Below are 57,671 nucleotides of genomic sequence, written 5' to 3' on the forward strand. Positions count from 1 at the left end.
AGCCCACCTCAAGATTAGATTTCCCATAGCGTAAGCTAGTAAGATCCCTTGAAGAACACAAGGTTGATAGGTTGGGGGTGTAAGCGTAGCAATACGTTCAGCTGACCAATACTAATAGATCGAGGGCTTGACCAATATATATTAACAAAAAGTCATGTGTAATTTTCAGAGAACAATCTCTGAAAAATGAATATTCCGCGATAGCTCAATGGTGGAGCACTCGGCTGTTAACCGATAGGCTGGAGGTTCGAGTCCTCTTCGCGGAGCCATTTTTTATTTGAAGCAGAAGCTTCTTTTTTTTTTGCTTCTAAATTATTATTAAAATGTAACTGAAAATATTATTAATTGTAATAATATCAAATTAAAAGAATGATATTATAGTTATAAATTGAGTTAAAATTTTTATTTATACTATATAGAGGCATAAAATTTAATGTGAAAATTTTATGCTTTTTTGTGTATATTGATAAAAATATAAATACTTTGAATTAAGAAAGAGATTATATTTATACTAATAATAAAAATGGCATTCACATTTGTTAGAAATTAATAAGGATGTAAACATATTAATGAGAGAATAGATTATAATATTTATAGAAAGAATAAAGAGGTGAATTATTATGGCAAAGGTACTTTTAGTAGAAGATGAAGTAAGTATTAGAGGATTTTTAAAAATAAATTTAATTAGAAATGATTTTGAGGTAATAGAAGCAGGTAGTGGTGAAGAAGGAATAAAGATGGCTATGGAAAATCAAATTGATGTAGCTGTATTAGATGTTATGTTACCTGGTATTGATGGATTTCAAGTTTGTAATGAACTAAGAGATAAATATCCTAATCTAGGTGTTATCATGCTTACAGCTAAAGGACAGGATATGGATAAGATAATGGGACTTGAATATGGAGCAGATGACTATATAGTGAAGCCATTTAATCCACTAGAGGTTGTATTAAGAATTAAAGCTATTCTTAGAAGAATGGAAAATAAGGTAGTGGAAAATAAGGATCAATTAATAAATGGACCATTTGTTATTAATTTATATTCGCAAAAAATTACTAAAAATGGTATTGAGATTGATTTGACACCAAAAGAGTATTTAATAATGAAAACTTTTATTGAAAATCCTAATAAGGCTTTTTCGCGAGATGAATTATTAAATTCAGTTTGGGGCTTTAATTATTTTGGTGATCCTAAGATTATAGATGTTAATATTAGAAGATTAAGATCAAAGATAGAAGATGATGCATCTAGCCCAAGTTATATACAAACTGTATGGGGAATAGGATATAGATGGAAGGAATAGTTAATGAAAAGTAGTATAAAACATAAGTTAATTAGAAATTTTTTAATTGTAATTTTTTCAACAGTAATAATACTGGATGTATTATTAGCTGTATTTGTAAGAAAATATTATTATGATAATACAGAAGCAATGCTTATAAATCAAATTGATATTGCATCTAATTTTTATGATAGATATTATTCAACAAGTACATTAATTACAAATATTTATGATGATGTAGATGCGTTTTGGAATCAAAGTACAGCTGAAGTTCAAATATTTGATAAAAGTGGAAAGTTAATAATGGATTCTATTGCAGCAAATGAAAATCCAGATACATATCAAAAAGCTGTAAGTGAAGCACTTAAAGGAATAACTAGCAGATGGGTAGGCCATGTTTCCTATTGTCCATATAAGGTAATGGCTGTTACAAAACCATTAAAAGCAAATGGGCAAATAATTGGAGTAATTAGATTTACAACATCCCTTCAAGATATTGATAAAGGAATAGTTTCTATTATTAGCTTTTTCATAATAGTATCTGTTGCAGTATTAATAATTGGTGTTACATTAAGCTTAATTATGGCAAGAAAAATTGTTGATCCAATATTAAAATTAGAGAATACAGCTAAAAAAATTGCAAGTGGTAATTTAGATGAGCGTAATAATTTTATTACTGATGATGAGATAGGACAGTTAGCACAGACTATTGATTATATGGCAGAAGAAATTAAAGAAAGAGAGCAAATGAAAAATGATTTTATCTCGTCAGTCTCTCATGAGTTAAGAACACCTTTAACTGCTATAAAAGGATGGGTAATAACTTTAAAAGATGAAAATACTGATAAAGAAACATTAGATTTAGGATTTAATATAATTGAAAAAGAAACTGATAGGCTATCTAGTATGGTTGAAGAACTCTTAGATTTTTCAAGACTTACAGGAGGTAAAATATCATTAAAGTATCAAAAAATAGATATTGCAGCATTTGCAAAATATATAGAAGATTATTTAAAGCCAAGAGCATTAAGAGAACAACTAAATTTTTGCATAAAAAATAGTATTGGAAGTTTAGATGTAGATATTGATGTTAATAGAATGAAGCAAGTTTTAATTAATATTTTAGATAATGCTTTTAAATTTACTGATCCAAATGGAAGTATTTTTTTAACTTTTGATAGGGAAAATAATTTTATAATTATAAAAGTTAAGGATACAGGGTGTGGAATTATAAAAGATGAACTTCCAAGAGTTAAAGAAAAATTTTATAAGGGAAGTAATGGAAAGTCTAATGCAGGAATTGGATTATCTATTGCAGAAGAGATTGTAAATTTGCATGGTGGTAAGTTAAATATTGATAGTGTGTATCAAGAAGGAACAACTGTAATTATAAAAATTCCTATAAGGGAGGTTAGTAGTCCCTATGAAGAGTAAGATAATTATAGTCTTAGCAGCATTAGCATTTTTTATATTAGCATTTTCAGGATGTGAGAGGGTTCCAGGAAATAATATGCTGAAAATAAAAGCTCCTATAAATAATGATTTATCTATATCAGGAGTATGGAAAGTAGATTCATATAAGATTTTAGAAAATAATATGTATCCTAAGGGAGATATAAGCCATTTAACTGAAGAAAACATTTATATAGGAAATAATGAAATAAATATGGATAACCAAATATTTAAAAATGTAAGTTATAAATTAAAGGCAGTTAATGGGAATTATTGTATTGCATATAATGCTAGGTATTATGTTTCAGATTTAGGGGTAAAGAGTGTGAATGTAATTACAGCTGCTGATAAAAATAATGTAATTTTTGATTTCTTTAATATAACTCCAGATAGTGGATATATATATTATAGAGGAGTATTATTAAAGGTAAGTAAAGTAGGGGAAGTAAAAGATTCAGATTTTATACCACAAAATGGAGAAGCAAATATAAATAGTTTATCTGTAAATGAAAATAGTACAGAAACAGGTGTACTTATAGGACTAAGAACACCAACTACAAATGATAAAGGAACTGAAAACTACACTTATAAAACATTATGGGTAAGTTATGTAAATGGTAAAGTTAAGGTTGAGGAAGCTCCAGATATTCTTTTCCCAAGAATGACAGGAATGTGGACTGTAATGCCAAAAGAACAAGATATAAATGGATATTATAAGCAATACTTTAGTGTTAACCCTTTTAATGGAAAAGGAAAGAGTATACAAAATGCAGCATTACAAGGGAATTATAATTTATATCAAAGTATAAATTATATAGGAAATGATTATATAGGAGTTCAAACTTATGAAGGTAATAACTTTAAGGGAGATTATCCAAATTATAAGATGATACCAATTGATATATTCCCTTTAAATAAAGGAGTAGCACTTGAGGATATATATAATAATACTATTAATCCAGTGTTCCAAAAGGCATTTAACTCTGAGTATAGTAATTTAAGTGGATCAGAAAAAACATTAGTAAATGGAAATCCTAATTATAAAGATTTTACACTTAAAAGAATTGAAGGTAAGTGGGAGATTGAAGGAAAAATATCACCTTTAAATCAAAATAATCCATCATATAATTTTAATACAGATATAAAACCAAATTCTAACTTGGTGAAGTATGATACATTATATGTGCCATGGAGAATTTTAAGAGCTGAAATGCCAACTATTGAAGATGCATATACATCACCAGATGGAAGACTTGCAGTTATTTTTATAAAAGGTGAGCTTTTAGTTTATAAGATAAATAATAATAAATTGGATGGAAAACCTATTTTTAGGTATAATTTAAATGATAATGATAAAGTTATTATGGCAGAATGGTGTTCAGGAGATTACGTAAATTACTGGGACACATCTTTTAATGAATACAAAAAACAAATGGAGGGAAATTAGATGTTATCAAAAGAAGTTGTTGGAAAAGTTTTATCAGAGTGTATGATAACTGGTGGAGACTTTGCAGAAATTTTTGTGGAAGATTCTATTAATAATTCTTTAGGAATTTTAGATGGAAAAGTAGAAAATGTTATTGGTGGAAGAAGTTATGGTGTTGGAATAAGAATATTTAAAGGATTAAAGAGTGTATACGCATATACTAATGATAATTCATTAACTAGTCTTTTAGATACAGCACATAAGGCAGCAGTTGCATTAGGTGATTTAAAAGTTGATATGGAAATAAGATTAGATAATAAAAAAATAATAGAGAATAAGCATATCATTAAGTTATATCCACAAGCTGTAGATTATAGCAAAAAAATAGATGTAATGAAATTAGCTTATAATAAGGCTAAGGATTATAGTACTGATATAACTAAAGTTAGTGTTAGTTATAGTGATAAGGACCAAAAGATAATGGTTGCAAATACAGAGGGAGTTTTTGTTGAGGATAGAAGAGTTAGAACAAGGCTTGGCATTCATTCAATTGCATCAAAGGATGGTGAAAATCAGACTGGATTTGAAGGACCGGGAAGACTTAAAGGGTTTGAGATGTTCGAAGAAGTAGATCCAGAGTTTTATGCACTTGAAGCATCAAAAACAGCAGTAACTATGTTACATGCTAAAGAATGTCCAGCAGGAAAGATGGCTGTAGCTATTGATAATGGATTTGGTGGAGTTATATTCCATGAAGCTTGTGGACACTCACTAGAAGCTACATCAGTTGCAAAAGGAAATTCGGAGTTTGCAGGAAAGTTAGGAGAGCAGATTGCATCAACTAAGGTTACTGCAATTGATGATGGAACTATCTTAAACTCATGGGGATCAATTAATATTGACGATGAGGGAATGGAATCTAGAAAAAATATTCTTATAGAAGATGGTATTTTAAAAGGATATATGATAGATAAATTAAATGGTAGAAGAATGAATATGGAGCCTACTGGTAATGCAAGAAGACAAAGCTATAAGTATGCACCAACTTCAAGAATGACTAACACATATATATCACCAGGAGAAGATAAGGCAGAAGATATTATAAAATCTATAGATAATGGACTTTATGCTAAAAAGATGGGTGGAGGTTCTGTAAATCCAGTAACAGGAGAGTTTAACTTTAGTGTATCAGAAGGATATTTAGTCAAAGATGGAGTTATTGGAGATCCAGTGCGTGGAGCATCTCTTATAGGTAAAGGAAGTCAAGTTTTAATGGATATTGATATGGTTGGAGATAATTGTCTTCAAGCACAAGGGATGTGTGGTTCTTCATCTGGAAGTATTCCAGTAAATGTTGGGCAGCCAATGATAAGAGTAAAAGAAATAACTGTAGGTGGAAGATAGGAGGTGCAAAACATGGAATTTAAAGAGTTTAAAGGAAAATTATTTGAAAAAGCTAAATTAGAAGGTATGGAAGAGTTTGAAATATATTTTTCAGATAAGGATAGTTTAAGTATTAATATTTATAAAGAAGAGGTTGAAAAATATAATTTAAATAAATCTTTTGGTATTTCATTTAGAGCAAAAGTAGATGGAAAGATGGGATATTCATATAGTGAGATAATAGATGAAGAAGCTATAGATATGCTTATAAATAATGCAAAAGCAGCAGCGCTTTATATTGAAGATGATGATAAGCAATTTATCTATGAGGGGGATAAAGAGTATGCTAAGATAAATAATTATCATACTGCATTAGAAAATATAGAAGCTGATAAATTAATAGAGCTTGCAAAGGGTATGGAAAGAGAATGTAAAAAACAAAGTGATAAAGTTGTTAACTTTGGTGGATGTGGAATTGGATATTCAAATGTTAAATATGGTATTTCTAATTCAAAAGGATTAGACCTTAGTGATAGATTTAATCTTCTAACTGCATATGTTGCACCTATTTTAGAGATTGATAATGTTAAATATGATGGTTTTGGATATGCTATTGCAAAATCTATAGATGAAGTTAATCCAGAAGATATAGCTAAAATGGCTATAAAGGAAGCAATGGATAAAGTTTCTGCAAAAACTATTGAGTCTAAAAAATATAAAACTGTAATAAAGAATGAAGCTATGGTTTCTCTTCTTCAATCATTTTGGTCAATTTTTGATGGAGATTTAGCACAGAAGGGAATATCTTTACTTAAAGGAAAAGAAGGTGAAGTAATAGCATCTTCTAAAGTATCTATAATAGATAATCCTCATATGAAAGATGGGCTTGCATCAGTAGCTTTTGATGATGAAGGTGTAGCTACATTTGAAAAATCAATTATAGAAAATGGAAAGCTTATAACTTTATTACACAACTTAAAAACAGCTAATAAAGAAAATAGAAAATCTACAGGTAGTGGATTTAAGAGTTCATATGCATCACCTGTAAGTGTGGGTCCAACTAATTTCTATTTAGAAAAAGGTGAGAAGTCATTTGAACAGTTATTAAAAGATGTTTCAAATGGACTTATAGTAACTGAATTTTCAGGATTACATTCAGGTGCAAACTCTATAACAGGAGAATTTTCTTTAGCAGCTAAAGGTTTTGTTATTGAAAATGGAAAACAAGGAAGACCTGTTGAACAAATAACAGTTGCAGGAAATTTCTTTGATTTATTAAAGAGTATAGAAGTAGTTTGTGATGATATAAAATTCCCAATGACAAGTTTTGGTTCACCATCAGTTTATGTAGGTGAAATGTCAGTTGCAGGAGAATAAAATAAAATGCTTAGAGAAAATTTTCTCTAAGCATTTTTTGTTATCTTCCAAAGTTTGAACGTATAAGTTTATCTGATAGTTCAGGACTTTCTTTAATAAGTTTTATTTGTTTACTTGTTAAATCTTTTGTATCTCCTGCAATTGTTCCATTATTTAAAATTGCATAAGATCTATTAGTATTTAAAAGATTTCTTCCCATAGCTGTATTTTCATATTCGGAGGAAGGAATTCCAAGTGCATATAATAATGTTGGCATTATATCTATTTGACCACCAACTACATCAAATGTTTTTGGTTTTATAGTAGAACTAGGGTCATATAAGATAAATGGAACAGTAGGCTGTCCTTTATCATCAAACCAAGGTTCTTTATTTGATAAATTATCTATACTTGTTTGGTAATACTTATGAACACCGGTATGATCACCTACAATTGCAATAACACTATTTTGAAGTAAACCAGATTCTTTTAAAAGTGATAAGAAGTATCCAATTTGTGCATCAGTATAGTGAACACTTTCTAAATATCCACCCATTTCACTTTTATCTAATTCAGGCGAAAGGTTTAATTTTCTCATATCTTTTGGTAAATCAAAAGGTCCATGATTAGTTAAGGTTATAGTGTGAGCATAAAATGGTGTTTTTAAATTTTGAAGCATTGGAACTATCTGTCTAAAGTAAGATTTATCACTTATTCCCATTCCAACTAGTTCATCAGGTGTAAATGAATAATAATCAATAAAGTTTTCAAAACCTAATCCAGGTAATCCTTGTGCATAGTTCCAGAATGAACCTTTATCAGGATGAATAGAAACAGAGTGATATTTATTACTGTCTAATATTCTAGGTAATGAATTATAATCACGAACTGGATATCTAAAGAAAGTAGAACCACGCCTTAATGGAAGCATTGATGTATTTACCATTAAGTCAGAATCTGAACTAGTTCCTTCATTAACTTGTTCATAGATATTAGGAAAGTATAGGCTATGTTTAATAAGATTATCCATAACAGGTGTTATTTCTTTTCCATTAATCTTTTGATTTAAAACAAAGCTTTCTAAAGATTCAACTTGAATAATAATTAAGTTTTTACCTTTAGCCATTCCAAAATAATCATTATTTTTTAGATTCTCATTTTTAAATTTATAGTAAGAATTTATACTATTTTTATCTTCAGTTGTTAATTCATAAGGTTTAGAATCTTTATAAACATTTATAGCATCCATAATATGATATCCAACTGGTGAAAAATATTTTGCTGTATTAATTGGGTCATAGTTATCAAAGAAATATGCATTTCTTATATCCTTATTATTTAATACATATAGATTAAATGGAACATATGCTATGAATATTAATGGTAGTATTAATGTTACAAAGAAGGTTTTTACGGCACGTTTTTGTTTATTTACATAAGATTTTCTTGTAAAGAAAACAAAGATTGCCATAATAAATAAATCAATAAATAGATAGATATCTTGGAAACTGAATAAAGAAAGGATAGTTCCAGATAAATTATCTAAGTTAGCTGTTTGAGTTAATACTAAAACAGATGGCATTGTTAAGAATCCTCTAAAGTAACATAAGTCTACTAATGTTAAGATAGTTAGTAGAAAATCTATTATAAATAAATAGACAACTCGTCCTTTTCCTTTAAATAATAAAGAAAAACTTAGGAATACAAGTGCAAATGCTATATAGTAAAATAAACAATATCTTGAGTTTGCAAAGCCTAAATTAAAATCAAGTTTATAGGGATTTGTATTTAGGATAAAACCTTGAAGTGTAATGCTTTTAATAATAATTCCAATTAGGGGAATTAAGAAAAGAATTGTTCTAAAGATAGTATCTTTACTAATATCTTTAAATGAAAAGTTCTTTGAATCTGTAATCATGTTAAACTCCTTGTTAATAGTTTATTAATAAATTATAGTACAAGCTATTAGATATAGCAATAAATTGCAGATATGTAAAAGATAAAATAAGGAAATGTTAAGAAATAGTCACAGAAAAATGATATAATGTAATAAAAATAAGTATGAGGTGAATATTTGTGAATAGAATAGATTGTAGAGGATTAGAATGTCCAAAACCAGTAGTAGAAACTAAAAAGTATTTTGAAAGTATAGATAAGGGAATTGCTATAGTATTAGTAGATAATGAGATAGCAAATACTAATGTAAGTAGATTTGCTGAAGGTGCAGGTTTTTTAGTTAAAAGTGAATTAAAAGAGGATATATATGAAATAACTATAGAGAAAATAGGAGAGCAAATAGAAGAGAAACAGAAAGATAGCTTCTCAATACTTATAACAACAAATAAATTAGGGGAAGGTAGTGATGATCTTGGTAGGACTTTAATGAAAAGTTATCTTTATGCATTATCAGAAGCTACAGAGATTCCAGATGAAGTTATTTTTTTAAATGGAGGAGTAAAACTTACTAGTGGAAATAGTAATGTAGTAGAAAGCATAAAAGAAATTGAAAATAAGGGAACTAAGATTATTAGTTGTGGTGCATGTTTAGATTTTTATAATTTAAAGGAAGAACTTAAAGTTGGAGAAGTTGGCAATATGTATACAATAGTAGAAATAACTAATAAAAAAAGAATAGTTAAAATTTAAATATATGGAAATGGTGGTGCAAGTATGAAAGAATATGATTTAGTAATCATAGGTGGTGGAGTTTCTGGAATGACAGCAGCTATAGGTGCATTAGAAAACGGAGATAAGGATGTACTTATTTTAGAGAGAGAAGAAACTTATGGTGGAGTTTTAAATCAATGCATTCATTGTGGATTTTCTATAGAAGATGAAAAATTAACAGGACCAGAAGTAATTGGTAAGATTAAAGATAAGCTTGATGATTATGAATATGAATTAAAACTTAAAACAACTGTTTTAAATATTTCTAATAATAAGAAAATAACATTTATAAATGAAGCGGATGGAATAAAAACAGTAAAGGCTAAAGTTATAATTTTAGCAACAGGATGTAGAGAAAGATATACAGGAAGTGTATTAATTCCAACTAGTAAATTTACAGGAGTATTTACTATTGGTTGTGCACATAAAATAATAAATTTAGATGGGGTTCTTCCTGGAAAAAATCCTGTTATAACAGCTAATAATAAATGGGCATTAATTTTAGCAGTCAGGACAGAGTTAGAAGGTGGAAAAGTAGAGGCGTTAGTAGTAAATAGTGAAAGCGGGTATAAAATATCTGAAGAAGATAGAAAAATTATAGATGGACTTAATATAAATGTTATAGAAAAAGCAAGGCTTTTAGAAGTGGCAGGTGGAAGAAGAGTTAATAGTGTTAAAATACTAGATTTAACCACACTTGAAGAAAAAAGTTTTAGTTGTGATTCGTTATTTTTATCTGTTGGTTATTATCCAGAACTTAGTATGGTTGAAAAAATTGATATAAAAAAAATGGATGATGGGAAGAAATTAAAGGTGGAAGAGTATAGAACATCTATTGAGTGGATTTTTGCATGTGGTAATCTCATATATGGAGATGACTGTGAAAAGGAAAAGAAACTTGGTGGATATATTACAGGATTAAAGGCATGTGAATACCTTCAATCCTTAAAGGAAAGCATATAGATTTTCAAAAATTAGTTTATTACCTTTTTCATTAAGATGTATACCATCTAAATAGATATCCTGAGATATATTTGACTTAGTTAAAATATAGAGATCTATTATATCTATAGGATATTTTTCTTTTAAATTTAATATTTCCTTTTGTAATTCTATTAAAGAGGTAGTAGCATGATCATAATAAGATGAATATGAAAAAAGCTTTATAGCTAAATCTTTAACAATGAAGGGTGGAACTCCTATAATTATTCTTGAGTTTATAGAAAGTAAGTCTTTAATCATAAGTTCTATATTTGAAATTATGGAAGAGACTGACCTACCAGATAATAAATCATTGCTTCCACACATTATAAATGTAATTTTAGGTGAATTAAGAATAACATCTCTATGAAAGCGAGTCAAAATACCTGTTGAGGTATCTCCGTTAATTCCTTTGTTTAATATAATTTCATGAGGAAATAAATTAGATAATAGGGAAGAAAAACTATTTTTCTTAGATACTCCATAGCCAAATGTTAAGCTATCACCAATTAAGACAATAGGCTTATTATTCAAAAAAATCACATCCTTTTAAAATAGAGTGTTAAAACAAGAACGACAAATTAAAGTTTTACCACCATTTGCTTTTAGAAAATCACCATTTTTAATAGGCTTATTACAAATTTCACATATGTCTTTAGAAGAGGATGTTTTCTCTGTTTTTTTTGCTTTAATTTTATTCTCCAATGATTTATTAGGTTTAATAGGGGAATAAATTTTGCTTTCTGTTTTAACTTCTTTTTTTGTTATAGTATAGCCAATAGCATAAGAACTTTCTTTAAAAAGTTCTAATTCAAAACGTGGATTTTCTTTATCATAGTGCTCTTCAATAAAAATTTGTTTAATTTGAGCATCATTTATAATAAGACCACTCTTTTCAATTCCGTCAAAAATACTTTTACAAATATTTATAGTATCAGGATGTCTTTTTTCACTTTTATAAAAGACTTTTAAAATAGCAATTAGGCCTTCTTCAAGAATAACTTTTGGATTTTGAAGTCTAGCAACATATGCAATTTCTTGTTCATATAAAGCGTATCTATCATGATATTTTCCACTATTAGAAGGAAGGATAGCTCTTCCATCTTTGTTATGTAATTTAAAATTAGATTTTGTTATGGGTGAACCATTAACAATTACCTTTGCATAATCTGACATAAAATTCTCCTTTGTGACAATGTAGTTTTAAATATTGCTATATTAATTTTAACATAAATTATGATAGAAGGATTAGATGAGTTAATAATTGATAATAAGATATATTTGAAGTATAATTACAAATAGTGAATTTACTTTTTAGGGAAATTTTAAACGAGGTAAAGTTAATGGAGAGAAAAATAATATTATCAATAGAATCAAGTTGTGATGAAACTTCAGCTGCAATAGTTGTAAATGGAAGAGAAGTTTTATCAAATATAATATCAACACAAATAGAAACACATAAAAAATTTGGTGGAGTAGTACCAGAAGTTGCATCAAGAATGCATACTGAAGTAATAAATGAAGTAGTACAAAAGGCATTAGAGGAAGCTAATGTAACATTAGATGATGTTGATGCAATTGGAGTTACATATGGACCAGGACTTGTTGGAGCATTGCTTGTAGGTCTTCAATATGCAAAGGGATTAGCACTAGCTACAGGTAAACCTTTAGTAGGAGTTAATCATATAGAAGGGCATATATCAGCAAATTATATTGAGCATAAGGATTTAAAACCACCTTTTGTATCATTAGTTGTCTCAGGAGGACATACATTTATAGTTTATGTAAAGGATTATTGTGTATATGAAGTTATTGGTCAAACTAGAGATGATGCTGCAGGGGAAGCTTACGATAAAGTTGCAAGAGCATTAGGGCTTGGATATCCTGGTGGGCCTAAAATTGATAAACTTGCAAAAGAAGGAAATGAAAATGCAATTGATTTTCCAAGAGCAAGATTTGCACATGAAGATACATTAGATTTTTCATTTAGTGGAGTAAAATCAGCAGTATTAAATTATTTAAATAAAGCAAAGATGCAAGATGTTGAAGTAAATAAAGCAGATGTAGCTGCATCATTTCAAAAAGCTGTAGTTAATGTTTTAAGAGACAATGTATTTTTAACTTGTGAGAAAAAAGGATTAGATAAAATTGCAATAGCTGGAGGAGTAGCTTCAAATTCAGCACTTAGAGAAGCGCTTATTACAGAAGGAAAAGAGAAAAATATAAAAATACTTTTTCCATCACCAATTTTATGTACAGATAATGCAGCTATGATAGGAAGTGCTGCTTATTTTAGATTTATAAAAGGAGAGGAGTCTAGCTTAGATTTAAATGCAAAACCAAATCTAAAGTTATAGAGTTTGAAAAGAAAGCATGAGTTTATTAGCAGAATCAAATAGCATGAAGAAAATTAACATGAAAGAAAAGATTCCTAAAACTATATTAATAAAAAGAATTATTTATATAATTTTAGCAGTAGTTATAGTAGGAATAGGAATACAACAAGTGTATAACTTTGTTTCTGGAGAGATGATAAAGGTAAAAAGTTCTTATGTGACGATAGATGGTAAACAGATACATTATAAAGCTAAAGGAACAGGCGATTATACTGTTGTATTTAGTGGAGATACTGGAGCTAATATGTATGAATGGAATAAAACTGTAGAAGACCTTGAAAATTCAGGAGTTAGAACATTTGTATATAATAGAAATGGATATGGGCTTAGTAATGGAAGTGAGAAATTAACCCCACAACAACAAGCTGAGCAACTACATACATTATTAAAAAAATCTGCAACTGGAGGTAACTATATCTTAGTTGGAGAAGGGTATGGAAGCTTAGTGATGACTAATTATGCAAAAAAATATCCAGATAATGTAAAGGGAGTAGTGTTAATAGATCCAATTAATGAAGCTAATAAAAACAAATATCATACTATAAAAGCTGCAATTTCATTAGTAGGTAAGAAGATTCAGGCTATAGGAGCAAATTGTTCGTTAACTTGGATATTAAATAAAATTGGATTAACAACAAATTATCCAAATTTTGAGAATAATTTAACTAATGAAAAGGAAAAAGACCAATATAATTGGCTTAAAAATCAAGCACCATATAGAAATGCTATATATAATGAGAGTAAAAATATATATGAAATGAATAGTAATAGCCAAACAAACGGGATGTTTGGAAAGATACCATATTATTTAATAACGAATGAAAAAGAGAGTGGATTAAAGGATTTAGGTAGTGAAAGTTATACGACAGAATATTACGTAGATTATAATGGAGATGCTTTTGCAAGCACTAATCCTAGAGATGTTGCAGTTGCAGTAAATAAGGTATTAGATCAAGCAATTAGAATAAGGAATAGGGAAAACAATAAATAGAAGTATTAAATTTGATAAAAGTGTAAATAATACCTAGTGGACTACTTAGGTATTATTTTTTATGAAAAAAATTTTTATTTTATTCATAAATGACATCAAAATGACACATAAAATTAATATAATAGGTTGTATAATAGGAAATATAAAGAAATGAAGGGAGAAAAATAAAAATGCAAGACGAAAATTACAAAGATGAAAACTTAAATATAGAAAATGTAGATAGAAATGTAGATAATGTAGATATAAAGTATGAAGCACCGAAAAAGAAAAAATCTAAAAAGGGAAAGGTATTTTTAGGTGTTGTAGGAGTAGTAGTAATTTCATTAGTATCAGGTATAGCAGGTGGTGCTATAACATATTATGTAGTAGGGAAAACTGAAAATGGAACATTTGTAAATCAACCAGATTTTAAAAATAATTCACCATTAACAATACAGGAAGTTTATAAAAAGGTTGCACCAGCTGTAGTGATTGTTTCAACTAAATCAATGGCATTAAGCAACGGATACATCCCAGAGGAAGTTGAAGGAATTGGTTCAGGATTTATTATTAATGAAAATGGTGAAATACTTACAAATTATCATGTTGTAAAGGGTGCTACTGATGTTAAAGTAACACTAAGCACAGGACAGGAAGTTAATGCAAAAGTTGTAAACTATAATGAAGCAGAAGATGTAGCATTATTAAAACTTACAGAGAATGTTAAAGTTCCAGCAGTTGCAGAACTTGGTGATTCATCAAAACTTGAACCAGGTCAATCAGTAGTTGCAATAGGAACACCACTTTCAAAAGAATTTGCAAGTACTATTACTCAAGGTATCGTAAGTGCGGTTGGAAGAAATGTAGATACAAAAACAGGTAAACAAATAAACTTAATTCAAACAGATACTCCAATAAACCCAGGTAATAGTGGAGGACCTTTAGTTAATGCAGAAGGTCAAGTTGTTGGTATTAATACATTAAAAGTTAGTGGTGGAGCTGAAGGGATTGGATTTGCAATTCCTATAAATGAAGTAAAATCAAAACTAGATGTTTTATCACAACCAGCGGTAACACTTGGAATAAAAATTATAGATGTGACTAAGGCACTTTCAAAAGAAAAAAATCTACCAGAGGGTATATATGTGGCAGAGGTAAATGATTTTTCATCAGCACAAAAAGCTGGAATGAAAGCTGGAGACATTATTACTTCTTTTGATGGAAAGAAAGTGAAAACAGCAGCTGAGTTAAATAAAATAAAATCTACATTAAAAGTTGGGCAAGAAGTACCAGTTGTAGTACAGCGTAATGGAAAACAAGTAAATTTAACCTTAACAATGGAAAGTTAATAAAAAACACTAGCATGATTAAAAATGCTAGTGTTTTTATATAAGAAATTATATAAGAGGATTTTTATCAGAAGGAACTATAAAAATTTTTCTACATCCTTTTACAAAAAATTAACAAGTGTGTAATATTAAACATAGTGTGCCTAAAGAATACACACTATTTAATAGAAAAGTGCTTTTAGAAAACGGCTACATAGTTAAGATTACGAAGATATTAAAAAGTGAAAAGTTGGCATGCAACTTGCTATAATTTAGTAGTGTGATAACTGATAAAGGGTTTAAAAAAATAAAATAAATATCAGAGATATGAGGGGGAATTTATTATGAAAAAAATATTATTATGTTGTTCAGCAGGAATGTCAACAAGTCTATTAGTAACAAAAATGCAGGCTGCTGCAAAAGAGCAAGGGATAGAATGTCAAATTGCAGCTTACTCAGAAGCAGATGTAAAAAACCATGAAAATGAAATGGACGTGTTATTATTAGGACCTCAAGTTAGATTCTTATTTAATAAAATGAAAGAAAAATATGAGCCAACAGGAGTACCTGTAGATGTAATTAATACAGTTGATTATGGAACAATGAATGGAGCAAAAGTTTTAGCTCATGCATTAAAATTATTAGATAAATAAGTAGAAGAAATATTTGGTAGAGAGGTGCGTCTTTATGGAGGAAGTTATACTAAACCTTATAATGCATAGTGGTGAAGCTAGAAGCTGTTCAATGGAAGGAGTTGAGGCTGCAAAAGAGGGAAACAGTAAACTTGCAAAATATTTACTTCAAAAATCCGATGAAGAAATTGGATATGCGCATCTTTCTCAATTAACTTTAATGCAATATGAAACTAGTGAGTTAGAATGTAGAATTTCATTGTTATTAGTTCATGCACAGGATCATTTAATGGCAAGTATGACACTTCGAGATTTAGCTAATGAATTAGTAGATTTATATTTGAAAATAAATTTAAAAGTATGAACTCTAATGATATCATTAGAGTTCATTGATTATGTTTTAAGGAGAGTAGAAAACTATGAATTATGTAATAGGTGTAGATGGAGGAGGAACTAAAACAGAGGCAGTAGCATATAGCTTAGAAGGTGAAGTTTTAGGAACAACTCTTACAGGATTTGGAAACTTAGTTAACGGTAGAGATGAGGCATTAAAGAATATTACAGATTCTATAGAAGGATTAGTTAATAAGCTAGGAAGAGACGGATTAAAGGCATTACATTTAGGCATAGCTGGATCAGAAGTTTCTGATAATGCAAAATCTATTGAGAATGAAGTAAGAGAAAAGTTTGGATTTGATTGCAAAGTTATGAATGATGGTGACTTAGCATTAAAGGCATTATTAAAAGGTGAAGATGGAATACTAGTTATTGCTGGTACTGGATCTATTGCATTTGGAATACATGGAGATAGAGAAAAGAGAGTTGGAGGATGGGGACATCTTCTAGGTGACGAAGGTAGCGCTTATAAAATATCTATTGAAGCTTTTAAAATAATGATAAAAGAAGATGATTATGGATTAGAAAGAAGTAAGCTTTCACAAGATATATTAAATAAATTAGAAATAAAAGAAGTTTCAAATATAATTGATTTTGTGTATTCATCAACTAAAGATGAGATAGCTCAAATGGCAGGACTTGTATCTAAGCATGCTGAACTTGGTGATGAAGAAGCAAAAAATATATTAATTAATGAAGGAATTCAAATTGCTAAGAGTGCTGAAAGGGTTTTTAAGGCATTAGATTTTGAAAACTGTAGTATAGGACTTGTTGGTGGAGTTATAAGAAAATCAAGAATTTTAAGAGAAGCTTTTGAAGAGTACTTAAATGAAAATATTAAAGTAAATTCTTTTGTAGATGATAGTGTTTCACCAGCAATAGGTGCTTATTATATTTACAAAAAAGAAAATAGATAATAAAAACATAAGGTTAAACGGAGGAGTTAGAAATGAAAAGATTAGGAATTTCAATATACCCAAACCATTGTGATATGGACAAAATAGTAGATTATATAGATTTAGCTGCAAAATATGGATTTAGCAGAATATTTACATGCCTTTTATCAGCTGAAGGAAAACCAATAGAGCAAATTGTAAAAGAGTTTAAAGTAATGTTAGATGCTGCTAATAGTCATGGAATGGAAGTAATTGCAGACCTTGATCCAACTGTATTTAACGGTCTTGGAGCTTCTATAACAGATTTAAAAATGTTTAAAGACATGGGATTAAGTGGAATCAGACTTGATATGGGATTTGCAGGTAATGAAGAATCAATAATGACATTTAATAAATATGGATTAAAAATAGAACTTAATGTAAGTAATGGAACTAAGTATATTGATAATGTAATGAGTTATCATCCAAATAAAGAAAATCTTTATGGATGTCATAACTTCTATCCACATGTTTATACAGGACTTGGATATGATCATTTCATCAAATGTAGTAAACAATTTAAGGATTATGGAATAAAGGTTGCAGCATTTGTAAACTCTCCAACTGCTGAAAATGGACCATGGCCAGTTTCAGAAGGATTATGTACTTTAGAGGAGCATAGAAGTTTACCAATAGATGTTCAAGCTAAACATTTATTTGCAACAGGTTTAGTTGATGATGTTATAATAGCAAATTGTTTTGCAAGTGAGGAAGAGTTAAAAGCTTTAAGTGAAGTTAACAGAGAGATGCTTGAATTAAGTGTTGAACTTGTAGATAATTTACCAGAAGTTCAAAAAATTATCGTTTTAGATGAATTCCACTTTAACAGAGGAGATTGTTCTGATTATGTTATAAGATCAACTCAATCAAGAGTTAAATATAAAGGGGAAAGTTTCCCACCTGCTTATACTCCAGATATGGTAAAAGGTGATGTAATGATTGAATCAGATCTTTATACTAGATACGCAGGAGAATTACAACTTGCAAGAAAAGAAATGAAAAATAGTGGGAAAACAAATGTTGTTGCAAGAGTAGTTGAAGAAGAGAGATTCTTAATTGACTTAATAGAGCCATGGGGAAAATTTGCATTTAAATTAAAAAAATAGATTGTTTTAAGAGGCTGTGAGGGAGGTATCACAGTCTCTTATTGCTATAAATAAATTGAGAAAGAAGGAAATATTATGAGTAAAGGAATTAAAATTGTAACTATTGGTGGAGGATCAAGTTATACGCCAGAACTAGTAGAAGGTTTTATAAAAAGATATAATGAATTACCAGTAAGAGAACTTTGGCTTGTAGATATAGAAGATGGAAGAGAAAAGCTTGAGATAGTAGGAAATTTAGCAAGAAGAATGGTTAAAAAAGCTGGAGTACCTATGGAAATTCATTTAACTTTAAATAGAAGAGAAGCTTTAAAAGATGCAGATTTTGTTACTACTCAAATTAGAGTAGGACTTTTAGATGCAAGAATAAAAGACGAAAGAATTCCTTTAAGTCACGGAGTAATTGGTCAAGAAACAAACGGTGCAGGAGGAATGTTTAAGGCACTTAGAACAATACCTGTAATATTAGATATAGATAAAGATATGTCAGAGTTATGTCCTAATGCATGGCTTATAAATTTCTCAAATCCAGCAGGAATGGTAACAGAAGCTGTATTAAGATATGGTATAAATAAAAAAGTTATAGGACTTTGTAATGTTCCAATAGGAATGGAAAAAGCAGCTGCAAATATGCTAGGTGTTGACCATTCACGAGTAAGAATGGATTTCTTTGGACTAAATCATATGGTATTTGGAAAAGAAATTTATTTAGATGGTGTAAACGTAACAAGTAAGGTTATGGAAGCTATGGAAGAAGGAAAATTAGGTCCAATAGTAAAAAATATAAAAGATTTTGAATGGAATAAAGAATTTATTAAAGCACTAAATATGATGCCATGTCCATATCATAGATATTACTTCCAAACTGAAGAAATGTTAGAGGATGAATTAAAAGAATTCTCTAAAGGTGAAACAAGAGCAGAAGTAGTAAAAAGATTAGAGAAAGATCTTTTTGAATTATATAAAGATGAAAATTTGGATGTTAAACCACCTCAATTAGAAAAAAGAGGAGGAGCATACTATTCAGACGCTGCTTGTAGATTAATATATTCAATTTATAATGATAAAGGTGATATACAACCAGTAGATGTTAGAAATAATGGCGCAATTATAGGAATTGATGAAAATTCAGCAGTAGAAATATCATGTGTTATTACTAAAGATGGGCCAAAACCAATTGCAATGGGTAAAATTCCAATAGCAGTAAATGGATTAATTCAAACAATTAAAAGTTTTGAAATGCTTTGTGTAGAAGCAGCAGTAGAAGGAAGTTATGATAAAGCTTTAATGGCATTATCTATAAACCCATTAATTCCATCTGAGAAAATGGCAAAAACTTTATTAGATGAATTATTAGAGGCACATAAAGAATATTTACCACAATTCAATAAATAATATTTTAAAAAGCTTCCTATTAAGGAGGCTTTTTTTATTGATTAAAACAAAGTAAAAATATGGTATAATGATGTGAGAATTATTTAAGGGAGAATTTTATGGGGGTAAAAAAAGAAATAGATAAAAAGTTTTATAAAAAGGTATTTATAATAGCGTTACCAATAGTTATCCAAAATTTAATTACATCATCATTAAATATAGTTGATACTATAATGATTGGAAGTCTTGGTGAGAAAGAAATTGCAGCAGTTGGTATAGGAAATCAATATTTTTTCTTATTAAATATAATTATTATGGGATTGTTTAGTGGTATTGGGATTTTTATATCTCAGTATTATGGGAAAAAAGATGAGGAAAATATAAAAAGATTAGTAGGGATTGGAGTAGTTTCTAGTTTTATAGTTGGTGGATTATTTATGATAGGTGCATTAATTTTTCCAACTACAATCATAGGATTTTTTAATCTTGATAAAGGGGTTATAGAAATAGGGGCAAGCTATTTAATAATAGTATGTTTTAGCTATATTTTTACAGCGCTTAGTTTTAACTTTGCAATGGCATCAAGATGTATTGAAAGAGCAGTTATACCTATGGTTGCAAGTGGTGTTGCATTAATAATAAATACTACTTTAAATTATTGCCTTATTTTTGGTAGCTTTGGATTTCCGAAGCTTGGAGTTGAAGGTGCTGCAATAGCAACTTTAATTGCTAGAATAATAGAGTGTATAATTATTATAGGGTATGTGTATTTTAGTAAGAGTATTTTACGTGGAAACTTTAAAGAATATTTTTCTTTTGAAATTTCATTTTTAAAGAAGATAATAATAACTGTTATTCCTGTTCTTTTAAATGAGGCATGTTGGGGATTTGGTTCTATAATGTATAATGTTGTTTATGGAAGAATTGGAACTAGCGCAATAGCATCTGTTCAAATTGCAACAACAATTAGCAACTTATTTATGGTTGTTATATTTGGAATAGCAAGTGCATCTTTAGTTATTGTTGGTAAAGAAGTTGGAAAAGGAAAAAGTGATATAGGAATAAGATATGGAAACAATTCTTTAAAGCTTGGATGTATAATAGGAGTAGGAATTTCAATATTAATAATAGTCCTTGCAGGAAATATTGTTAATCTTTATAATGTTTCAGTAGAAGTAAAAGAATGGACTAGATACATTTTATATGTAACATCTTTAGTAATGATAATAAGGGTGTATAATATTATTGCAATTGTAGGAGTTTTAAGAGGGGGAGGAGATACAAAGGTGTCTTTTTATATTGAAGCCAGTACAATGTGGCTTATAGGTGTCCCTGTTGCTTTTATAGGTGCATTTATATTAAAACTTCCAGTGTATGTAGTATATGCCTTATGTGGGCTTGAAGAAATAGCAAAGATGATTGCATGTTTAAAAAGAATTAGAAGTAAAAAATGGATTAAAAACTTAGTTTTAGAAGAAGATATAACTAAAGATGTAGTAAGCATTTAAGATGAAACTTTTGTTTTAGTAAAAAGTAAAGGAAGATAAGAACGGTGAAAAATAAAATAAAAATTGGAATAGTACTAGTTATAGTAGGTATAGTGGCTATATTACTTTCAAATATTATTGTAGGGCATAGTAAAAAAGAATTATCAGGAAGCCTAAATATAGTGGTTAATAGTAGTAATTATAAATATATAAATTCAGCTGCGGAACAGTTTAAGCAAAAGAATCATAAGGTTAAAATTAATGTTGAGGAAATTCCAGATAAGGGATACTACAATTATATTATGGATAGGTATAAGCAAGGTTATAAGGCTGATGTAGCTATTGTAAGCAATGAAAATGTTAGAAATTTAGTAAATGAAGATAAGATAATTCCAGTAGATTTAAGTGGAATTATAAATTTATATAGTGGAAACTTTGGAAAAGCTAGATTAAATGAGAGCAATATAAAGGGAAAATATTATAGTATTCCATTCTCAAGCAATCCTATAGCTATGTTTATGAGAAATGATATATTAGAGAAGTATGGATATAATAGTGATGATATAAATACTTGGGATGATGTGATTAACGTAGGAAAAGGATTATACTCTAAAAGTAAAGGGCAAGTTAGATTATTAAGTGGAATAGGTGATGATTATAATAAATTAGTTAGCTTATTAATAATGGAAAATTTAAATTTAGGATATGATAAAAAAGATACTATAAAAAATACAGAAGATATGATAAAGAAACTTGAAAAGGATAATATTTTAGCTACAAATACTAATGAAGAGTATGCAGGCAAGATAAGTTCTATTAATGGAGTTAAGTCTATTGAAGAAATTAAGACTCCTTGTGAATGGGAAACTTTAAATCCACCAGCTTTAGTTCAAGGTGCAAATAAGTTTTATGAAGAAGGTGGCGAAGATGTAGTAGTATTAAATGATAAAAATGTAGATATTAGCAAAGCATTTATATCATTTTTAAGTAATAATACAAATCTATCATTAGAGTATACTGTTTCAGGAAGTTTATTTTCAAGTTATCTTTATACTTATAAGAATGTAGAGATAGAGAATGAAATGAATAATTTTATAGGTCAGAGCCCTCTTGTAGTTATGAATAACATAGCAATGAAGGCTCCAAGTGTACAAAATTATGATGAATATCTAGAAATTAATAAAGAGATTTTAAGTGATAATACTATAAAGTAGAATAAATTTTAGTATAAGCATCTAAAGTAAGTTCTGCAGTATGCCTCCATGAAAATTGGAGGCTTTTTTCATGTCCTTTTTTAATTAGTTCATTTCTAAACTTAGTGTTATTTAAAACTTTAATTAAAGCTTTTGAAATATCCTCTGCACTATTTGGGTTTATTAAAAGAGCAGAGTCGGAAGTAACTTCTGGAATAGAAGTTATATTAGAAGCTATTACAGGTGTACTACAGCTCATAGCCTCTAATGGTGGAAGACCAAAACCTTCATATAATGATGGATATACGAAAGTATCAGCACCATTATAAAGAATAGGTAACATAGAATTCTCAACAAAGCCTGTAAAAATTATTGATGAAAGCATGTTATTTTCTTTTGCATAATTAAAAAGTAGTTCACCGTCATCTTTTAAGGAACCAACTATAAGGAGTTTATATTCTTTTAATAGACTGGACCTACAGTCAATAAAGGCATCAATCAGAGCTTTTACATTTTTACGACTACTAAAGCCACCAATATATAAAATATAAGGAGTATTAAAGTTGAATTTTTTTGAAATTTCTTTTCTACATAAATCTTTATTTAAAGGTTTGTATGAATCATTAGTTGCTAAAGGTGTTACAAAAATTTTTTCTTCAGGATATCCTTTAAAGAAGCGCAAGATATCTTTTTTTGAGTATTCAGATACAGTCAATATTCCTTTAGAGTTTTCAATTATATTTGGCATATCACGAAGGAATCTCTTTAAGTATCCAGGGCCAACAGTTTCAGGCATAGTATATGGAATTAAGTCATGGATAGTAACTACAGTATTTAAGTTTTTTTCAAAAGGAAATCCAAGCCCGTTTTGAGGGATATGATATAAATCTATATTTCTATCAATTAAATTATTAGGAATATAGTGTCTTTCAAAAAAAAGATTATGTTTTCCAGATGTATATATATAATCAACATTTTTTTGCTTGAATTTTTCTTGTAAATCACCTGTCCAGATTAATGTAAATAAATCTTTATTATTTATCTTAATCATTTCAGAAATAAGGTTATCTGTATATGTGCCAATTCCAGTTCCACTATGAAGATTAACACTTCTAGAGTCAATTGCTATTTTCATTTCTCCACCTCTTTTAATACATATATATTAATAGCCTATTAAATAGTAAGAAAAAGGTGAATAAAAATCACAAAAATAATGAGAAAACATATAATGAACAATAGAAAAATATTTTAGGGGGAAGAGTTAGGTGAAGCTAGATACCTTGAAAAATTTAATTGAAGAGGAGTATGAAATAAAGGTTAGAAAATTAGAAAAAGTAAAAAATACCTATAAGGTTTATGGAGAGGAAGGAGAGTTTTGTTTAAAGGTTGTAAAGTATGATGTTCCCCATTTTAAATTTATATTGCAAGGAATAAAACATTTAGAGAAAAGGGGATTTGAAGGAGTATTAAACATAATAGAAACTAAAAATAAAAAAAAAATTGTAAGTTTTGACAATAAAAATGGATTTTTAACAAAATGGATAGAAGCTAGTGAGAGTAATTTTGATGATATAGAGATGGTAGAAAAGATAAGTAGTAAAATTAGTGAGATGCATTTAAAAAGTAGAGGATTTATATTAAGCAAAGATGTTAGACCAAGGATATATTTTGGAAGTTGGATAAAGGTTTTTGAAACAAGGAGAGGTGAGTTATTTGATTTTAAGATAAGAATAGAAAGAAAAGTATATAAAAACGATTTTGATAAATTATTTTTAGAATACTTTGATAAAGAAATTAATAGAGCAGATAAGAGTATAGAGAGTCTTAAAAAAAGTGACTATAAGAAAATAATGAGAAGTGAAGCAAAAAAAATTGGTTTTTGTCATCATGATTTGGCTAACCATAATATCATGATTGATAAAGAAAATAAAATTAATTTTATTGATTTTGATTACTGTATTTTAGATAGTGGACTACATGATTTAGCATCTTTTATTTGGAGAGTAAATAAGTTCAATGATAATCATTCAAAAGAGAAAGTGGAAAAAATAATAAAAGGATATGAGAAAAATATTGAAATAATGGATAACGAAAAGAGAATCATGAGAGATTTTCTTTCATTTCCACAAGAGTTTTGGCAAATAGGACTTCAAGTATATTGGGAAATGCAACCTTGGGGTGAGGAGTTTATGATGAGAAAATTGGAGAGGTATTTTAAGTCTTTGGAAAATAAAGAGGATGTAATAGGGTGGATAGGAGGACAGTAAATGGATGTAAATAGAGGGATTAGAGAGTATTTGTTTGAGAAGAATATATATGTTTTTAATGAGTATTTTAAAGGCAATAAGAAGGATAGTACTGGTATAATAGAGCATTTAAATATTATATCTGAAGTGCAAAAAGTATTTATGAATTTTAATACAGGAAGTTATAGTGGAGTTAAGAGTTATATAGGAAAAGATATAAATAGAATAAGGATAACTCTAATAATTTTGAAAAGTATAGGTTTTTCAGAAGACTTTATGCCATTAATAAAGAAATTAGAAATGATTGATTGTAAAATACGGGAAATAGATTTTAAAAAGATTGCAAGAAGAAGTGTAGATAGAAAAGAGATAACTATTGGAAGATTAGATGAGAGAAATATTAGAGTTTTAGATGAAATTGAGATTGGGAAAATAAAAAAGGTTGCTTATAACGTAATAGAAGAAGACGTGATTTCTTATATGAAAAGAATTAAAAGGGATTATTCTAAAGAAGATATTGAAAAGTTTATATTAAGTTATATAAAAGTGTCAGGACTAGATAGGGAAAGTTATAAATATATAAGAACTATGATAGAGGTTCCTAATTTATCTGTAAGTTATATTGAAAAAAACAGAAGCAAATTAGATAGAAAAATATTATTAAATCTTATGGAAAGGGAAAATATTATATAAAAGGAGAGAAGTATGGGAAGATATTTAGAAAGAGAATTTTTATGTAGTTATGATTTAAGTAAGGAATTTTTTGATGAATTAGGTGTAGAAATAAAGGAAGTACACCCTTTAAGAAAAGTATTTATATTAAAGACAAATATGGGAGATAAAATTTTAAAGAAAGTTTATTATGATGAAAATAAAATTGAGTTTATAGAAAGTAGTTTAAAATATATAAATAAAACATTTAAAAATACAATGAAGATAGATAAACTAGGAAATGGAGAAAGCTATTTAAAGTGGAAGGGAGAATATTACATTCTTATGGACAGAATTACAGGGATTGAAGCAACTTGTGAGAATCCATTAGATATAGAAATTTGTTCTAAAAGTATTGCAAAGTTTCATAAGGCATCTTTAGGAATAGTTGACTATTTAGAAAAAGAAAATAAAATGGTTATAAAAAGTGAAAATTTAATAGAAGAATATAAGAAATCACTAGAAGATTTAAAAAGTACAAAAGTAGTAGTTAAAGGATATAAATATCCAAATGAATTTGATACTATTTTTTTAGAAAATGTTGATAAATATATAGATGAAATAGATGATGTTATAAATCTTTTGGAAAATACAAATTATGAGAATATGATAAAAGATACTGAAAAAATTGCATTATGTCATAATGATTTAGCACATCATAATTTTTTAATAGATAATTATAGTTGTAATATAATTGATTTTGATTATGCAAGTATAAATTTAAGATGTATAGATATTGCTGACTTTATTTTAAAATGGATTAAAAATAGTGCATTTAATATAGAAGTTGCTAAAAATATATTAGATGAGTATAGTAAAATATATAACTTAGATAAGGAAGAAGAGAAAATTATAAAAATAAATTTAAGATTTCCAAAAGATGTGTATTCTATAATAAGAGTATATTATCACAAAGAAAAAAGATGGGAATATGAAAGTTATTTAAGTAAATTGAAAATGAAAATAGAAAATGATGTATATAGAAAAAACTTTTTAAAAGAATATAATTAAATCAAAAAATAATGCTCTCAAAAATTTTGAGAGCATTATTTTTATTTTAGAATATTTTTATAAGCAAGAAGTGTTTCAGAAGCAGTTTTCTCAAAAGAGAAGGTTTTACTTTTTCTTAAAGAATTATTTACCATAGATAGCCTTACAAAACTATCATTTAATACTAAATCAATTTTTTCTGACATTCTCTGTATATCATTTGGATCTACAAAAAGAGCAGCATCACCACAAACTTCAGGAATAGATGTTTTATTAGAAGATATTACAGGTGCACCACAAGCCATAGCTTCTAAAGGTGGAAGTCCAAAACCTTCATAAAAAGAAGGATATACTAAAACCTCACAAGCGTTATAGAATATAGGTAAATCTTCTAAAGGAATAAATCCAGTAAAACAAACATCATTTGAAATATTAAGTTCTTTAGCACGATTTAAATAAAGTTCATAAGAAATTCCTTTCTTTCCGATAATAACAAGTTTAGTATGTTTTCTTGTTTCTTTTGGTAAAAGTGAATAAGCTTCAATAAGACCTTTAATATTTTTTCTAGGACTAAATCCACCAACATATAAAATAAAGTTTTTATTTATAAAATATTTTTTATTAATGATTTCTTGACATTTAGATTTACTAAGAGGTTTATAAATATCTTCAGCTGCTAAATGAGTTACATAAATTTTTTCTTTTGGATAATTAAATTCTCTAGCAATATCATCTTTAGAAAAATGAGAAACAGTTATTATACCATCACAATTTTGAATTATTTTAGGCATTTCGTCATTGAAGATTTTAAGATATCTATCACTAACTGTTTCAGGCATTCGTAGTGGAATAATATCATGTAATGTAATAGTCTTTTTACAAAAGATGTTTTTAGATAAACCAACACCATTTTGAGGTACATGATAAAGCTCCATATTTTTATCAGTTAAAATATTAGGAACACTGATATTTTCCCAAAAGTTTTCGTTTGTATTTTCTTTTACTTTTTCAAAAGAAAAGTTTTTATTTAAATTTTTTATATCTAAGTCATCTGGTGAAAATAATAAATAATCATTAGTTGTATCAATTTTATTTAAATTTGAAATTAATTGATAGGTATAAGTTCCTATCCCAGTCCCCCTATACCACTTTGCTGCACGGCCATCTATACCAATTTTCATAATTAATCCTTTCCAAATATTGCTAATATTATTATATTAAGTTATAGTAAAAGTGTTAATAAATTTAATAAAGTTAACATATAGATATATAGGAGGTGATTAAGATGATGAGAGAGTTCGAAATCGAAAGACAGTTTAGTATTAAAATTGAAACAATAAAAGCAAATAAAGGTGTATATTATTTGAATACAAATAAAGGTGAGAGGTGCTTAAAGAAAATTAACTATGGGCCTCAAAAATTATTATTTGTATGTGGTGCAAAGGAACATCTTATAAATAATGGGTTTGATAAGGTGGACAGATATTTCTTTAATATAGATGGTTCTCCATATGCTTTAGTAAATGAAGACTTATATACATTATCTATGTGGTTAAAAGGAAGAGAGTGTGACTTCCATAAAATTGATGAGGTGAAATTAGCAAGTAAAACACTAGCTAAACTTCACATAGCATCTAAAGGGTATGATCCACCAGAAAATTCAAAACTTAAAAGTGACTTAGGAAGATGGCCAGGCCTTATGAAAAAGAGAATAAAGGCTTTAGATAAGATGAAAGAAATGGCAAGAAAGAAAAATGTAAAGACGGAATTTGACTTATTATATATAAAGTCAGTTGAATTCTACAAAGAACTTGCAAAGGAAGCAAGTGATATATTAATCACATCAGATTATGAAAGATTATGTAATATTGCAGATGAGGAAAAGGTATTTTGCCATCATGATTTCACATATCATAATATAATTATTGATGAGAATGAAGAGGTAAATATTATAGACTTTGATTATTGTAAAAGAGAAATAAGAGCTTTTGACATATCTAATTTTATGATTAAGGTACTTAAAAGAGTTGATTGGAATTTAGAGTTTGCAAAAGAAATTATAGAGTCATATAATGAGGTAAGTCCATTAGAAGCTGGAGAGTATAGAGTGTTATTAGCATACTTACAATTTCCTCAAAGATTTTGGAGACTTGCTAATAGATATTATTATAATGAGGTAACTTGGGGAGTTAATACATTCTCTAAGAAAATCCAAGGCATTATAGAAGAAAAAGAAAAATATCTTAAATTTATAAGAGAGTTTAAAGAATTATATGATTTAGATTAATCAAAAAGGAACTTCAATGCAGAAGTTCCTTTATTATTTGAGAAAACTGTAACAAAAAAAGAAAGTTTTAATACTATAATATATAGCACTTAAAAAGAGGGCAAGGATGAAAATAGGAGATGTAGTAGTAAGAAAATCATATAATAAGGATGTCACTTTTAAAGTGATAGATATTGAGTATAAGAATGGAAAGGAAATATATATATTAAAAGGCATAAATATAAGAATAGTCGCTGATGCTAAAGAAAATGATTTAGAAGTTGTGGAAGAAGATTATAATGGTGAGCAAGATAAGATATTAAATAATAGAGTAAATAAGGCTATAAAGAACATAATGATTACAAGAGATTTGAAAAATAGAAAAGGAGGAAAGATAGCAGGGAAGTTAAAAAAAAATATAAATACTGATGAACTTTACTTTGGAAGACCAGGGAAAATACTACACATTGATGGAGATAAAGAATATTTAGATACTTGCTTAAAGGTATATAAACAACTTTCACTTGAAGCAGTTGGGTTTGCAATACCTGAAGAGGAGCAAGGAGAAAAGGTAGTAGACTTAGTAAAGGAAATTCACCCTGATATAGTAGTTTTAACAGGTCATGATAGCATAGCAAGAAATATAGAAAGTTATTTGGACTTAAAAAATTATAGAAATACAAAATATTATATAGATGCAGTAAAAGCACTTAGAGAGTTTAATAGAAACTATGATGATTTAGTAATATTTGCAGGAGCTTGTCAAAGTTGCTATGAATGTATTTTAGATGCAGGTGCTAACTTTGCATCATCACCAAATAGAGTTTTAATTCATTGTTTAGATCCTGTATTTATATGTGAAAAGGTAGCTTATGCAACTATTGAGGAAGTAATCTCAATAAAAGAAGTTATAGAGAATACCATAACTGGTGTAAAAGGAATTGGAGGTATACAAACTAGAGGAAAATATAGAGAAGGATATCCTAAATCACCTTATTTATAAAAAATAGTTTTTTTATGTATAAAATTTAAAAAATGTAAGATGCTATATAATAGATATAAAGAAAAAATATTGACATTATGGAGAGTAAATGATAAAATAAAATATTTTACTTGACTTATTTCAAAATTTTGGTATAATTTATAATATGAAAGAGGGTGTATATATGAATGGAATAAAAACAATCGCTTCAATAAAAAAAAGTATTGAAGGGCATATTGGAGAAAAAGTTACCCTAAAAGCTAACGGAGGAAGAAAAAAGATTTTAGTAAATGATGGAGTTATAGAGAGTGTGTATCCTAGCATATTCGTTGTAAGATTAGAAGATGAAACACAAAGAACAGTAACATATAGTTATTCAGATGTATTAACTAGAACAGTTCAATTGGATTTTCCAGGATAAAAAAAGAAAACTTCGATTTTGTCGAGGTTTTCTTTTTTGTTTAAATAATTTTAAACAAAAAAAGAAAGATGGTGGGTTTCCATCTTTCAACTATGGTATAAAAGGGTATTGAGAATTTATGAGAGGTTATATGGTCAATAACCACTTTCTATATTACGCTATCATTAGATACTTGTCAACAGTTTTCGATAAAAAAATTAAAATAAATCAAAATAAATTAAAATGTAAAATGTAAATGTCGAAATTTGTACTTATAAAATAGGAATTATATTGAAATAAAAAGTATATATTGTTAGTAGATAATTTGTAGGAGGGTTAAAATGGCAAGAATAGATGTAATAAAAGAAAATATTCAATTTGAGCAGTTATTAAATGAGAGCAATACAACAGCAATGTTGAATGAAGAATATTTAATACCTGATACACATCCAGATGTAGAAGAGGTTTTAATGGTAGATGCAAAGCCCATTGTGACTTCAAAAGATATTACAGGAGATAAAGTAGTTATAGAAGGGAAAATTGAGTATAATGTACTGTATTTAGCTAGAGAAGATAGCTTAGTTGTTTGCTCGGTGAATTATTCACAAAAATTTTCTAATGCATTAGATTTAGAAGAAGGAGAACATAAGGTAATCTGTGAAGTGGATTGCAGAGTGGAACATATTGAAGCAAAAATTATAAATGAAAGAAAAGTTTCAATTGATGGGGTTATGAATATCAATTGGGAAAAATATAAAGAGAAAGAAATAGAGCTTATAAAAGATGTTGAATCAGAAGAAAATGTAGAAATGCTGAAAAAGAATGAATGTGTAAATAAAACAAAGTTAGATGAATTATTAGAGATAATAGGTAAATCAGTATTAAGAGTTAGTATGGATAAGCCACAAATATCTAAAATATTGAAATCGGAAATTACATTACAGAAGAAAGAAACTAAAATAGGTGAGGAAAAAGTTTATTGCGGATGTTATTGTAAAGTAAATATTTTATACTTAGGAAATGAAGGTAAGGAAGTATATCATTTAGATGATAATGTATATATTTCAAAAGAGTTATTAGCACCAGATGTGACACCAGATATGGATATTAGCACAAAAATGGAGTTAACAGGAAAGAATATAAATATTGAAGAAGATGATTTAGGTGAATCTAGAATAGTTAACATTGAATTTAAGGTTTCTTGTGGAGTGAAAGTATTCTCAAAAGAAAGTTTAGAAGTCATTATTGATGCATACTCACCAAATTTTCCAGTTGAGGTTAAAAAAGATAATTGTGAAATGGGAATGATCCATGGTATATACAATAATGAAACAACAGTTAAAGATAATATCTATATAAAAGAAGATGATTTGAAGCCAGAAAGTATAATAACATCAGCAGGAAATATTATAATAACAGATAAAATTGTTGTAAGTGATAGAGTATCTATAGAAGGATATTTAAAAGTATGTGTTGTTTATAAAACGGGAGATGCAGAAAAGTATTTAGCAAAAGTTGATGGAGATATTCCCTTTACAGCGACTATGGAAACAATGGGAAGTAAAAAGGGAATGCATATTATAGCTAATGCTTGTATTGAAGATTTAAATGTAATTATAGAGGCTAATACAATAGCTGTAAAAGCAAATTTACAAGTGAATGCAAAAGTATTATTTGAAGTAAGTAAAGAAATAGTAAATGATATAAAAGAGACAGAAGACGAAAAGCCGGAGAAGAAAGCTAGTATTACAATTTATGTTATAGGTGAAAATGATAAACTTTGGGATTTAGCTAAAAAATATAAAACAACAACAGAAAAAATAAAGAAAATGAATGATATGAATGATGAAGATGAGCTTGTTTGTGGAGAGAAACTTTTAATTCCTGGAAGAATAAGCTAGTAATGGCGGGGCTATATAATATAGCCTCGCTTTTATTATAGAAAAATGTATAAATGACAAAAGATATGGTGATAATAATAAACGCGTAAAGCGAGGTGAGTAATTAATGGATAAAATGCTAAAAAATAAATTGATAATAATTGGCGGAGCTGAGGATAAAAAAGGAAGCAAAGAAATTTTAAAAGAAGTTTGTAGTGAAATAAATAAAGAGAAGGACTTATTGATAGTAATAACAGTAGCATCAGAATTACAAAAGATAGTAGGAGATGATTATCTAAAAGTATTTAAAGAGTTAGGTGTAAAGAATATTGAGATATTGAAGATTGAAAGTAGAGAAGATGCAAATAAAATTGAAAGTACAAAAATTATAGAGGAATCAAAGCTTATTTTCTTTACAGGTGGAGATCAGTTAAGAGTAACAAGTATTTTAGGTGGTACGAAAATAAGTGATGTGATTTTAAATAGAAAAGGAAAAATTTTAGTTGGTACATCAGCAGGGGCATCCATTATGAGCGAAACTATGATAGTTCAAGGAAGAGATAAGGAATCACCTAAGAAAAATAGTATAACAATGGCGCCGGGGTTAGGGTTTATTAAGAATGTAGTTATAGATCAACATTTTGCACAAAGAGGAAGACTTGGAAGGCTTTTAACAGCAGTAGCAGAAAATCCAGGTATGCTAGGTGTTGGAATAGATGAAAATACAGCAATTGTTGTGCAAGATGAATTCATAAATGTGATAGGAGAAGGTGGAGTATATATCATTGATGGAAATGAGATAAATTATACGAATATATCAGCACAAGATATAGATAAAGTACTTAGTATATTTAATGTGAAATTACATGTATTAATAAATAAAAATATGTTTGATCTTAAAAATAGGGTACCTTTTAAGGAGGAAAAATAAAAAATGAAGATAATAAGCAAAAGAGTATATAGAGGGAAAAACATATACACTAGAAAAAAATGCATAAGACTTGATGTAGATTTAGAGGGATATAAAGATATTCCTAGCAAAGAAATAAATGGATTTAACAAAAAGATAGTGGAGTATATACCAGAGCTTAAGAGCCATAGATGTGGAATAGATGTAGATGGTGGATTTTTAATAAGACTAGAAGAAGGAACGTATTTAGCACATATTTGTGAACATATAATAATAAGTCTTCAAAATAGATTGGGAATAGAAATATCTTATGGTAAGGCAAGAGAGATAAAGAATGATCATTATTATATAATTTTTCAATATTGGTATGAAAGAGTTGGATTAGAGATTGGAAAATTAGCGGTAGATATTATCAATAGTTTAATAGATGAAGAGGAAATTGATATTCAGAAAAGACTAGAAATAATAAAAGAAATAAAAAATTATGAAGAGGTAGGCCCAAGTACAAAAGCTATAATTGAGGGAGCTAAAAAATTTGATTTACCAGTATTTGAAATAGAAGCTTCAGGATATTATCAAATTGGATATGGTAAATCTAGAAAAATAATATCAGCAACTATAAGTAACTATACAAGTTGTCTAAGTGTGGATATAGCTTGTGATAAATTTCTTGCAAAACAAATTTTAGAGATTCAAAATATTCCTGTTGGAAGAATTGGTAAGGTAAGAAATGTTATAGAGCTTTTGAAAGAAGGAGAAAGAATAGGGTATCCATTAGTTTTAAAGCCGCAATATGGAAATCAAGGGAAAGGTGTTATTTTAAATATTAAAAATGAAAAAGAACTTTTAGAAGCATATAAAGAAGCTATAAAGGTATCAAAAGAAATAATACTAGAAGAGTTTTATGAGGGTAGAGATTATAGAGTATGTATTGTAAATAATAAAGTTGTGGCAGTATCACTAAGAAGGCCACCATCAGTTATAGGAAATGGCATAGACACAATACAAAAGCTTATAGAAGAGATTAATAAAGATCCAAAAAGAGGTGAGGATCATGAGAAGCCATTAACTAAAATAAAAATTGATGAAGAGGTTTTATCTAAAATTAGAGAGAATGGATATTCTTTAGATAGTGTTTTAGAGTTTGATAAAGAGCTGTATCTTAGAAGAAATGCAAATATAAGTACTGGAGGAACCGCAAAAGATGTTACAGAAGAAATTTCTGAAGAGAACAAAGAGTTATTAATAAGAGCATCTAAAGCAATTGGTTTAGATATTTGTGGTATAGATATATGTATAAATGATATTAGATTACCTTTAAAGGAAAATGGAATTATAGTTGAGGTTAATGCAGCTCCAGGAATAAGAATGCATCATCATCCATCAGAGGGAGAAAAAAGAGATGTTGGTTTAGAGATTGTAAACTATTTATATAATGATAAACCTTGGAATATTCCAGTAATATCAATAACAGGAACGAACGGAAAAACAACAACAACAAGATTAATAGCCCATGTTTTGAAAATGATGGGAAAAGTTGTTGGAATGACATCCACAGAAGGAATTTATATAAATGATACATGTATTGATATTGGTGATGATACTGGATATGAAAGTGCTAGAAGTATTTTGATGAACAATGAAGTTGATGTAGCAGTATTAGAAACAGCAAGAGGGGGAATGATAAGGAAAGGGCTTGCTTATGATTTAGCTGATGTTGGAGTATTAACTAATATTACAGGAGATCATTTAGGATTAGACGAGGTTGATACAATAGAAGATTTAGCTTTTGTAAAGTCATTAGTGTTAGAAGAAGTGAAAAAAGATGGGTATGCTGTTATTAATGCAGATGACTATTGGAGCACGACTATATTAAATAGAGTAAAAAGTAAGAAGATATTTTTCTCTAAAGATAAAGAAAATAAACTTTTAAAAGAGAATATATTAAGAGGTGGAATTTCAGTATTTATTGATAATGAATATATAAGTGTAGTTAATAATAGTAGAAAATATGATGTAATAAAAATAGACGAAATTCCAATAACTTTAAATGGGAAAATAGAATTTAATATAGAAAATTCATTAGCAGCTTGTGCTGCACTTGTAGGAATTGGTATAGACTACTGCATGATAGGAAAAGGATTTAAAACATTTGCTTTAGATAGTAATTATAATGCAGGAAGATTTAATATGTATGAAGTTCTTGGAAGAACTATAATACTTGATTATGGACATAATCAAGAAGGATATAGAGGTGTTTTTTCAGCAGTAGAAAAGTTAGAGAAAAATAGAGTTATAGGAGTAGTTGGAATAGCAGGAGATAGGATGAATGAGATGGGAGTTGAAATTGGGAAAATTTGTGGAGAGTTTTTAGATATTACAATTGTTAAAGAAGACTATGATAGAAGAGGTAGAGAAGCGGGAGATATGGCGAACATTATTTACTCAGGTATAGAAAAAGGTGAGAAAGAAATTATAATTGATGAAAGAGCTGCAATGAGAAGAGCTCTTGATATAAGTAAAGAAGGAGATTTAATAGTAGTTTTCTATGAAGATAGAAAAAAGCTTTTAGAGGTAATAGAGAAATATGAAAGAGAAATAATAGAAATTGAGGCTACAAAATAGGGAGAGTCAAGATAATTTTGACTCTCTTTAAAAATAGACATCTAGATTTTCCTATGATAAAATTATGAGTAATATTTACTCTAATTAAGGGAAGGGGAATAGTATGAAGATAAAAGCACATGCTAAGATAAATATTTCGCTTGATATTGTAGGAAAAAAGGAAAATGGATATCATTTATTAAGAATGATTATGCAAAGTATAGATTTATATGATGATATTATAGTAGATAGAGCAAAGCGTGGAATAAATATATCATGTAATAAGCCTTATGTTCCGAATGATGAAAGAAATTTAGCATATAAAGCAGCAAAACTTTTTATGGAAACCTATAAAATAAACTCAGGGGTTAACATAATGATAAGAAAAAATATACCAGTATGTGCAGGACTTGCAGGTGGAAGTACTGATGGAGCAGCTGTATTAAAATTGATGAATAAATTATTTAATGTTAATGCAAGTGATGAGGAATTAATGAAGTTAGGTGTGAAGTTAGGTGCAGATGTTCCATATTGTATAAAAGGTGGAACTGCATTATGTGAAGGAATTGGGGAGGAAGTGACTGAACTAAAAGGATTTAAAGATAAAATTTTAGTATTAGTAAAACCTAGTTTTGGAGTATCAACTAAGGCTGTATATGAAGAATTTGATATAAAGAGAGCTATATTTCATCCAAAAACTGAAGAGCTCATAAAGGCAATGGAAAAAGATGATTTAAGGTTTGTGTCAAGAAATATGAAAAATCTTTTAGAAAATGTAACATTGAGAAAGCATAATGAAATAATCAAGATAAAAGAGAGTATGATAAGAATGGGTTCTATAGGGGCTATGATGAGTGGAAGTGGTCCTACAGTATTTGCATTTTTTGATGATATGCTTAAGGCACAATATTGTTATGAAAATATGAAGAAAAGATATAAAGATGTTTTTATAACAAGAACAATATAAAAAATATATAAATAGTGAATAAAACCTCTGATAATGGTAATAATTAAAACTATTAAAGGAGGTTTTTGTTTTATGAAGAAGTTAGTAGTTATTATTTTAAGTGTTATAGGAATAGGTTTATTTATAGGAAATAAAAGTGAAGGTATAGAGAATGAAGGTATTACTTATAGTTATAGTGACATTAAGGACAAGCTTATAAGATTTCATGTTTTAGCAAATAGTGACTCAAATGAAGATCAAGAATTAAAAATGAAAGTTAAAAATGAAGTTATAAAATATATGGATCCAATATTAAAAAAATCAAAAAGTCTAGATATGACAAGGAATTTATTAAAAGAAAATGAAAGTAAAATTATAGATATAGCAGAAGTTGTTATAAAAGAAGAAGGGTATGAGTATTCAGTAAAAATTGAGTTTAAAAAAGAAAACTTTCCAGAAAAAATATATGGAAATATTATATTGCCACAAGGAGAGTATGAAGCTTTCAGGATTTTAATTGGTGATTATAAAGGTGAAAACTGGTGGTGTGTTATGTTTCCACCTTTATGTTTTACTGATGTAACAAAAGGAGAAATCTCATATGAAGAAACAGAAGAAAAGATGAAAGAGTCGTTAGGAGAAGGAGTTGTATATGAAGAAGAAAAGGTAGAATATGGAATAAAACTATTTGAGATTTTAGAACAAATATTTTAAAATTCAAAAAAGACTTGATAAAAATCTGTAATAATCATAAACTTTAACTTGAAGTTTAAAAAGAATAAGTAAATTTTTATATAGATTATTAGGAGGATGAAACAGTATGACTAGAGCATTAGCAATGGTATCAGGTGGATTAGATAGTATATTAGCAGCAAAATTAATAAAGGATCAAGGGATAGATGTAATAGGAGTATGCTTTAAATCATATTTCTTTAATGAAGAAAATGCTAAAAGAATGACAGCTCAAATTGGAATACCATTAGAGGTAGTTAACTTCTCAGGAGAGCATTTTGAAATGGTTAAAAATCCAAAGCATGGATGGGGGAAAAATATGAATCCATGTATAGATTGTCATGCAATGATGATGAGATATTCAGGAGAGTTATTAGAGAAATTTGATGCAGACTTTATAATTACAGGAGAAGTTTTAAATCAAAGACCTATGTCTCAAAATAAGCAGGCTTTAAGTAAGGTTAAGAAGGAGTCTGGAATAGGTGAAAAAATATTAAGACCTTTATGTGCTCAAAACTTAGAGGAAACTGAAATGGAGAAATCAGGTTTAGTAGATAGAAGTAAGCTTTTAAAGATTTCAGGAAGAAGCAGAAAGCCACAAATGGCACTTGCAGAAGAATGGGGAATAACAGATTATCCATCACCAGCTGGAGGATGTAGGTTAACAGAACCAAACTTCTCTTTAAGATTAAGAGAAACTTTAGATAGACAGGGTGATGCAACTGAAAAAGAAATTGAGTTATTAAGATATGGCAGACATTTTGTATCTGAAAATGGAAAAACTATAATAGTTACAAGAACAAAAGAAGAAGGAGATGCAATAAAAGAATTACTTTCAAAAGAAGATACAGTTATGTATCCTATAAGTCATAATGGAGCAATGGTAATTATAAGTGGAGAAGCTGGTAAGGATGATTTAGATCTTGCAGCTAAAATTGCAGGTAGATATAGTAAAGGGAAGGATGAGGAAGTTGTAGAAGTTTCTTATGGAAAGTTTAAATCACAGTTTGATGGAAATATAAAAATTAAACCAGCAACAGATGAGGAAATTGAAAAATATATAGTACAAATGAAGTAGGAGGCTTAGAATATGGAAAAGAATGCTATTATAAAAATAATTAGTAATGCCACTATGGAAAATGATGAATTAATAGAGGTTTTAACACAAGGAAAATATAAATTAGAAGATAATATATATAAAGCAGTTTATAGTGAAACAGAACTTTCAGGAATGAAGGGGACAGAAACTAGTTTAGTTATAGAAGATGATATTGTAACATTAGAGAGAGTAGGAAGCACTAGCACAAAGATGGTGTTTAAGAAGAATGAGATAACAGTAGCATTATATAATACACCTTATGGAATGTTAGAACTTGAAATACTTACGAAAAACTTAGAAAAAGAAGTTAATGAAAATGGTGGAAATGTCCTTATTGAATATGAAATGAGAGTTATAGGACAAGAGCCGTTTCAAACAAAAATAAATTTACAAATAGAAGCAAAATAAATTTTTTGCATAATGAAAGCTATAAGATTAATTTAAGATCTTATAGTTTTTTTTTAAAGAAAATAAAAAAATCCTATTTATTAATAAAATAAGACTAGAAATAAAATATTCTATATGATAACATAGTGTCTATGTTATAAAAATTTAAACACAAATAACCCACTATTTATTTAGCGGGGTAATATCTATTATATAGTTTATTTTAATGAATGTCAACAAAAAGATGAAAATAAGGAGGGTTTTAAAAATGAAGCAAACAAAATATGTATTTGTAACAGGAGGGGTTGTTTCAGCTTTAGGAAAAGGAATAACAGCAGCTTCACTTGGTAGATTATTAAAAAATAGAGGGGTTAAAGTATCGATACAAAAATTTGATCCTTATTTAAATATAGATCCTGGTACAATGAGTCCATACCAACATGGAGAAGTTTTTGTTACTGATGATGGCGCAGAGACAGATTTAGATTTAGGTCATTATGAAAGATTTATAGATGAAAATTTAAGTCAAAATAGTAATATCACAACAGGAAGAATATATTGGTCAGTAATTTCTAAGGAAAGAAGAGGAGAATATCTTGGTGGAACAGTTCAAGTTATCCCTCATATAACAAATGCGATAAAAGACAAGATTTATAGCGTATCCAAAGAGAGAGAGGTAGATGTTGTTATTACTGAAATTGGAGGAACTGTTGGAGATATTGAATCACAACCATTTTTAGAAGCTATAAGGCAAGTAAGAAGTGAGGTTGGAGGAGAGAATGTTTGCTTCATTCACGTAACATTAGTACCTTATTTAGGAAAAGCTGGAGAGCTTAAAACAAAACCAACACAACATTCAGTTAAAGAACTAAGAAGTATAGGTATACAACCAGATATAATAGTGTGTAGATCGGAAAAAGAATTATCAAATGATATAAAAAATAAGATAGGATTATTTTGTAATATTGAAGGAAATGCAGTTATACAAAACTTAGATGCAGACTGTCTTTATGAAGTACCATTACTATTACATGATGAGGAATTAGATAATCTTGTATGTGAAAAATTACATTTAGGATGTAAGGATATAGATAATACTGAATGGATTAATATGGTTAATAAGATAAAAGGTCTTAAAGAAGAAGTTACTATATCTTTAGTTGGAAAATATGTTGAGTTACATGATGCATATATTTCAGTAGTTGAAGCTTTAAGTCATGGTGGATTAGATAATAATGTTAAAGTAAAAATTAATTGGATAAATTCAGAAGACCTTGAAAGCATGGATGTAAATAAAGTTCTTAAAGATTCAGATGGAATATTAGTTCCAGGTGGATTTGGTGATAGAGGAGTAGAAGGAAAAATTGAGGCTATAAGGTGGGCTAGAGAAAATAAGGTGCCTTTTCTTGGAATTTGTTTAGGGATGCAGTGTGCAGTAATTGAGTTTGCTAGAAATGTATTAGGTCTTGAGGGGGCGCATAGCTCAGAATTAAATCCAAATACAAAGTACCCTGTTATTGATTTAATGTCAGATCAAAAAGATATAGAAGATTTAGGTGGAACAATGAGACTTGGTCTATATCCTTGTAGATTAGATGAAGAAACAGAGAGTTATAATTTATATAAAGATGAAGTTATATATGAAAGACATAGACATAGATATGAATTTAATAATGAATATAGAACAAGAATCTCAGAAGCAGGAATGAAAATTGCAGGGACTAGTCCTGATAAAAAATTAGTAGAAATAGTAGAAATATTAGACCATCCTTGGTTTGTTGCATCACAATTTCATCCAGAACTTAAATCAAGACCAAATAGACCACATCCTTTATTTGTAGGATTTATAAAAGCTGTAAAAGAAAATAAGAATAAATAATTATGAAAATGGATATTCTTTAAAATAGAGAATGTCCATTTTGATTTTTATTAAACTTGCAAAAAGTATCTAAATAAAGGATAATATAATAAATGTCTTGTAATTCTAATATTCTTATTAAAAATCCCAATTTAAATAAATACATAAATTATGGAGGTGTAACTTTGACTAAAGAAGTTTACAAAGAAATGACCTTAGCAAAATTAAAAGAAATAGCTAAGGAGTTAGAAATAAAAAATATATCTAAATTTAAAAAAGATGAGTTAATTGATGAGATTTTGAAAGTTAAATTATCTAATAATGATAAAAATGAAGAGACTACTACAAAACAAGGTGTAGTATTAAGAGAGAAAATAGCACCGAAGCAGAGAGAAACTGGAGTATATAGTAATTCAGGAAATAATAATTACTCAAATAATAGTGGCTATCAAAACAATCATAATGGAAATAATAATTACTCAAATCATAATAGAACAAATGATGGTTTTTCTTCTGATGTTCAAACAGTTTCAGGAATATTAGAAATACAAGAAAATAATAGCTTTGGATTTTTAAGAGGAGAAAACTATTTAAGTAGTAGTGGAGATATATATGTATCACCAGCACAAATAAGAAGATTTAATTTATCAACTGGAGATATGCTTGTAGGGAAAGCTAGAGAAGCAAAAGAGGGTGAGAAGTTTAAAGCATTAATTTATGTTGACAAAGTAAATGATGAAAGTCCTGAAAAAGCTATAAGAAGAACTAGATTTGAAAAGCTTACCCCAATATATCCTACGGAAAGAATAAAATTAGAAGGTAAGATGGAAGATTTATCAACTAGATTAATGGATATAATTTGTCCAATTGGAAAAGGACAAAGAGGAATAATAGTTGCACCACCAAAGGCAGGGAAAACAACACTTTTAAAGACAGTAGCTCAAAACATAAGTGAAAATGCACCGGATGTAAAAATAATAGTATTATTAATAGACGAGAGACCAGAAGAAGTAACGGATATGCAAAGGTCTATACAGGGAGAGGTTATATATTCAACTTTTGATGAAGAGCCACAAAATCATGCTAAAGTTGCACAAATGGTTCTAGAAAGAGGAAAAAGAATGGTTGAGCAAGGACAAGATGTAATAATTCTTTTAGATAGCTTAACAAGACTTTCAAGAGCATATAATTTAACTATAACACCAACAGGAAGAACTCTTTCAGGAGGACTAGATCCAGGTGCTTTAATAATGCCTAAAAAATTCTTTGGTGCAGCAAGAAATATTGAAGAAGGTGGAAGTCTTACAATACTTGCAACTGCTTTAGTAGATACAGGATCAAGAATGGATGATATGATTTTTGAAGAATTTAAAGGGACAGGAAATATGGAAGTTCATTTAGATAGAAGACTTCAAGAGAGAAGGATATTCCCAGCTATTGACATTTATAAATCGGGAACTAGAAAAGAAGATTTACTATTAACACCAGAGGAACGTGATGTTTCATATAATATAAGAAAAACTATGTATGCAGATGGAAATGGTGATAATGTAACAGAAAACTTATTAAAAATACTTTCAAAAACAAAAAACAATGCGGAATTTGTTCAAGTTTTTGGGAAAATAAGCAAATAATAAAGTGATACAAGAAAAATCTTGTATCACTTTATTAATTTAGAAGATACTTCAACAACTTTATCAATTGAATAAGTTGAAGTTAGACCATTAATATTTTTCTTTAATTCCATAAGTTTATCAGGATTATCAATTAAAGAATCTATTAGAGAATTAACTTCATTAATATGGTCGAGCTTTAATGAAAGATTATTTGATGTTAAAAATCTAGCATTATCAGTTTCTTGACCTGGTATAACAAATGGGATTACTAGTGGTAAATCTTTAACTAATGATTCAGTAACTGTTAATCCTCCAGGTTTTGAAATTAATATATCAGAATATTCCATAAAATAATTAATATCTTTTGAAAATCCAATTATATGAATTTTTTTATCTTTAAATTCTTTATTAAGATGTAATTCTAAATTCTTTTTTAGTTCTTTATTATTTCCGCATATAACAGTAACTCTAAGCTTATGTTTATTCTTTAAAAGTTCTTCTACGACTAAAGAGATACTATCAAGCCCCATACTTCCACTCATAAGTAAAATATTAAAATAATCATCATTTTTTAAACTTTCTACATTAGGATCAGTATGGAAAAATTCTTTCTTTATAGGAATACCTAAAGGATATATAATTTCAGGTTTTATTCCATCAGATATAAGATATTTTTTAGTGAAATTGCTACCAGTTATATAAAGGTCAGTTTTATGACTAATATATGTATAGTGAGCTTTGAAATCAGTTACAATTGATACAAACGGTGCATTGATCCCCATTCTTTTTAGACCTGCAATTAAGCAAATACTAAGTGGGTGAGTAGTAACAATTAAATCAGGTTTTTCAGACTGTATTACGTTGAATAACCTTCTTTTTACAAATGTAAAAAATAAGGCTAAGGTTTTATTAGCTAAAGCATTATTAGTAATACGATAAAATAGTCCATAAGCTAGTGGAAATTTCATAGCTGAAACTTCGTAAGAACCAACAACTAATGAAAGTAGAAGCTTACTACTGCCTTCTAAAAAGTCATGTCTTGATGTTTGAAACCCCTTTTCTCTAAAAGCATCATCTAATGAGCTAGCAGCTTGATTATGGCCTTGGCCAGTTGAAGCAGATAAGATTAAAACTTTTTTCATTTAAATTCACTCGCTTTGTATAAAATTATTAATTAAATCTTTAAAAAGATATATGAAAACATGTACACACATAAGAAAAATGGGAAAGACAAAGTCTTTCCCTAAATTTCTTATTTGTTAAGGTTGAATCTCTTGTTGAATTTATCAACTCTTCCACCAACATCAACGATTTTTTGCTTACCAGTGAAGAATGGGTGGCATTTTGAACATATTTCTACTTTTAATTCAGGTTTAACAGAACCAGTTATAAAAGTGTTTCCACATGCACACTTAACCACAGCATCATGATGGTATTCTGGATGTATGCCTTGTTTCATATTTTTCACCTCTTTTTAATAATATTCTTAAATTAACTATTTGAGTATAGCATACGAGTGTATACTCGTCAATAAGTGAGACAATGGAAAAATATTTTTTGTTATAAATTTATAGAAATGATATAATCAAAATTACATAACATAAAGATAGAGGGAGAGATAAAAAAGTGAGTAAATTATATTTCAGATATGGGGCTATGAACTCAGGAAAATCAACACATTTAATGCAAGTTGCATACAATTATGAAGAGAGAGGAATGAGAATTGTTTTAATAAAACCTTTTACAGATACAAAGGGGGGAAATAAACTTGTTTCAAGATTAGGAGTTTCTAGAGATGTTGATTATGTGATTAAAGAAAATAATAATATAGTAGAGATAATAGGGGAAGATATAAAAGAAAAAGGAAAATTAAATTGTATATTAGTAGATGAAGTACAATTTTTAAAAGCATATCAAATAGACCAATTATTTGAAATAGCAGTAAAACATAATGTACCGATTATATGTTATGGATTAAGAACAGATTTTAAAATGAATGGATTTGAAGGTAGTGAAAGACTTTTACTTATTGCACACAGTATAGAGGAAATGAAAACTATTTGTAAGTGTGGAAATAAAGCTGTTGTAAATGCAAGAATGATAAATGGTAAGTTTGTTTTCGAAGGTGAACAGGTTGCCATAGATAATAATGATGATGTTCAATATGAATCATTATGTGGAAATTGTTACTTTAAGTTTAAAGAAATGTAATAAAAAAGAATAAGGGGGGTAGGGGATTGAGAAAATGTGATGTTGGAGGTCAAGCTGTATTAGAAGGTGTTATGATGAGAGGCACTAAGGGAATAGCTACAGCAGTAAGGATTGATAGTAGTAAGATAGAAGTAGATATGAAATATACAGGTCCAATTGCTAAAAAACATAAAATGTTAAATATTCCATTTTTGAGAGGAATATTTATATTAATTGATTCTTTAGTACAGGGCATTAAGGCATTAAATTATTCAGCAAGTTTTTTTGAGGATTGCGAGGAATCTAAAATTGAAGATTTTCTTCGTAGAAAATTTGGAGATAAATCAAATGATATAATAATTGGTTTCACAATATTTCTATCATTAATAATGTCAGCTATAATATTTTTAGCAATACCTACAGCAATAGCATCTTTGTTTAAAGTTTTTGGATTTGGAGATATAACTTTAAATATAATTGAAGCTATAATAAGGATAGGGATACTTATAGGGTATATGTATGGTATAGGAAAGCTTGATGATATAAATAGATTGTTTCAATATCATGGTGCAGAACATAAGACTATATTCTGTTATGAAAATGAAGAAAAATTAACTGTAGAAAATGTAAGGAGATATTCAAGATTCCATCCAAGATGTGGAACTAATTTTATATTTTTAGTAATGCTTGTAAGTATAATTTTATTTACTGTTACTGGATGGGGTGGATTTTTTCAAAGATTAATTTTAAGAATTATATTAATTCCATTTGTATCTGGAATTAGTTATGAAATAATAAAATGGCTTGGTAAGAATGAAAATTCTTTAGCTAAAATTATTGCAACGCCAGGATTAAAACTTCAAAAATTAACTACAAGAGAGCCAAACGATAAGCAAATAGAGGTGGCTATAAAAGCATTAAAAACGGCAGAAGGAATACCGGAGGATAAAAAGATGATTTTAGATTTAATAAATCTAGGAACTAAAAAATTGGAAAAAGAAGGTATAGAAACATCAAGACTTGACGCAACATTATTATTAGGAAAAGTACTAGACAAAGATAGATTATATTTACTTATGAATGGAGAGGAAGAAGTAAGCCATTCAGATGAAAAAGTTTATTTTTCGTTGATTAAGGAAAGAATGAAAAAGAAGCCTATGCAATATATTTTAGGATATGTAGAATTTATGGGGATTACATTAAATATTCAAGAAGGAGTATTAGTTCCTAGAAGAGATACAGAAGTTTTAGTAGAAAGAGTTTTAGAGGAAATTGAGGAAAATTCAACTATAGCAGTATGTGATCTTTGTTCAGGAAGTGGTGCAATTGGAATAGCGCTTGCAGAGTTTAGAAAAAATATAAGTGTAGATGAAATTGATTATTATGATGTACCAGAAAAAATGACAAAAGAAAATATAGAAAAACTTAATTTAGAAGATAGAGTAAAATTTGTAAAAAGTGATCTTTTAGAAGAAGTCATTAAAGAAGGAAAAAAATATGAAATATTAGTTTCAAATCCACCATATATAAAGGAAGAAGAAATAGAAGGCTTGATGGACGATGTTAGAAATTATGAGCCTCATACAGCTCTAAGTGGTGGAGATGATGGTCTTATGTTTTATAGAAAAATTATAGAGCAAAGTCTTGATGTGTTAAAAGATAATGGAATACTAGCTTTTGAGATTGGTCATGACCAAGGAGAAGATGTAAAAAACCTTATGGAGAATGTAGGGTATAAGGGCGTTGAAGTTATAAAAGACTTAGCATCTTTAGATAGGGTTGTAATTGGGAAGTATTTTGTTGAAAATTAAAGAGAATTTGTGATATAATTAAAGAATATGAAAAAAAATAGTACGGAGTGAGAAAATATGTTATTAGATAAATTAGCATTTACAGAGAATAAATATGATGAACTTTCAGTAAAAATCAGTGATCCGTCAATTATGGCAAATCAAGCTGAGTGGAGAAAGTTATGTAAGGAACATGCAGAATTAGAAATATTAGTTGGTGTTTATAGAGATTATAAAGCTACATTAGAAGCATTAGATGATAATAAAATGATGCTTGAAGAAGAATCAGATAGAGAAATGAGAGAAATGCTTCATGAGGAAATCAATGAATTAACAGAAAAAAGAGATAGATTAGAAAATGAAATTCAAATATTACTTTTACCTAAAGATCCTAATGATGATAAAAACGTATTTGTTGAAATCAGAGCAGGTGCAGGTGGAGATGAAGCAGCATTATTTGCAGCAAATCTTTTCAGAATGTATACAAGATATGCAGAAAGTAATAGATGGACTGTTGAACTTATGGATGCAAATGAAACTGGAATTGGTGGATTTAAAGAGGTTGTATTTATGATTAAAGGTCAAGGTGCATACTCAAAACTTAAATATGAAAGTGGAGTTCACAGAGTTCAAAGGGTTCCAGACACAGAATCAAGTGGTAGAATTCATACATCAACTGCTACAGTTGCAGTACTTCCAGAAGTTGATGATGTTGAAGTTGAAGTTAATGATAAAGATATTAAATTTGATGTATTTAGGGCATCAGGTAATGGAGGACAATGTGTAAATACAACTGACTCAGCTGTAAGACTTACACATATTCCAACAGGAATAGTTATTTCATGTCAAGATGAAAAATCACAGCTTAAGAATAAAGAGAAAGCTATGAAAGTATTAAGAGCAAGATTATATGAATTAGCTGAAGAAGAAAGAAGAGCTGGAATTGCAGAAGATAGAAAATCACAAGTTGGTACTGGAGATAGAAGTGAGAGAATAAGAACTTATAACTATCCACAAGGAAGAATAACAGACCATAGAATAGGATTAACTCTTTATAAGTTAGATACATTCTTAAATGGAGATATTGAAGAAGTATTAACAGCACTTATAACTGCAGATCAAGCAGAAAAAATGAAACTTATGGGAAATACAGCACAATAATAAGTATTTAAACATAGAAATCAAAGGTGAATTAGCAAAATTATGCTATTCACCTTTAGTTATAGAAAAACAAAAGGGAGAGGGCTCTTAAATGGATATAAATAAAGCATTAAGGGTAGAAAAAAGACGGGGAGAAAGATTTTATATTTTAATGGTAGCATTAGCAATTCTTTTACCGGCATCATTATGGTTAACTGGAATAAAAGAAGGATTTTTTATAGCTTATGTAATTGGAATGGAGCTTCTTATAGGTCTTGCAATATTAAAAAGAGTTGATAGATATAAAATAGAATATGAGTATAAAAATAATAAGTTAATTTTTAAATGTGGAGTATTTGGAAAGAAAAATTTAATATTATGTGATCAAGTAGCGGTAGTTCATACAGAAGGAATAGAAGATGATGTAAAATTGATTATTATAAGCACAATAAAATTTAGAAATAGTAGACTTAAGCCAGTAGTTGAAGGACTTTTTAAGAAATATCCTAAAATAAGTCATGAATATAGGAAAGTTATAAATATAAATCCAGAGAATAAGTACTATTATTTGATAATAAAAAAAGGTGGACTTAAAAAATATCCATTGCTAGGTGATATTTATACATATTGTGCTAAAGCATCATATACAGAGGAAGCTATCCAAAGTATAAAAATAGCTAGAGGTTATACAATAGACTAAGAAGGAAGTGGAAAAGAAAATGAAAACTGAAGTCTATGTTTTAAATGGAGTAAATGATAAAGAGAAAATAAAAGAAGCTGCAGAGTGTATCAAAAATGATGGAATAGTAGCTTTTCCAACAGAAACAGTATATGGACTTGGAGCAAATGCTTTAAAAGGAAATTGTGTGAAAAAAATATTTGAAGCAAAAGGAAGGCCGCAAGACAACCCATTGATTATTCATGTAGCATCAAAGGATATTAGTAGGTATGTTAAAAATGTACCTGAGATAGCTGGGAAATTAATAGATAAATTTTGGCCAGGGCCATTAACTCTTATATTAGCGAAAAAAGATATAGTGCCTATGGAGACAAGCGCAAACTTAAATACTATAGGAATCAGAATGCCTGATAATAAAGTAGCCTTAGAACTTATTAAAGAATCAGGAGTTCCAATAGCAGCACCATCTGCAAATATTAGTGGAAGACCAAGTCCTACAACTTTAGAAGTTTGTGTTGAAGATTTAGATGGTAAGGTTGATTATATAATAGGTGGAGAAAAGTGTGATGTAGGACTTGAATCTACAATTGTAGATTGTACTGTAAATCCACCAATAGTTTTAAGGCCAGGTGGATTAACTTTAGAAATGTTAAAAGAGGTAGATGAGAACATAATTATAGATAAAGGGCTTTTAAATAATAGTGAAGAATTTAAGCCGAAAGCACCAGGCATGAAGTATAGACATTATGCGCCAAATGCAAAACTTAAAATAATTATGGGAAATCGTGAAAAAACTATTGAAAAAATAAGAAAAATGGTACACAATTATAAAGATGAAGGGAAGAGGGTTGGAATACTCTTAGCAACAGAATCAAAAGGTAGCTATGATTTAGGAGAGCAGATAGTAATTGGTAGCTATAATGATTTAAATGAAGTTGCAAGTAATCTATTTGAAGCATTAAGAAAGTTTAATGAAATTGGTGTTGATATAATCCTTGCAGAAGGTTTTGAAGAAAAAGGATTAGGAATTGCCATAATGAATAGATTAAATAAAGCAGCTGGGTATGATATTATTAATGTTTAATTAAAGGAGAAGTAAAAATGAAAAATTTAATTTTTAGCAAGAATAATAGAATACAAAAAAATTTAAATAAAAATTTAAGAGGGATAGTTGTCCTGTTTTACTGATATATGAAAGAAAGAAGAAGATATAATATATGTTATATTTACTACTTTCTTTTTTTATATACATAATATAAATTTTGGAGGTAAAGGTTATGAAAATTGCATTAGGTTCAGACCATGGCGGTTTTGAGTTAAAAAACGAAATAATTAAACATTTGAAAGAAAAAGGATATGAAGTTAAGGATTTTGGTCCAATGACAAATGATTCATGTGATTATCCAGACTATGCACTTCCAGTAGCAGAAGCAGTTAAGGCAAAGGAATTTGATTTTGGAATATTGGTATGTGGAACTGGAATAGGAATTAGTTTAGCTGCTAATAAAGTACCTGGAATTAGAGCAGCACTTTGTAGTGATACATTTAGTGCACATGCAACAAGACAACATAATAACGCTAATATTCTAGCGATGGGACAAAGAGTTGTAGGAGCAGGACTTGCATTAGATATAGTAGATACATTTTTAAATGCAGAGTTTGAAGGTGGAAGACACCAAGGTAGACTTGATAAATTAACAAAAATAGAAGAAAAATATGGAAAGTAGAAGATAGGAGGAATAAAAATGAGTAGAATAGTAGAAATAAATCATCCATTAATTCTTCATAAATTAGCGTTTATAAGAAATAAAGAAACAGGATCAAAGGATTTTAGAGAATTAGTTTCAGAAGTGTCTATGTTAATGGCATATGAAGTAACAAGAGATTTACCAATGGAAAATGTAGAAATTGAAACACCAATTTGCAAAGCAACATGTAAAATGCTTGCAGGAAAGAAATTAGCAATTGTGCCAATTTTAAGAGCGGGTCTTGGAATGGTTGATGGAGTTTTAAATTTAATACCAGCAGCTAAAGTTGGGCATATTGGATTATACAGAGATGAAGAAACTTTACAACCAGTAGAATATTTCTGTAAAATGCCTCAAGATATAGCAGAGAGAGAAGTGATTTTAGTAGATCCGATGCTTGCAACAGGTGGATCAGCAGCAGATGCTATAACAATGTTAAAAGCAAGAGGGGCTAGATACATTAGATTTATGTGTTTAATAGCTTCACCAGAAGGAATAAAAGTAGTGAAAGAAATGCATCCAGATGTAGATATATATGTAGCTCAAATAGATGAGAAATTAAATGAGCATGGATATATAGTTCCAGGACTTGGAGATGCTGGAGATAGATTATTTGGAACAAAATAATTTAAAGTATAAATAAAAGAACTCATTAATTTGGGTTCTTTTTTTATGCATAAAAATTATAATTAATAAAAAATTTAAAAAAATGATACAAAAAAGAAATAAAATTCATAATAAATAGGAGATATAATTAAAAATATAAGAGTAAAAAATAGGTATTAAATTCATATTAAATTTTTTGAGTAGGTAAGTGTAATATGTAAGTTTTAGTAAAAAAATCTATATTAGTGATGAAAAGCTATATCAAAAATAAGTTTCAAAAGTATGGGAGAACATGGATGAAGTATGGATATGTGAGAGTAAATGATAAAAATTTAGATGAAGCAATAAAAAAATTGCAAGAGTATGGATGTAGAAAAATTTTTTATGACAAGATAGAAGGATATAATGATAAAAAAGTTAATTTAATTAGGCTAATTGATAGAATACAGAAGGATGATATAGTTGTTATAGAAAGTCTTATTCAAATCTCAGGAAAAGTAAATGAGTGTGAAAATATAATAGAAAGAATAATCTTTAAAGAGGGAAGTATTCATGTATTAGACTTAGGTATAATAAATAATTCGTGCGAAAATTCAATATTAAAAACAATTAAAGCTATAGTTAAATTAGATAAGGATCAGAAAACTGAAGTTGCAAATATAGGAAAAGAAATTGTACGAAAAAATAAAGGATATAGAGAAGGACGACCTAAAAAATATTCAGAGAAACAAATAAAAAACGCTTTAAGTTTACTAACTATATATGGAGGGAAAATGAGTTACACTGAAGTAAGTCAATTAACTAAAATAAGTAGAAGTACTTTAATTAGAGAAAGTAAGAGAGAAAGATAAATATTTAGGAGACTACCAATTTGGTAGTCTTTTTTAGTGTCAAAAACAAGTGTCAAAAACATATGTATACCTACAAAAGACATCATTGATAAAATATTAAAAAAAATGCAAAAAAATAAAATGAAATAAAATTAAAAATGTCAAATAATAATATATAGTTAAAGTTTATATTTTATTTGCAGAATGTAAATAACAATAGAGTATGTAATTTGATAATATTTTATTAAGAAGTTTTGAAGGGGGAGTCACATAATGAAGAAAAAAATAATTGCTTTACTATCATTAGTAGTAATATCAGCATTTATAGTAGTTGGATGTAGTGAAAGTGATAAAGATACTAGTGAAAGAAAGAAAACTATAAAGTTAGTTACGGGATCTATAAAGACGTTAGATTCAGTAAAAGGAAGTGATCAAATTTCCTTTAATATAATACAAAATACTCAGGAAAATTTATTGCTTTATAAAGATAATAAAATTATTCCAGGAGCTGCTGAAAGTTATAGTGTAAGTAATGATAAAAAAACATACACATTTAAATTAAGAAATAATTTAAAGTGGAGTGACGGAAAACCTATAACTTCAGAAGATTATAAATATGCATGGATGAGATTGTTAAATTCAGAGTCAGGGGGTTCGTACTCATTCTTTTTATTTGATGTAGTAAATGGAGAGGAATACTTTAATAAAGAAGTAGATGAAAATAAGGTGGGAATAGAAACACCAGATGAAAATACAATTGTAGTTAAGTTAGAAAGACCAGTAGCATACTTTACTCAAATAATAGCATTTCCAGCCTTAGCACCCCAGAGAAAAGATATAGTTGAAAAGAATGGAAGCAAGTATGGTTCAGGAGTGGATACACAAGTATATAGTGGTCCATTTATAATTTCAGAATGGCAAAAAGGTGGAAAAATAATTTTAAGTAAAAATATGAATTATTGGAATGAAAAAGATATTAAATTAGATGAAGCAAAATTTATGGAAATAAAGGAACCTAATACAGTATATAAAATGTTTGTAAGCAATCAAATTGATGTAATGGCTGGAACAGGTGAATATTTAAAACCACTAAAAGATGGAGCAACAGAAGGAAAGTGGAGTGAAATTGAAGAGACTGGATCTTCAGTATTTTATACTCAATTTAACTTGAAGTCAGAAAATAAATTAATGAGCAATAAAAATATAAGGCTAGCCCTATCTTTAGCTGTTAATAGAGAAGGACTTACAGAGAAGGTTATGAAAAGAAATATTCCAGCTTATGGAATGGTTCCAGATGGAATTAATGTTGGTGATTTTGATTATAGAAAAGAAGTACCACAACCTTTAGAAGCAGTAAAAAATGAGAATCCAAAAGATTTATTTATAAAGGGATTAAAAGAGCTTGGAATGAATGAAGATCCAAGTAAATATAAAATAAAGTATCTTTTACAAAATAGTGATGCAACAAGTAAAATGCAAGGTGAATATATGCAAAATGTTTGGAAACAAACTATAGGTGTAGATGTAGAATTAGAAAATGCAGCAGATTTTTCAGATTTCTTAAAGAAAATGGGGGATGGAGAATTTGAAATGGCAAGTGCTGGTTGGGGTGCAGATTATAATGACCCAATGACATTTTTAGATTTATTTACTCCTGAAAATGGAAGTAACTACGGTGGATATAATGATGAGAGAGTAAATAAATTACTAAAAAGTTTAGAAAATGTTACTGATAATAAAGAAAAGTTAAATATTTATAAGCAAGTAGAACAAATTGAAATGGTGGATAATCCAGCAATGGCACCAAGCTATTTTACTGAGGTTTATTCATTCCAACATAATAATGTTAAAGGATTAGAATTACCTAGATTTGGAGGTCTGTATCAGTTAAGATGGACATCAGTTTCATAAAAGGAGTGAAAAATAATGATTAAGTACTTTGGAAAAAGAATAGGGTTAATGATAATAACTTTATTTGTAGTAATTACAGCAACGTTTTTCTTAATGAATAGTATGCCTGGAAATCCAGTTAGTTCTCAAGCAAAAAAACTTCCAAAGGATGTTGCAGAAGCTATGGAAAAGAAATATGGATTAGATAAACCAATAGGTGAAAGGTATGTAATTTACTTAAAGAGTTTATTAAAAGGAAATTTAGGGGAATCTTTTGTAACACCAGGTGTTACAGTAAATGAAAAAATAAAAGAAAACTTTCCAGCATCTGCAAGGATTGGAATTGGAGCAGTATGTGTTGGATTAGTTATTGGTGTAATTTTAGGAGTAATAGCAGGTTTTAAAAAAGGTACATTTATAGATTTTGGTGTAATGCTTGTAGCAATTCTTGGAGTTTCTATTCCAAGTTTTGTACTAGCGACACTTATACAAGCTTTCTTAGGGGGAAAAGCAGGAATACCAATTGCAGGCTGGTATGATAGTGCAACACCTTTTTTAGAAAGATTTAAGTTTACTATATTACCAACTATAGCACTTTGTTTTGGAGGAATAGCTACATACTCAAGATATATGAAAACATCAGTTTTAGATGTAATAGGACAAGATTATATTCTTACAGCTAAAGCAAAAGGGCTATCATTTAAAGATATTTCATTAAAGCATATTTTAAGAAATTCAATACTACCAATAATAACAATATTAGGACCTCAAATAGCAACTATTATAACAGGTACAGTAGTTATAGAGAGAATTTTTGCAATACCTGGGATTGGAAATGCTTTAATTGATGCAATTTATACTAAAGACTATAACGTAATAATGGGACTTACAATATTTTTCTCAGCATTATTTATATTATCAATATTAATTGTAGATATTTTATATAGTTTAATTGATCCACGAATAAAATTAGGAAAATCATAGGGGGGAGAAATATATGGCTGAAATAACTAGAGATAAATTTAAGCGAATAGGAATAGATAAAAATAGAAGTGAAGAAATAAAGAGACCTAACTTAACATATTTTCAAGATGCAATGAGAAGACTTAAGAAAAATAAAGTAGCTGTAGTATCATTAGGAATATTACTATTTTTAGTGATAATGTGTATATTTCAACCAATGATTGCCGGAGACACTTATAAAGTTCAAAATTTAGATGCTATGAATCAAGGTCCTTCATGGGAGCATTGGTTTGGAACAGATAGTCTAGGAAGGGACTTATTTTCAAGAATCTGGATTGGGGGGAGAATTTCATTACTTATAGCATTTGTAGGTACATTTATTGAATGTACATTTGGAGTGCTATATGGAGGAATTAGTGGATACTTTGGAGGAAAAGTTGATGCTGTAATGATGAGAATCGTAGAGATATTAAATAGTATTCCATATTTAATAATTGTAATATTAATTGCAGTTAGACTTGGAAATGGAATAGTACCACTAATTATAGCATTAGTATTAACTGGATGGACAGGAATAGCTAGAATGGTTCGTGGTGAAGTGATGAGGCTTAAAAATTCAGAATATGTAATGGCATCAAAAGCATTAGGTGCAAGTTCTTTTAGAATAATATTAAAACATATGTTACCAAATACAATAGGAATAATAATTGTATATATTACATTTGATATTCCAAGTTATATTTTTGCAGAAGCATTTTTAAGCTTTATAGGATTAGGAATTCAACCACCAGAAACAAGCTGGGGAGCAATGGCATCAGCAGGACAGCAAGTTATGTTATTTTATCCAAGTCAACTTATTTTCCCAGCAGTAGCAATTGCATTAACAATGCTTACATTTAATCTTTTTGGAGATGGATTAAGGGATGCATTAGACCCAAGGTTAAGAAGATAGGGGGAAATTAAAATGGAAAAGTTATTAGAAGTGAAAGACTTAAATATAAATTTTAATACTTATGCTGGTGTTGTAAAAGCAGTAAGAGGTGTAAACTTTGACTTGGAAAAAGGGGAAATGCTAGCAATAGTAGGAGAGTCAGGTTCAGGAAAAAGTGTTACAGCAAAATCTTTAATGGGATTATTGCCAGAAAAGATAGTTGATATAGATAAAAGGTCAGAAATAAACTTCAATGATAAAAATATTACTAAATTATCTAATAGAGATTTAAGAAAAATTAGAGGAAAAGAAATGGGGATGATATTTCAAGATCCTATGACTTCATTAAATCCAACAATGAAATTAGGAAAGCAAGTTAGTGAGGTTTTAAAGCTTCATAAAAATATGAGTAGTAAAGAAGCTAGGGAGGAAACTATAAAACTTTTTAAGGCAGTACACATAACAAATCCAGAGCAAAGAGTAAATCAATATCCATTTGAATTATCAGGAGGAATGAGGCAAAGAGTTGTAATTGCAATGGCAATTGCATGTATGCCTAAGATTATAATTGCAGATGAACCAACTACTGCGTTAGATGTAACAATTCAAGCACAGATAATGGAACTTATAAATGAATTAAAAGAGAAAACAGAAACATCGATAATCTTAATAACTCATGATTTAGGAGTAGTTAAAGAGTTTGCAGATAGAATTAATGTTATGTATGCAGGGAAGATAATTGAAGGTGGTACTGTAGATGAGGTTTTTAAAAACTCAAAGCATCCATATACATGGGCATTATTAAAATCAATGCCTACATTAACTAGTAGCATAAAAAGTGAATTATATGCTTTAGGAGGAACACCACCAGATTTATTAGAACCTCCAGTAGGATGTCCATTCTGTGATAGGTGTGAGTATGCAATGGAGATTTGTAGAGAAGCTATGCCAGAGAAAACAGATTTAACAGATACTCATTTCACATATTGCTGGTTAACTCATGAATATGCACAAGATATAGAGTAAAAGGGGGCGGTTATTGTGTCTGAAAAAATGATAGAGGTTAAGAACTTAAAAAAATATTTTGAGGTGGGAAAAAATAAGACTTTAAAAGCGGTAGATGATATAAGTTTTTATATAAATAAAGGTGAAACATTAGGTTTAGTTGGAGAATCAGGTTGTGGTAAAACAACTTGTGGAAGAACTGTTATAGGATTATATGAAAAAACAGATGGCGAAATAATTTTAAATGGGAAGCCTTTAAAAAATAAAAAATTAAAAGATAGAAAAGAAAAATCAAGAATAGCACAAATGATATTTCAAGATCCATATGCTTCGTTAAATACTAGAATGACTGTGGGGGATATAATAGCAGAAGGTATAGATATACATAAACTTTATAAAGGAAAAGAGAGAGAAGATAGAGTATATGAACTTTTAAATTTAGTAGGATTAAATAAGAGTCATGCAGGAAGATTTCCACATGAATTCTCAGGGGGACAAAGACAAAGAATAGGAATTGCTAGAGCATTAGCTGTAGAACCACAATTTATAGTATGTGATGAGCCAATATCAGCACTAGATGTATCAATTCAAGCGCAGGTTGTAAATTTATTGATTGATTTACAAAGAAAATTAGGTTTAACGTATTTATTTATTGCACATGATTTATCTATGGTTAGACATATTTCAGATAGAGTAGGTGTGATGTATTTAGGAAATTTAATAGAAATAGCACCAAGTGAAGGATTATATAGAAATCCAAGACATCCATACTCAAAACTTTTAATGTCAGCAATTCCTACAATGGAAGATGAAAAATTAGAGAAAGTAAAAATTGAAGGTGAAGTAGGAAATCCGATGTCTGAATATAAGGGATGTAAATTTGCAAATAGATGTGAAAAATGTATGAGGGTATGTATAGAGACTATGCCAAAATTAAAAGAAGTAGAGAAAAATCATTTTGTAGCATGTCATCTGTATGATTAATAAAAAGTAAAATGCTAGTCAATTTATAATTGTACTAGCATTTTTAATTTAGATATCATTTAAATTAAAGGATAATTCAATCTTATCTATGGATGGTGTTAATTGAGTTAAAGTCACGCCAGCTGAATTAAACATTCTTTTTGAAGCTTTAACGATATCAGTATCGGCATATTTATCACTTAAATATATAACTTGCTTTATTCCACTTTGAATTATTGCTTTAGCACATTCATTACATGGGAATAATGCAACATATAATTTAGCACCGTCTAATGAAACTCCTCTATTGTTAAGTATTGCATTTACTTCAGCATGAACAACATAAGGATACTTTGTTTCTAAAAAATTTCCATCTCTTTCCCAAGAGAATTCATCATCAGAGCAACCAAAGGCAAAACCATTATAGCCAACTGATAAAACACGATTAGTTTTACTTACTATACAAGCTCCAACTTGAGTACTAGGGTCTTTACTTCTCTTTGCAGATAATAGAGCAAGCCCCATAAAATATTCGTCCCAAGAGATGAAATCAGCTCTTTTCATATAAATCACTCCTTAAAAGTATTGTAATTGTTTTTAACTTGTAAGTACATTATAATAAAAAAGAGGAAAAAGAGAAATAACTTATCAAAGTTTAAAATAGAATTAAACCATGTATAAATAGGAGGAAATTAAATTGAAAAAAATAATGACTATATTTGGAACAAGACCAGAAGCTATAAAGATGGCACCATTAGTAAAAGAACTAGAAAAAAGAGAGGGTATAGAATCATTAGTATGTGTAACGGCACAACATAGAGAAATGTTAGATCAAGTTTTAGAACATTTTGAAATTGAGCCTAATTATGATTTAAATATTATGAAAACAAAGCAAACTCTTACAGGAATAACTAATAGGGTTTTAGAAGGACTTGAAGAAGTTTTTA

54 protein-coding genes, 1 tRNA gene and 1 rRNA gene (1 of these 56 running past the window's edge) are annotated in these 57,671 nt (G+C 28.6%); 48 read left to right on the forward strand and 8 right to left on the reverse strand.

The features are described from left to right. The 7 genes from ACRDDY_RS14270 to ACRDDY_RS14300 all read left to right on the forward strand — a co-directional run. Positions 1–135 (forward strand): 23S ribosomal RNA (locus tag ACRDDY_RS14270); the annotation flags it as partial. A 59-nt stretch (positions 136–194) separates the two neighbouring features. Next, positions 195–269: transfer RNA gene (locus tag ACRDDY_RS14275), tRNA-Asn, on the forward strand. Positions 270–620: 351 nt separating this feature from the next. Then, entirely contained in the window at positions 621–1,304 is a 684-nt protein-coding gene (locus ACRDDY_RS14280; RefSeq protein ID WP_438565615.1) for a response regulator transcription factor, read from the forward strand. A gap of 3 nt (positions 1,305–1,307) precedes the next feature. Then, a complete protein-coding gene (locus ACRDDY_RS14285) occupies positions 1,308–2,717 on the forward strand; it encodes an ATP-binding protein (RefSeq protein ID WP_438565616.1) in 1,410 nt (469 codons plus the stop codon). Next, positions 2,707–4,182, forward strand: a complete 1,476-nt coding sequence (locus ACRDDY_RS14290) for a hypothetical protein (protein ID WP_438565617.1) — start codon at positions 2,707–2,709, stop codon at positions 4,180–4,182. The genes ACRDDY_RS14285 and ACRDDY_RS14290 overlap by 11 nt, the downstream gene beginning before the upstream one ends. Next, positions 4,183–5,565, forward strand: coding sequence for a TldD/PmbA family protein (locus ACRDDY_RS14295; protein ID WP_438565618.1), 1,383 nt, complete (start codon positions 4,183–4,185; stop codon positions 5,563–5,565). A gap of 12 nt (positions 5,566–5,577) precedes the next feature. Then, entirely contained in the window at positions 5,578–6,921 is a 1,344-nt protein-coding gene (locus ACRDDY_RS14300) for a TldD/PmbA family protein (protein WP_438565619.1), read from the forward strand. A gap of 40 nt (positions 6,922–6,961) precedes the next feature. Here the strand turns inward: ACRDDY_RS14300 and ACRDDY_RS14305 are convergent, their stop codons facing one another. Further along, a complete protein-coding gene (locus tag ACRDDY_RS14305; RefSeq protein WP_438565620.1) occupies positions 6,962–8,818 on the reverse strand; it encodes an LTA synthase family protein in 1,857 nt (618 codons plus the stop codon). Positions 8,819–8,976: 158 nt separating this feature from the next. On the opposite strand from ACRDDY_RS14305, the gene yedF reads away from it, so the two are divergent. Then, the gene (gene yedF, locus ACRDDY_RS14310) at positions 8,977–9,546 is read left to right on the forward strand and encodes a sulfurtransferase-like selenium metabolism protein YedF (protein ID WP_438565621.1); all 570 of its coding nucleotides are present in this window, start codon (positions 8,977–8,979) and stop codon (positions 9,544–9,546) included. A gap of 24 nt (positions 9,547–9,570) precedes the next feature. Further along, the gene (locus ACRDDY_RS14315; protein WP_438565622.1) at positions 9,571–10,530 is read left to right on the forward strand and encodes an NAD(P)/FAD-dependent oxidoreductase; all 960 of its coding nucleotides are present in this window, start codon (positions 9,571–9,573) and stop codon (positions 10,528–10,530) included. On the opposite strand, the gene ACRDDY_RS14320 is transcribed toward ACRDDY_RS14315, so the two are convergent. Both ACRDDY_RS14320 and ACRDDY_RS14325 read right to left on the reverse strand, forming a co-directional pair. Beyond that, entirely contained in the window at positions 10,513–11,082 is a 570-nt protein-coding gene (locus tag ACRDDY_RS14320; protein WP_438565623.1) for a GDSL-type esterase/lipase family protein, read from the reverse strand. The genes ACRDDY_RS14315 and ACRDDY_RS14320 overlap by 18 nt on opposite strands. Before the next feature lie 15 nt (positions 11,083–11,097). Continuing rightward, positions 11,098–11,724: a RusA family crossover junction endodeoxyribonuclease gene (locus ACRDDY_RS14325; protein WP_438565624.1), complete on the reverse strand. Its 627-nt coding sequence runs from the start codon at positions 11,722–11,724 to the stop codon at positions 11,098–11,100. 167 nt (positions 11,725–11,891) lie between these two features. On the opposite strand from ACRDDY_RS14325, the gene tsaD reads away from it, so the two are divergent. From tsaD to ACRDDY_RS14375, 10 genes are all read left to right on the forward strand, one after another. Continuing rightward, positions 11,892–12,905 carry a tRNA (adenosine(37)-N6)-threonylcarbamoyltransferase complex transferase subunit TsaD gene (tsaD, locus tag ACRDDY_RS14330; RefSeq protein ID WP_438565625.1) on the forward strand — a complete coding sequence of 338 codons (1,014 nt, stop codon included), beginning with the start codon at positions 11,892–11,894 and terminating at the stop codon, positions 12,903–12,905. Between the two features lie 43 nt (positions 12,906–12,948). Then, positions 12,949–13,935: an alpha/beta hydrolase gene (locus ACRDDY_RS14335; RefSeq protein ID WP_438565626.1), complete on the forward strand. Its 987-nt coding sequence runs from the start codon at positions 12,949–12,951 to the stop codon at positions 13,933–13,935. 170 nt (positions 13,936–14,105) lie between these two features. Next, the gene (locus ACRDDY_RS14340; protein WP_438565627.1) at positions 14,106–15,263 is read left to right on the forward strand and encodes a S1C family serine protease; all 1,158 of its coding nucleotides are present in this window, start codon (positions 14,106–14,108) and stop codon (positions 15,261–15,263) included. Positions 15,264–15,586: 323 nt separating this feature from the next. After that, complete coding sequence (locus tag ACRDDY_RS14345) at positions 15,587–15,895, forward strand: PTS sugar transporter subunit IIB (RefSeq protein WP_438565628.1); 309 nt, start codon at positions 15,587–15,589, stop codon at positions 15,893–15,895. Between the two features lie 34 nt (positions 15,896–15,929). Continuing rightward, positions 15,930–16,238, forward strand: coding sequence for a PTS lactose/cellobiose transporter subunit IIA (locus ACRDDY_RS14350; RefSeq protein ID WP_438565629.1), 309 nt, complete (start codon positions 15,930–15,932; stop codon positions 16,236–16,238). A 55-nt stretch (positions 16,239–16,293) separates the two neighbouring features. Continuing rightward, the gene (locus ACRDDY_RS14355) at positions 16,294–17,187 is read left to right on the forward strand and encodes an N-acetylglucosamine kinase (protein ID WP_438565630.1); all 894 of its coding nucleotides are present in this window, start codon (positions 16,294–16,296) and stop codon (positions 17,185–17,187) included. A 32-nt stretch (positions 17,188–17,219) separates the two neighbouring features. Further along, complete coding sequence (locus ACRDDY_RS14360; protein WP_438565631.1) at positions 17,220–18,311, forward strand: DUF871 domain-containing protein; 1,092 nt, start codon at positions 17,220–17,222, stop codon at positions 18,309–18,311. A 75-nt stretch (positions 18,312–18,386) separates the two neighbouring features. Further along, a complete protein-coding gene (locus ACRDDY_RS14365; RefSeq protein WP_438565632.1) occupies positions 18,387–19,703 on the forward strand; it encodes a 6-phospho-beta-glucosidase in 1,317 nt (438 codons plus the stop codon). Between the two features lie 98 nt (positions 19,704–19,801). Beyond that, positions 19,802–21,190 (forward strand): MATE family efflux transporter, encoded by a 1,389-nt coding sequence (locus ACRDDY_RS14370; RefSeq protein WP_438565633.1) that lies wholly within the window; start codon positions 19,802–19,804, stop codon positions 21,188–21,190. Positions 21,191–21,234: 44 nt separating this feature from the next. Next, the gene (locus tag ACRDDY_RS14375) at positions 21,235–22,383 is read left to right on the forward strand and encodes an ABC transporter substrate-binding protein (protein ID WP_438565634.1); all 1,149 of its coding nucleotides are present in this window, start codon (positions 21,235–21,237) and stop codon (positions 22,381–22,383) included. Here ACRDDY_RS14375 and ACRDDY_RS14380 read toward each other — a convergent pair. Further along, complete coding sequence (locus tag ACRDDY_RS14380) at positions 22,373–23,497, reverse strand: glycosyltransferase family 4 protein (protein WP_438565635.1); 1,125 nt, start codon at positions 23,495–23,497, stop codon at positions 22,373–22,375. The genes ACRDDY_RS14375 and ACRDDY_RS14380 overlap by 11 nt on opposite strands. 130 nt (positions 23,498–23,627) lie before the next feature. Here ACRDDY_RS14380 and ACRDDY_RS14385 point away from each other — a divergent pair, with 130 nt between their 5' ends. From ACRDDY_RS14385 to ACRDDY_RS14395, 3 genes are read left to right on the forward strand one after another with little or no spacing between them, the layout of a single operon-like run. Beyond that, positions 23,628–24,629: a CotS family spore coat protein gene (locus ACRDDY_RS14385; protein ID WP_438565636.1), complete on the forward strand. Its 1,002-nt coding sequence runs from the start codon at positions 23,628–23,630 to the stop codon at positions 24,627–24,629. Next, positions 24,630–25,301 (forward strand): hypothetical protein, encoded by a 672-nt coding sequence (locus ACRDDY_RS14390; protein WP_438565637.1) that lies wholly within the window; start codon positions 24,630–24,632, stop codon positions 25,299–25,301. A gap of 12 nt (positions 25,302–25,313) precedes the next feature. Beyond that, complete coding sequence (locus ACRDDY_RS14395; RefSeq protein ID WP_438565638.1) at positions 25,314–26,330, forward strand: CotS family spore coat protein; 1,017 nt, start codon at positions 25,314–25,316, stop codon at positions 26,328–26,330. Positions 26,331–26,371: 41 nt separating this feature from the next. Here ACRDDY_RS14395 and ACRDDY_RS14400 read toward each other — a convergent pair whose 3' ends face one another. Next, the gene (locus ACRDDY_RS14400; RefSeq protein WP_438565639.1) at positions 26,372–27,490 is read right to left on the reverse strand and encodes a glycosyltransferase family 4 protein; all 1,119 of its coding nucleotides are present in this window, start codon (positions 27,488–27,490) and stop codon (positions 26,372–26,374) included. Between the two features lie 104 nt (positions 27,491–27,594). Between ACRDDY_RS14400 and ACRDDY_RS14405 the strand changes: the two genes are divergently transcribed. The 12 genes from ACRDDY_RS14405 to rho all read left to right on the forward strand — a co-directional run bounded on the left by ACRDDY_RS14405 (position 27,595) and on the right by rho (position 42,007). Continuing rightward, complete coding sequence (locus ACRDDY_RS14405) at positions 27,595–28,596, forward strand: CotS family spore coat protein (protein ID WP_438565640.1); 1,002 nt, start codon at positions 27,595–27,597, stop codon at positions 28,594–28,596. A gap of 106 nt (positions 28,597–28,702) precedes the next feature. Continuing rightward, positions 28,703–29,578 carry a sporulation peptidase YabG gene (yabG, locus tag ACRDDY_RS14410; RefSeq protein WP_438565641.1) on the forward strand — a complete coding sequence of 292 codons (876 nt, stop codon included), beginning with the start codon at positions 28,703–28,705 and terminating at the stop codon, positions 29,576–29,578. Between the two features lie 163 nt (positions 29,579–29,741). Beyond that, on the forward strand, positions 29,742–29,978 hold the full coding sequence (locus ACRDDY_RS14415; protein ID WP_438565642.1) for a Veg family protein: 237 nt from the start codon (positions 29,742–29,744) through the stop codon (positions 29,976–29,978). Positions 29,979–30,298: 320 nt separating this feature from the next. Beyond that, positions 30,299–31,858 carry a DUF3794 and LysM peptidoglycan-binding domain-containing protein gene (locus ACRDDY_RS14420; RefSeq protein WP_438565643.1) on the forward strand — a complete coding sequence of 520 codons (1,560 nt, stop codon included), beginning with the start codon at positions 30,299–30,301 and terminating at the stop codon, positions 31,856–31,858. 106 nt (positions 31,859–31,964) lie between these two features. Further along, complete coding sequence (locus ACRDDY_RS14425; RefSeq protein WP_438565644.1) at positions 31,965–32,768, forward strand: cyanophycinase; 804 nt, start codon at positions 31,965–31,967, stop codon at positions 32,766–32,768. Positions 32,769–32,771: 3 nt separating this feature from the next. After that, positions 32,772–35,372 (forward strand): cyanophycin synthetase, encoded by a 2,601-nt coding sequence (gene cphA / locus ACRDDY_RS14430; protein ID WP_438565645.1) that lies wholly within the window; start codon positions 32,772–32,774, stop codon positions 35,370–35,372. Between the two features lie 103 nt (positions 35,373–35,475). Beyond that, a complete protein-coding gene (ispE, locus tag ACRDDY_RS14435; protein WP_438565646.1) occupies positions 35,476–36,318 on the forward strand; it encodes a 4-(cytidine 5'-diphospho)-2-C-methyl-D-erythritol kinase in 843 nt (280 codons plus the stop codon). Positions 36,319–36,390: 72 nt separating this feature from the next. Continuing rightward, positions 36,391–37,011 carry a stage II sporulation protein R gene (gene spoIIR, locus ACRDDY_RS14440; protein WP_438565647.1) on the forward strand — a complete coding sequence of 207 codons (621 nt, stop codon included), beginning with the start codon at positions 36,391–36,393 and terminating at the stop codon, positions 37,009–37,011. Between the two features lie 106 nt (positions 37,012–37,117). Further along, positions 37,118–38,107, forward strand: coding sequence for a tRNA 4-thiouridine(8) synthase ThiI (locus tag ACRDDY_RS14445; RefSeq protein WP_438565648.1), 990 nt, complete (start codon positions 37,118–37,120; stop codon positions 38,105–38,107). 12 nt (positions 38,108–38,119) lie between these two features. After that, positions 38,120–38,536, forward strand: coding sequence for a DUF1934 domain-containing protein (locus ACRDDY_RS14450; protein ID WP_438565649.1), 417 nt, complete (start codon positions 38,120–38,122; stop codon positions 38,534–38,536). A gap of 247 nt (positions 38,537–38,783) precedes the next feature. Further along, positions 38,784–40,394: a CTP synthase gene (locus ACRDDY_RS14455; protein WP_438565650.1), complete on the forward strand. Its 1,611-nt coding sequence runs from the start codon at positions 38,784–38,786 to the stop codon at positions 40,392–40,394. 164 nt (positions 40,395–40,558) lie between these two features. Then, positions 40,559–42,007, forward strand: coding sequence for a transcription termination factor Rho (gene rho / locus ACRDDY_RS14460; protein WP_438565651.1), 1,449 nt, complete (start codon positions 40,559–40,561; stop codon positions 42,005–42,007). Positions 42,008–42,033: 26 nt separating this feature from the next. Here the strand turns inward: rho and ACRDDY_RS14465 are convergent, their stop codons facing one another. Together ACRDDY_RS14465 and rpmE are read right to left on the reverse strand one after the other, a co-directional pair. Beyond that, complete coding sequence (locus ACRDDY_RS14465; protein WP_438565652.1) at positions 42,034–43,131, reverse strand: MGDG synthase family glycosyltransferase; 1,098 nt, start codon at positions 43,129–43,131, stop codon at positions 42,034–42,036. Positions 43,132–43,241: 110 nt separating this feature from the next. Continuing rightward, entirely contained in the window at positions 43,242–43,448 is a 207-nt protein-coding gene (gene rpmE, locus ACRDDY_RS14470; protein WP_438565653.1) for a 50S ribosomal protein L31, read from the reverse strand. Between the two features lie 167 nt (positions 43,449–43,615). Between rpmE and ACRDDY_RS14475 the strand changes: the two genes are divergently transcribed. The 13 genes from ACRDDY_RS14475 (at position 43,616) to ACRDDY_RS14535 (ending at position 56,745) form a co-directional block, all read left to right on the forward strand. Further along, positions 43,616–44,200 carry a thymidine kinase gene (locus ACRDDY_RS14475; RefSeq protein ID WP_438565654.1) on the forward strand — a complete coding sequence of 195 codons (585 nt, stop codon included), beginning with the start codon at positions 43,616–43,618 and terminating at the stop codon, positions 44,198–44,200. Positions 44,201–44,226: 26 nt separating this feature from the next. Beyond that, on the forward strand, positions 44,227–45,990 hold the full coding sequence (gene prmC, locus ACRDDY_RS14480) for a peptide chain release factor N(5)-glutamine methyltransferase (RefSeq protein ID WP_438565655.1): 1,764 nt from the start codon (positions 44,227–44,229) through the stop codon (positions 45,988–45,990). 57 nt (positions 45,991–46,047) lie between these two features. Further along, positions 46,048–47,130 (forward strand): peptide chain release factor 1, encoded by a 1,083-nt coding sequence (prfA, locus tag ACRDDY_RS14485; protein ID WP_438565656.1) that lies wholly within the window; start codon positions 46,048–46,050, stop codon positions 47,128–47,130. 91 nt (positions 47,131–47,221) lie between these two features. Beyond that, the gene (locus ACRDDY_RS14490) at positions 47,222–47,809 is read left to right on the forward strand and encodes a hypothetical protein (RefSeq protein ID WP_438565657.1); all 588 of its coding nucleotides are present in this window, start codon (positions 47,222–47,224) and stop codon (positions 47,807–47,809) included. A 19-nt stretch (positions 47,810–47,828) separates the two neighbouring features. Further along, the gene (locus ACRDDY_RS14495; RefSeq protein WP_438565658.1) at positions 47,829–48,872 is read left to right on the forward strand and encodes an L-threonylcarbamoyladenylate synthase; all 1,044 of its coding nucleotides are present in this window, start codon (positions 47,829–47,831) and stop codon (positions 48,870–48,872) included. A gap of 193 nt (positions 48,873–49,065) precedes the next feature. Further along, entirely contained in the window at positions 49,066–49,515 is a 450-nt protein-coding gene (rpiB, locus tag ACRDDY_RS14500) for a ribose 5-phosphate isomerase B (RefSeq protein ID WP_438565659.1), read from the forward strand. 18 nt (positions 49,516–49,533) lie between these two features. Beyond that, positions 49,534–50,163 carry a uracil phosphoribosyltransferase gene (gene upp / locus ACRDDY_RS14505; RefSeq protein ID WP_438565660.1) on the forward strand — a complete coding sequence of 210 codons (630 nt, stop codon included), beginning with the start codon at positions 49,534–49,536 and terminating at the stop codon, positions 50,161–50,163. 275 nt (positions 50,164–50,438) lie between these two features. Continuing rightward, on the forward strand, positions 50,439–50,993 hold the full coding sequence (locus ACRDDY_RS14510) for a recombinase family protein (RefSeq protein WP_438565661.1): 555 nt from the start codon (positions 50,439–50,441) through the stop codon (positions 50,991–50,993). A 252-nt stretch (positions 50,994–51,245) separates the two neighbouring features. Further along, entirely contained in the window at positions 51,246–52,883 is a 1,638-nt protein-coding gene (locus ACRDDY_RS14515) for a peptide ABC transporter substrate-binding protein (protein ID WP_438565662.1), read from the forward strand. A 15-nt stretch (positions 52,884–52,898) separates the two neighbouring features. Continuing rightward, a complete protein-coding gene (locus tag ACRDDY_RS14520) occupies positions 52,899–53,846 on the forward strand; it encodes an ABC transporter permease (protein ID WP_438565663.1) in 948 nt (315 codons plus the stop codon). Positions 53,847–53,859: 13 nt separating this feature from the next. Further along, positions 53,860–54,777, forward strand: coding sequence for an ABC transporter permease (locus ACRDDY_RS14525; protein ID WP_438565664.1), 918 nt, complete (start codon positions 53,860–53,862; stop codon positions 54,775–54,777). Between the two features lie 12 nt (positions 54,778–54,789). Then, a complete protein-coding gene (locus ACRDDY_RS14530) occupies positions 54,790–55,782 on the forward strand; it encodes an ABC transporter ATP-binding protein (RefSeq protein ID WP_438565665.1) in 993 nt (330 codons plus the stop codon). A 27-nt stretch (positions 55,783–55,809) separates the two neighbouring features. Further along, positions 55,810–56,745, forward strand: a complete 936-nt coding sequence (locus ACRDDY_RS14535) for an ABC transporter ATP-binding protein (RefSeq protein ID WP_438565675.1) — start codon at positions 55,810–55,812, stop codon at positions 56,743–56,745. A 48-nt stretch (positions 56,746–56,793) separates the two neighbouring features. On the opposite strand, the gene ACRDDY_RS14540 is transcribed toward ACRDDY_RS14535, so the two are convergent. Next, positions 56,794–57,288 carry a deoxycytidylate deaminase gene (locus ACRDDY_RS14540; protein ID WP_438565666.1) on the reverse strand — a complete coding sequence of 165 codons (495 nt, stop codon included), beginning with the start codon at positions 57,286–57,288 and terminating at the stop codon, positions 56,794–56,796. Between the two features lie 145 nt (positions 57,289–57,433). Between ACRDDY_RS14540 and wecB the strand changes: the two genes are divergently transcribed. Beyond that, positions 57,434–57,671, forward strand: partial view of a non-hydrolyzing UDP-N-acetylglucosamine 2-epimerase gene (gene wecB, locus ACRDDY_RS14545; protein ID WP_438565676.1) — the 5' portion only. 896 nt of this gene lie beyond the right edge of the window; the window shows 238 of its 1,134 coding nt (coding positions 1–238); its start codon is at positions 57,434–57,436; its stop codon lies off the right edge, out of view.

It is taken from the genome of Clostridium sp. (assembly GCF_051656525.1).
In the GTDB taxonomy this organism is placed as follows: domain Bacteria; phylum Bacillota; class Clostridia; order Clostridiales; family Clostridiaceae; genus Clostridium.

Bases quoted from the DNA above. Each gene is read 5' to 3' on its own strand.
- ACRDDY_RS14280 (WP_438565615.1), top strand. From the start codon at position 621: ATGGCAAAGGTACTTTTAGTAGAAGATGAAGTAAGTATTAGAGGATTT.
- ACRDDY_RS14285 (WP_438565616.1), top strand. From the start codon at position 1,308: ATGAAAAGTAGTATAAAACATAAGTTAATTAGAAATTTTTTAATTGTA.
- ACRDDY_RS14290 (WP_438565617.1), top strand. From the start codon at position 2,707: ATGAAGAGTAAGATAATTATAGTCTTAGCAGCATTAGCATTTTTTATA.
- ACRDDY_RS14295 (WP_438565618.1), top strand. From the start codon at position 4,183: ATGTTATCAAAAGAAGTTGTTGGAAAAGTTTTATCAGAGTGTATGATA.
- ACRDDY_RS14300 (WP_438565619.1), top strand. From the start codon at position 5,578: ATGGAATTTAAAGAGTTTAAAGGAAAATTATTTGAAAAAGCTAAATTA.
- ACRDDY_RS14305 (WP_438565620.1), bottom strand. From the start codon at position 8,818: ATGATTACAGATTCAAAGAACTTTTCATTTAAAGATATTAGTAAAGAT.
- ACRDDY_RS14315 (WP_438565622.1), top strand. From the start codon at position 9,571: ATGAAAGAATATGATTTAGTAATCATAGGTGGTGGAGTTTCTGGAATG.
- ACRDDY_RS14325 (WP_438565624.1), bottom strand. From the start codon at position 11,724: ATGTCAGATTATGCAAAGGTAATTGTTAATGGTTCACCCATAACAAAA.
- tsaD (WP_438565625.1), top strand. From the start codon at position 11,892: ATGGAGAGAAAAATAATATTATCAATAGAATCAAGTTGTGATGAAACT.
- ACRDDY_RS14335 (WP_438565626.1), top strand. From the start codon at position 12,949: ATGAAGAAAATTAACATGAAAGAAAAGATTCCTAAAACTATATTAATA.
- ACRDDY_RS14340 (WP_438565627.1), top strand. From the start codon at position 14,106: ATGCAAGACGAAAATTACAAAGATGAAAACTTAAATATAGAAAATGTA.
- ACRDDY_RS14345 (WP_438565628.1), top strand. From the start codon at position 15,587: ATGAAAAAAATATTATTATGTTGTTCAGCAGGAATGTCAACAAGTCTA.
- ACRDDY_RS14350 (WP_438565629.1), top strand. From the start codon at position 15,930: ATGGAGGAAGTTATACTAAACCTTATAATGCATAGTGGTGAAGCTAGA.
- ACRDDY_RS14355 (WP_438565630.1), top strand. From the start codon at position 16,294: ATGAATTATGTAATAGGTGTAGATGGAGGAGGAACTAAAACAGAGGCA.
- ACRDDY_RS14360 (WP_438565631.1), top strand. From the start codon at position 17,220: ATGAAAAGATTAGGAATTTCAATATACCCAAACCATTGTGATATGGAC.
- ACRDDY_RS14365 (WP_438565632.1), top strand. From the start codon at position 18,387: ATGAGTAAAGGAATTAAAATTGTAACTATTGGTGGAGGATCAAGTTAT.
- ACRDDY_RS14370 (WP_438565633.1), top strand. From the start codon at position 19,802: ATGGGGGTAAAAAAAGAAATAGATAAAAAGTTTTATAAAAAGGTATTT.
- ACRDDY_RS14380 (WP_438565635.1), bottom strand. From the start codon at position 23,497: ATGAAAATAGCAATTGACTCTAGAAGTGTTAATCTTCATAGTGGAACT.
- ACRDDY_RS14390 (WP_438565637.1), top strand. From the start codon at position 24,630: ATGGATGTAAATAGAGGGATTAGAGAGTATTTGTTTGAGAAGAATATA.
- ACRDDY_RS14395 (WP_438565638.1), top strand. From the start codon at position 25,314: ATGGGAAGATATTTAGAAAGAGAATTTTTATGTAGTTATGATTTAAGT.
- ACRDDY_RS14400 (WP_438565639.1), bottom strand. From the start codon at position 27,490: ATGAAAATTGGTATAGATGGCCGTGCAGCAAAGTGGTATAGGGGGACT.
- ACRDDY_RS14405 (WP_438565640.1), top strand. From the start codon at position 27,595: ATGATGAGAGAGTTCGAAATCGAAAGACAGTTTAGTATTAAAATTGAA.
- yabG (WP_438565641.1), top strand. From the start codon at position 28,703: ATGAAAATAGGAGATGTAGTAGTAAGAAAATCATATAATAAGGATGTC.
- ACRDDY_RS14415 (WP_438565642.1), top strand. From the start codon at position 29,742: ATGAATGGAATAAAAACAATCGCTTCAATAAAAAAAAGTATTGAAGGG.
- ACRDDY_RS14420 (WP_438565643.1), top strand. From the start codon at position 30,299: ATGGCAAGAATAGATGTAATAAAAGAAAATATTCAATTTGAGCAGTTA.
- ACRDDY_RS14425 (WP_438565644.1), top strand. From the start codon at position 31,965: ATGGATAAAATGCTAAAAAATAAATTGATAATAATTGGCGGAGCTGAG.
- cphA (WP_438565645.1), top strand. From the start codon at position 32,772: ATGAAGATAATAAGCAAAAGAGTATATAGAGGGAAAAACATATACACT.
- ispE (WP_438565646.1), top strand. From the start codon at position 35,476: ATGAAGATAAAAGCACATGCTAAGATAAATATTTCGCTTGATATTGTA.
- spoIIR (WP_438565647.1), top strand. From the start codon at position 36,391: ATGAAGAAGTTAGTAGTTATTATTTTAAGTGTTATAGGAATAGGTTTA.
- ACRDDY_RS14445 (WP_438565648.1), top strand. From the start codon at position 37,118: ATGACTAGAGCATTAGCAATGGTATCAGGTGGATTAGATAGTATATTA.
- ACRDDY_RS14450 (WP_438565649.1), top strand. From the start codon at position 38,120: ATGGAAAAGAATGCTATTATAAAAATAATTAGTAATGCCACTATGGAA.
- ACRDDY_RS14455 (WP_438565650.1), top strand. From the start codon at position 38,784: ATGAAGCAAACAAAATATGTATTTGTAACAGGAGGGGTTGTTTCAGCT.
- ACRDDY_RS14465 (WP_438565652.1), bottom strand. From the start codon at position 43,131: ATGAAAAAAGTTTTAATCTTATCTGCTTCAACTGGCCAAGGCCATAAT.
- rpmE (WP_438565653.1), bottom strand. From the start codon at position 43,448: ATGAAACAAGGCATACATCCAGAATACCATCATGATGCTGTGGTTAAG.
- prfA (WP_438565656.1), top strand. From the start codon at position 46,048: ATGTTATTAGATAAATTAGCATTTACAGAGAATAAATATGATGAACTT.
- ACRDDY_RS14490 (WP_438565657.1), top strand. From the start codon at position 47,222: ATGGATATAAATAAAGCATTAAGGGTAGAAAAAAGACGGGGAGAAAGA.
- ACRDDY_RS14495 (WP_438565658.1), top strand. From the start codon at position 47,829: ATGAAAACTGAAGTCTATGTTTTAAATGGAGTAAATGATAAAGAGAAA.
- rpiB (WP_438565659.1), top strand. From the start codon at position 49,066: ATGAAAATTGCATTAGGTTCAGACCATGGCGGTTTTGAGTTAAAAAAC.
- upp (WP_438565660.1), top strand. From the start codon at position 49,534: ATGAGTAGAATAGTAGAAATAAATCATCCATTAATTCTTCATAAATTA.
- ACRDDY_RS14510 (WP_438565661.1), top strand. From the start codon at position 50,439: ATGAAGTATGGATATGTGAGAGTAAATGATAAAAATTTAGATGAAGCA.
- ACRDDY_RS14515 (WP_438565662.1), top strand. From the start codon at position 51,246: ATGAAGAAAAAAATAATTGCTTTACTATCATTAGTAGTAATATCAGCA.
- ACRDDY_RS14520 (WP_438565663.1), top strand. From the start codon at position 52,899: ATGATTAAGTACTTTGGAAAAAGAATAGGGTTAATGATAATAACTTTA.
- ACRDDY_RS14525 (WP_438565664.1), top strand. From the start codon at position 53,860: ATGGCTGAAATAACTAGAGATAAATTTAAGCGAATAGGAATAGATAAA.
- ACRDDY_RS14530 (WP_438565665.1), top strand. From the start codon at position 54,790: ATGGAAAAGTTATTAGAAGTGAAAGACTTAAATATAAATTTTAATACT.
- ACRDDY_RS14535 (WP_438565675.1), top strand. From the start codon at position 55,810: ATGATAGAGGTTAAGAACTTAAAAAAATATTTTGAGGTGGGAAAAAAT.
- ACRDDY_RS14540 (WP_438565666.1), bottom strand. From the start codon at position 57,288: ATGAAAAGAGCTGATTTCATCTCTTGGGACGAATATTTTATGGGGCTT.